The organism is Rhizobium sp. PDO1-076 (assembly GCF_000247475.1).
Taxonomy (GTDB): domain Bacteria; phylum Pseudomonadota; class Alphaproteobacteria; order Rhizobiales; family Rhizobiaceae; genus Allorhizobium.
Window position 1 is genome coordinate 1 of the sequence record NZ_AHZC01000244.1, and the last position, 42,465, is coordinate 42,465.

Below are 42,465 nucleotides of genomic sequence, written 5' to 3' on the forward strand. Positions count from 1 at the left end.
CCTTGACCTCCGGAAGCATCGCCCGCGGGATCTCGAGGATCTGCAGCAACTCGTCGTCGAATTGATTTTCGCTGATGTCATAGATCAATGTGCGCGAGGCATTGGTCGCATCCGTGGCATGGACCTTGCCGCCGGTCAGCTTGTAGATGAGCCAGCTATCGACCGTGCCGAAGCAAAGTTCGCCCTTTGCGGCACGTTCCTTCATGCCGTCGACATTCTTCAGCAGCCAGGACAGCTTGGTGCCAGAGAAATAGGGGTCGAGCAGCAGGCCGGTCTTCTCCGTGAAAAGCGGCTCCAGGCCCCTCGCCTTCAGTTCATCACAAAAACGAGCTGTTCGGCGGTCCTGCCAGACAATCGCACGATGCGCGGGCTTCCCGGTTTCGCGGTCCCAGACCACAACGGTCTCGCGCTGATTGGTGATTCCGATCGCGGTCACGTCGCCGATCTTGATGTCGGCTGCGGCGACCGCCCTGTCGATCGTCTTCAAGACACTCTGCCAGATCTCCTCGGCATCATGTTCGACCCAGCCGGAATCGGGGAAATGCTGGGTGAACTCCTGCTGGGCGACTCCGACAATCTGCATATCTTGATCGAAGATCATCGAACGCGTCGACGTTGTTCCCTGGTCGATCGCCAGAATGTAACCGCTCATCAGGTCTCAAGCTCCCTCATAGAAGAAGCCGGGGCGTAAGAAGCGCCCCGGCAATTGTCAATTCGGCATATTTGCCGGCTTACTTCTGCCAGCTCTTGACCAGTTCGTCATAGTTGACGGTGATCGGCTTTTCTTTTTCGTTCTCGACCTTCAACTGCGGCGCAAGGTTACCCTTTGCGACAGCATCGGCGTTCCACTCTTCGAGGGTCTTTTCCTCGGCGAGTTTAGGACCGAAGTCACCCTGGACGCCTGCGCGTTCCAGGCGCTGCATGACCTTTTCCTGTTCGGCGCACAGCGAATCCATGGCTTCCTGTGACGTCTTAGCACCCGAGGATGCATCGCCGATTGCCTGCCACCACAGCTGAGCCAGCTTCGGATAGTCCGGAACGTTGGTACCGGTCGGCGACCACTGGACGCGGGCCGGCGAACGATAGAACTCGATCAGACCGCCAAGCTTCGGCGCACGGTCGGTGAAGCTCTGGTGCTGGATCGTCGACTCACGGGTCAGCGTCAAGCCGACATGGCTCTTCTTGACGTCAACCGTTTTGGAAGTGACGAACTGGGCGTAGAGCCAGGCTGCTTTGGCGCGGTCGTCCGGGGTGGACTTCATCAGCGTCCAGGAGCCCACGTCCTGATAGCCGAGCTTCATGCCGTCCTTCCAGTAGACGCCATGCGGGCTTGGGGCAAAGCGCCACTTCGGCGTGCCGTCCGCATTGACCACCGGCAGGCCGTCCTTGACCATGTCGGCGGTGAAGGCAGTGTACATGAACATCTGCTGAGCGATCTCGCCCTGGGCCGGAACCGGGCCGGATTCGGAGAAGGTCATGCCGGCAGCGGATGCAGGTGCATAGGCCTTCAGCCAATCCAGGTATTTCTGGATGGCATAGACGGAAGCCGGACCATTGGTATCGCCGCCACGGGCAACGCAAGAGCCGACCGGACGGGAATTCTCATCGACCTTGATGCCCCATTCGTCGACCGGTAGACCGTTCGGCAGGCCCTTGTCGCCATTGCCGGCCATAGAGAGCCAGGCGTCGGTGAAGCGCCAGCCGAGCGACGGGTCCTTCTTGCCGTAGTCCATGTGGCCATAGACTTTCTTGCCATCGACTTCACGACCCGTGAAGAACTCGGCAATATCCTCGTAAGCCGACCAGTTGACCGGAACGCCGAGGTCGTAGCCATACTTCGCCTTGAAGTCGGCCTTGTTCTTATCGTCGTTGAACCAGTCATAGCGGAACCAGTAGAGGTTCGCGAACTGCTGGTCGGGCAGCTGGTAGAGATTGCCGTCCGGCGATGTGGTGAATTTCAGGCCGATGAAGTCGTTCAGATCGAGACCGGGATTGGTCACGTCCTTGCCGGCATTGGCCATCCAATCGGTCAGCGAACGGGCCTGCTGGTAGCGCCAATGGGTGCCGATCAGGTCCGAGTCGTTGACATAGGCGTCATAGATGTTCTCGCCCGACTGCATCTGTGTCTGCAGCTTTTCGACGACATCGCCTTCGCCGATGAGGTCATGGGTGATTTTGATGCCGGTGATCGCGGTGAATGCCGGTGCCAGAACCTTGGATTCGTATTCATGCGTGGTGATGGTTTCGGAGACCACCTTAATATCCATGCCGGTGAATGGCTTCGCTGCATCGATGAACCACTGCATTTCCGCTTCCTGCGCGGCGCGGTCGAGCGTCGACATGTCGCCGACTTCCTTGTCCAGGAACTGTTTTGCCTCGTCCATACCGGCATAAGCCGAGCCGGTCATTGCCAGCAGCACAGCTGCCGTCGTCGTCATAAGGTGCCGTCGCATAGTCATCCTCCCTAAGGTTGCGATTGCAGTGTCTAAACAGTCGATAGAATGGCGACCTCCCGCCGCCACCCGCCTTTTCTTGCTCTAGACGTAGCGGAACACGCCGATGGCGTAGACCACAGACAGAGCGAGAGCCCACCACAGGCTCGGTCCGATCAGACCGAGCCATGCGAGATGAATGAATGCCGAGCCGAGCAAGGACACGAAAAGCCGGTCGCCGCGGGTCGTCTCGAAATGCAGAATGCCGATGCGCGGGCTGCCACCCGGGACAAGATATTCCCATACCGCCATCGAGGCGATCAGTCCCAGGATCACCAGGAAAAAGATCGCGGTTGGCAACGTCCAGGCCATCCATGTGAAATCCATTGTAGCCTCCTCAGACGCGACCCAGGGCAAAGCCCTTGGCGATGTAGTTGCGGACGAAATAGATGACCAGGGCACCGGGTATGATGGTGAGGACGCCGGCCGCGGCCAGAACACCCCAGTCCATGCCCGAAGCCGAGACCGTGCGCGTCATCGTCGCGGCGATCGGCTTGGCATCCGTCGTGGTCAGGGTGCGGGCAATCAGAAGCTCGACCCAGGAGAACATGAAGCAGAAGAAGGCGGCGACACCGATGCCCGACGCGATCAGCGGCATGAAAATCTTCACGAAGAACCTCGGGAAGGAATAGCCGTCGATATAAGCGGTCTCGTCGATCTCCTTCGGTACGCCCGACATGAAGCCTTCCAGGATCCAGACGGCCAGCGGCACATTGAACAGGCAATGGGCGATGGCGACCGCGATATGCGTGTCGATCAGGCCGAAGGCCGAATAGAGCTGGAAAAAAGGCAGCGCAAAGACGGCCGGCGGCGCCATGCGGTTGGTCAGCAGCCAGAAGAACAGATGCTTGTCGCCGAGAAAACGATAGCGCGAGAAGGCATAGGCCGCCGGCAAAGCCGCGGTCACCGAGATCAGCGTGTTCAGCACGACATAGATGATCGAGTTGATATAGCCGTTGTACCAGGACGGATCTGTAAAGATCACCATGTAGTTGCGGATCGTCGGGTCCTGCGGCCAGAGCGAAAAAGCACCGAGGATCTCCCCATTGCTCTTGAAGCTCATGTTGACCAGCCAATAGATCGGCAACAGCAGAAAGACGATGTAGATCGTCGGGACCAGGAAGCCGAAGCTTGAACGGTTGTCGGAATTGCTCATCGGTTCTCCTCCCTTATTCGCCCTGGGCATCGCTGACGGTCATGACGGTGTAGAAGATCCAGGACAGGGCCAGGATGATCAGGAAGTAGATGATCGACATGGCGGCCGCCGGGCCAAGGTCGAACTGTCCGACGGCCATCTTGACGAGGTCGATCGACAGGAAGGTGGTCGAATTGCCGGGGCCACCGCCGGTGACGACGAAGGGTTCGGTGTAGATCATGAATGAATCCATGAAACGCAGCAGGACGGCAATCAACAACACGCGTTTCATCTTCGGCAGCTGGATGAAGCGGAAGACGGACCAGCGCGAGGCGCCGTCGATCTTGGCGGCCTGATAATAGGCATCCGGGATCGACACCAGGCCGGCATAGCAGAGCAGCACGACAAGGCTTGTCCAGTGCCAGACATCCATCACGATGACGGTGATCCAGGCATCGATCGGGTTCTGGGTGAAGTTGTATTCGATGCCCAAGGCACTCAGCGTATAGCCTAGGAGGCCGATATCGACACGGCCGAAGACCAGCCAGATCGTGCCGACGACGTTCCACGGAATGAGAAGCGGCAATGCCATCAGGACGAGGCAAACCGGCACGCCCAGGCCCTTTTTCGGCATGTTGAGCGCGATGAAGATGCCAAGCGGCACCTCGATCGCCAAGATGATCATCGAGAAAATCAGGTTGCGTGCCAGTGCATTCCAGAACCGGTCCGAGGACAGGATTTCCGTGAACCAGTCCGTGCCGGCCCAAAAGAACTCATTGTTGCCGAACGTATCCTGTACCGAATAGTTGACGACGGTCATCAGCGGGATGACTGCGGAGAAGGCCACCAGTACCAATACCGGAATGACCATGAACCAGGCTTTGTTGTTCCAGGTCTTGTTCATCACTTGGCCTCCATGCCAACACGCCAGCTGTCGGCATAGATGCCGATCGCCTGGGGTGCGAATGTCACCTTCGGATCCGATGGAATGTCGGTATCCTCTGCAACGACGATCGACATCGGATGATCGCAGAAACGTGTGCGAATGATCTTCTGGCGGCCAATGTCCTCGACCTTTGAAATCGAAATCGGCATGCCCTCGCGACCAAGGCTGACAAACTCGGGGCGAATGCCGAGCTCGATCCTGGACTGACCCGACAATTTCGGTGCCCCAGGAAGGGCGATCGACTGGTCGCCGACGGTCGCAGTCGCGCCGTTCACGGCAGCGGGCAGAACATTCATGCCGGGTGAGCCGATAAAATAGCCGACAAACGTATGGCTGGGCTTTTCGAACAGTTCGGCCGGCGTGCCGATCTGGACGATCTGGCCGTCATACATCACCACGACCTTGTCGGCGAAAGTCAGGGCTTCGGTCTGGTCATGGGTGACATAAACCATGGTAAAGCCGGACTGACGATGCAGGCGCTTCAACTGCGAGCGCAGCACCCATTTCATGTGCGGATCGATAACCGTCAGCGGTTCGTCGAACAGGATCGCGTTGACATCGGCGCGAACCAGGCCGCGACCGAGCGAAATCTTCTGTTTCTGGTCCGCTGTCAGGCCCTGTGCCGTCTTCTTCGCCATGGCAGCGAGATCGGTCATCTCGAGGATTTCCGTCACCCGGCGATGCACCTGATCTTCCGGTACATGCCGGTTGCGCAAGGGGAAGGCCAGATTGTCGTAGACGCTCATCGTGTCGTAGACGACCGGAAACTGGAACACCTGGGCGATGTTGCGGGCCTGGGTCGAGAGATTGGTCACATCGACGCCATCGAACAGGATCTTGCCGTCCGACGGATTGATCAGGCCGGAAATGATGTTGAGCAAGGTCGTCTTGCCGCAGCCCGAAGGGCCGAGCAGTGCATAGGCGCCGCCGTCGGCCCATTCGTGATGGACTTCCTTCAGCGCATAGTCGCCGGCAGCGCGTGCAGCGGGCGAGTAGGCGTGGCGGATATGGTCGAGATTGATGCGTGCCATGTCGCGCCTCCCCTCAAGCGGCCATGCTGGCATGGGCGAGCAAGGACAGGCCTTGCGCGTCGAACGCCATCAGGTGACGGGTGTCGATATAGACATCGATTTCCTTGTCCGGATCGATGTCGTGAATGCCATGCGCCAGGATCACCCAGCGCGCACCGGCAAATTCGACGTGGATGAAGCTTTCCGATCCGGCGATTTCCGACACCAGCGTCCGGGCCTGCAGAGGCTTGGCGGCATACGGCGTAGCAGAAAGAGACAGATGATGCGGATGGAAGGCGACCGTGAGCGGTCCGTCCGCAACACCTGCGAGATGCGTTGGAACGTCAAGCACATGGCGGTCGGCCAGAAGGAACCGTTGGCCGGATTTCACCAGGCCCAAGGTGTTCAGCGGCGGGTCGGCGAAGGTTTTCGCCGTCAGGAGATCGACCGGCTGTCGATAGATTGCAATGGTCTCGCCAAACTGCGTGACACGTCCTTCGCTCAGGGTTGCGGTATTGCCACCCAGCAGCAATGCCTCCGACGGTTCTGTCGTCGCATACACAAAGATCGCACCGGATTGGGCAAAGATCTTGGGAAGTTCCTCGCGCAATTCCTCACGGAGCTTGTAGTCCAGATTAGCCAAGGGCTCGTCGAGCAAGACGAGTGTCGCCTTCTTCACCAAGGCACGGGCAAGCGCCGTTCGCTGCTGCTGGCCTCCGGAGAGGCTGAGTGGCGTGCGCTGAAGATAGGGCGTCAGCCGCAACAGTTCCGATGCCTTGTGGACCTCGCGGTCAATGGTGGCGGCGTCCTTGCCGGCAATGCGCATCGGCGAAGCGATGTTTTCATACACCGTCAAAGCGGGATAATTGATGAATTGCTGGTAAACCATGGCGACATTGCGCTGCTGCACCGGCTGGCCGGTGACATCGACGCCGTCGACATGGATCGTGCCGGATGTCGGCTTGTCCAGCCCGGCCATCAGCCGCATCAGTGATGTCTTGCCCGAAAGCGTCGGCCCGAGCAGGACGTTCAGCGAACCCCGCTGCAACGTCAGGTCGGTCGGGTAAATGTGGTATTCACCACCCGCCATTTTCGAGATGTTCTTCAATTCCAACATATTTCCTCAGGCCTCCTCCAAACCTTCGGCAATCCGGGATAACGCGGCTAGGTTGCCGCGACAGCCCCCAGATATTCCTCCAGTCCCCGCGCCTCTTCCGGCGACAGGAACAGCCCCTGTTTCGTTCGGCGCCACAGCACATCCTCAGCCGTGACTGCCCACTCGTTTTCCATCAACCAGCGCAATTCGCACTCGTAGAGACTTCCGCCGAAATGGCGGCCCAGATCTTCGATCTTGGCCGCATTTCCGAGAATGGTTTTCGCATCGGTACCGTAGCAACGGATCAAGCGTTCCGCGTGACGGCGATCGAGAAACGGATAGAAGCGGACAAGATCCTCCACCATCGCATCATAGCCGGTCACCCGAAAATCGCCGCCCGGCAGCCGACTGGTTGCGGTCCAGGCATTGCCCTTAGTGCCAATCGCCTCGCCGATTTTCTCCAAGGCATGTTCAGCGAGACGACGATAAGTGGTCAGCTTGCCGCCGAACACGTTGAGCAACGGCGTGTCGTCGTCTGTCATCTCGAGCTTCAGAACGTAATCGCGTGTCGCTTCTTGTGCCTTGGATGCGCCGTCATCGAACAGCGGACGCACCGCCGAATAGCTCCAGACTATATCGCCCGGCACGACCGGTTCCTTGAAATACTCGCTCGCGGCATTGCAGAGATAGCTTACCTCTTCCGCACTGATCTTCACATCCTTAGGATCATCCGTGTAGTCACGATCCGTTGTGCCGATCAGGGTAAAGTCGCCCTCATACGGAATGGCGAAGATGATGCGGTTATCCGGGTTCTGGAAGAAATAGGCGCGGGTGTCGGAGAATTTCTTGCGGACAATGATGTGACTGCCCTGCACGAGGCGGACATTGTGCACATTGTTGCGCCCAAAGGCACCGGCGAGTACCTGATCAACCCAGGGGCCAGCAGCATTGACCAGCATGCGGGCGCGGTGAACGGTTGTCGTCCCATCGCCCTTTGCCTTGGTGGTGATGACCCAGACGCCGCTCTCGCGATGCGCAGATATCACGCGGGCGCGGCTAAAAATCCTGGCACCGCGATTTTGCGCGTCACGGGCGTTGAGCACGACCATGCGGGCATCATCGACCCAGCCATCTGAATATTCGAAGGCCTTGGAAAACATCGGCTTCAGCGGCTTTCCGGCCTGATCGTGGCGGAGATCCAGTGTCTTCGTTGCCGGAAGCAGCTTTCTGCCGCCAAGATGATCATAGAGGAAGAGGCCAAGACGGATCAGCCAGGCCGGGCGAATGCCACCTTTTTGAAAAGGCAGGACAAACCGTAGTGGCCAAATGACATGCGGGGCCATTGCCCAGAGGACTTCCCGCTCCATCAGCGCTTCACGCACAAGTCGAAACTCGTAGTGCTCCAGATAGCGCAGGCCGCCGTGGATCAGCTTGGTCGCGCCGGACGAGGTGCCGGAAGCGAAATCGTTCATTTCGGCAAGAGCAACGGAATAGCCACGGCCAGCGGCGTCGCGGGCAATACCGCAGCCATTGATACCGCCACCGATCACAAACAGATCGTAGATAGGCTCGTCCGTCATCATCCCCCCGTATTTCGCGGTGCAACATATATTGCAATTGCGAAAGCATGATTATCTAAAATGAAATCAAAACGAATGTCAAACGAAAGTTAATTCGATTAATCAAGAACAGTGTTCGACGGTGTCGTCTCGATCAATTGGACCTCCTTGTCCAGGCAGATCGCCCGGACGTTGGTTGAAGGACAATGATCGGTGATGAAGGTGTGAACCTGGGATATATGGCCGATACGGACGGGGGCAGTGCGTTCGAACTTAGAGGCGTCTGAGACCAGGACAACATGGCGCGCATTGGCGATAATGGCCTGCGCGACCTTCACTTCGCGAAAGTCAAAATCCAGCAGTGCACCATCCTCGTCAATCGCCGAAACACCAATGACGGCAAAATCGACCTTGAACTGGCGGATGAAATCGACCGCGGCCTCGCCGACGATGCCCCCGTCAGCGCCACGGACGACACCGCCTGCAATGACAACCTCGATCGAGGGATAAACCCGTAAGCGATTGGCGACATTGATATTATTGGTGATCACCATCAGTTCTTTGTGATCAACGAGCGCCTCTCCGACGGCCTCCGTTGTTGTTCCAATATTGATGAAAAGCGAAGAATTGTCGGGGATCAGCGCCGCCGCCGCCCGGCCGATCGCCTGTTTTTCGATAGCCGCCATCGATCGACGCGCCTCGTACTTAACGTTTTCATTTCCATTGGGAAAAACTGCACCGCCGTGAATGCGATTGAGCGCTTTCGCATCACAAAGATCGTTCAGATCCTTACGGATAGTCTGCGGCGTGACGGCAAAACGCCCAGCAAGTTCATCGACCAGAACCCGCCCCTGCTCCTTTGCGATCGCCATGATTTCGGCCTGGCGTGCAGAAAAAATCATCGTCCCCTCCCCTATTCTTCGTTTTGCTTCATCCTAGGCCAAAACGAAAATCGAGCAATAGACGCTGTGGAATTGCCGATTGAAAATGAACCGCGACTATCTGCGACGCAATAAAACGATGAACGCAAGCCCGCCCACCAGACCTGTGACAACGCCGATCGGCATGTCTTCTGGCGCCATGACGACGCGAGCGGCAATGTCGGCCAGGATCAGAACGATCGCGCCGACAAAAGCGGACAGGGGAATGACGCGGACATTGTCACTGCCGCCGAGAAGACGGACGACATGCGGGATCAGCAGTCCGACAAATCCGATGGCACCCGAAAAGGCCACCATGACACCGGTCAGAAGCGCCGTGACTACAAACAGTTGTGCTCGAAAACGCGGGACTGGGATGCCCAGCGTTGCGGCAGTCTCGTCTCCCATGGCAAGCGCATTGATTTCGCGCGCGCGCAGCACGAGCCAGATCAATGATAGACCGAGCGCCAGCGCCGGATAAAGCAGATGCGACCACTGTGCGAGACCCAGCCCGCCCAACATCCAGAAGACCACGGTATGGGCAGCGCGCGGATCGCCGAGGAAGATCGTGAGATTGCCCAGCGCCGTCGCGACAAAGGCGACGGCCACACCCGACAGTACAAGTCGGTCGGCCGCAGCCCCGGAGTAATGGGTGACCGCCATGACGGCCAGCATTGCACACAGGGCACCGATGAAGGCAAACAGGGGCACGGTGACGAGACCGAAGATCAATCCTGTGTGCAGCAGCGCGACGATCGCGCCCAGCGCGCCGCCCGAGGAGACACCAAGCAAATGCGGGTCGGCAAGTGGATTGCGCGTCACCGCCTGCAGGACAGCACCGACGACGGCGAGGCCCGAGCCGACAAGACCGGCCAGGATCACGCGCGGGAAGCGCACATCCCAGACGATACTTTCCCGTCCGGCAGACCAAGTCGCCTCAGTGAAGCCCGGATGAAGCTTGTTGGCGATGATCGACCAGACCGTGGTAAACGGGATGGGCGCGGCTCCAAAGGATACACCAGCCGTCAGGCACAGGCCCATTATGGCGACGGCAAGCGCCGCCCACATCAATATTCTGCCGACCGTCATCATACGCCTATCTGCTGGACAAAATACAGTTCACCGGACACTACAGCGCCCGGTGATGCCCGTGTTCGGGGACTTCCGTCGTTCTACATATTGCGGGGATGGAACGCGTCAGCCAGTCTGCCAATGCCGTCGATGTTGCGCGGTCCCGGCGTTGCCTCGACATAGTCGAGAACAACGAAACGGTCCTGCTTGACCGCGTCGAGATTCTTGAAGGCCGGGTTTTCCATCATGAAGGCGATCTTCTGTTCGGCCGTCACGTCGCCGTAGTTGACGATAACGATCACCTGCGGATTTCGTTCGATCACAGGCTCCCAGGACACTTCAGTCCAGCTTTTCTCGACATCATCCATGATGTTGATGCCGCCGGCGGCTTCAATCATTGCCGTGGGAATGCCGTATCGGCCGGAGGTGAACGGCTTCTCGGTTCCAGAATCATAGACGAAGACGCGGACCGGTTCCGTCACCTCGCCGATACGGGTGCGGACGTCAGCAAGGCCTTTTTCATAGCCGGCTACAAGCTCGTTGGCGCGATCTTCGACGCCGAAGATCTTGCCGAGATTGACGAGATCGACAAACATATCATTCATCGTCGGCTTGTCCTTAGCCATGATGTGAATGCAGGATTCCGCCAGTTCGTAGACCTTGATCTTGAAAGCATCCAGTGTATCCGGGGTGACCTCGCCACCGACTTTCATGCCGTAGTTCCAACCCGCGAAATAGAAATCGGCGTCCGCGTTCAGCAACACTTCCTTGGTCGGATACTTGGGCGACAGTTCGGGCAGTTCCTTGACGCCCTCCCTGATTTTTGCGTCGAGGGTCTTCCAGCCGGAGACGCCGGTATAGCCAACCATGCGATCCTGAAGCTTCAATGCCAGCATCATCTCGGTCAGATTGACGTCGTTGGAAACCGCTCGGCTGGGCGCGGCCTCGAAGGTCACGTCGCGGTTACAACTCTTGACGGTCACCGGATAGGCAAGCGCTGAGCTCGCAAGCAATGCGGACACGACGAAACTCGCGGTGGATGTGGCAAGGCGTAGGAAAAACATGAGAAGTCCTTTAAAATCAAGCTGTTTCGAGTGAAAATGAGAAGCGGGCGGTGCTGTTGCCCGGCACCGGATGGGCCATGGCCGAAACGCCGAACGTGGTCGAGACGGCATGGGATGTCAGAACCTGGTCCGGTGTTCCGAATGCGGTCATGCGGCCCTCGCACATCAGCGCGACATGCGTTGCGAAATCACCGGCAAGATTGATGTCGTGCAGAGTGGTGATGATGGTGAGCTTGAGCGTGCGCAGCAAATTCAGGATCTCGAGCTGGTGGCGGATGTCGAGATGGTTCGTCGGCTCATCGAGAATGATGATTTCCGGCTTCTGGGTCAGAGCGCGGGCAACCAGGACGCGCTGTTTCTCGCCTCCCGAAAGCGTGGAAAACTGGCGCGCGGCAAGATGCTTGAGGTTCAGGTGTTCCAGGGCATGGGCAACCTCGTGGCGGTCCTCGTCGGTCCAGCCGGTCAGACCTTCGCGCCAGGGTATGCGTCCCATCATCACCACGTCGCGCACACTAAATGGAAAGTCCGCCGGCATTTCCTGAAGCACCACCGCGATGCGGCGCGCAACCTGTCGGGAGCCGATTTGCCAGATGTCTTCGCCGCCGACTTCGACCTTGCCTTCCCGCGGAGGAACACCGCGATACAGGCAGCGCAAAAGCGATGTCTTGCCGGCACCATTCGGGCCGATGATCGCAAGTCGCTCGCCAGCATCAAGCGCGAAATTGACGCCGCGCACCAGAAAGAGCCCCGGTTTCGGACCCCAGCCAAGATTGGACACGTTGATCGACGTGCCGGTCGCATCACAGCTCACTGGAGATGCTCCCCGGACTGTTCAGAGACGAGAACCGAGGCCGGAATGCGCGCCAGAACCTTGCCGCCGAGCCCGCGGGGACGCTCTGCTTCTCGGGTCATGCCGTCGGGTCGCTCGCCATAAAGTTTGGCGAATGCAACCAACGCCTCGATATCGGCGTCAGGTTCTATATCACCAAACAGATAGGTGGCCTTGCCGCTTGCCTGGAAAGCGATGGTGCAGGGCCTTCGGCAGCCCGCCATGCAGACGGTGCCTTCAACCGCAAAGTCGCGATTGTCCGACGCATCCATCTTCGACAGACACGCGTTCAGGTGATCAAGAAGCTTAAGTCCGGGCCGGCACGCGGTGCCGGTTATACGGCAATCCGTACAGACGGTTACCGTGTGTTGCTTCGCAGTCGCCATGATTTTCCTCCGTCGGTCATCTCCGGAGGCAAAATGGCACTGTAAAATGAGCGCACAGATGCGCTGCTTTCAAGCCAGATCTTTTCCATCGGAACACCCCGTCCGTTGCGGTTTCTCTTCTGTGACGGCAGGTCTCCTGGCTCGCGGATATCTGCTGTCCATCTGCCTTCCCACGATTGAACTCGCAGTGGCCTGGTGCTTTCGCACCACGATGGACGGCAATCCGCTTACAGTTGCGGGGGCAGCCACGGTCTTGGTCCCAATTGGGTCTTCCGCACCGTGTTCCCTATTAATCCCCTTGGAGTCATCCAATTGGGGAACCGTCGACCCAATGCTTAGGGCCTGCCGGGGCATTCGGTCAAGCCTGCTCATGGTCAAAGGCACTCAATCAATCGCCTCAATTTAGTAATGTAATATCGTTACATAATCGACGATCATATACGTTGTCCAGCATATTTTTCAGGCTTGGCAATTTCACAAACGGCAGAACGACCGGCACCGGACGTATGGTTGCAACCATACGTCAAATAATATTGGACTACCTCCCGTGCCGGTGCAAAGTACTCGTCAGTGGCGTGTTTTTCGGCCATTTCCCTGATAGGTTTACGGAGGCGCAGTCGTGGACAGATCCGGTGAGGATATCTTGCCGGCGGGCCAGACTGGCACGTATTCGTACAATTGCAGGAGTAGTCGATTTTGCAGATCCGGGACGGTAGCGACGGCGACACAATCGTCGTCGCGGGTGGAGCGGGCTTTCTCGGCTCACATCTGTGCGAAAAACTGCTTGGACACGGTCACGGGGTCATCTGCGTCGATTCCTTCCTGACCGGATCCCAGAAGAACATTGCACATCTGCGCGCCAATCAGGGCTTCTCCTTGATCGAGCACGACATTTGCGATCCGCTTGAAATCGACGAGCAGATCGACAGGATATACAATCTTGCCTGCGCGGCATCACCGCCCAGCTACCAGGCCGATCCATTCCACACGATGATGACCTGCGTGAAAGGCACAGGCAACCTGCTGCTGCTCGCCGAACAGCATGGTGCCCGTTTCCTGCAAGCGTCGACCAGCGAAATCTATGGTGATCCCGAAATTCATCCCCAGACGGAGGAATACCGCGGCTCGGTCAATTGCACAGGTCCGCGCGCCTGCTATGACGAAGGAAAACGTGCTGCGGAAGCCCTTTGTTTCGATCTCTTTCGCCTCGGCCGCGTAGATGCCCGCGTCGCCAGGCTGTTCAACACCTATGGCCCGCGCATGCAGCCCGACGATGGCCGGATCGTGTCCAATCTGGTTGTCCAGGCGCTGTCCGGCCGCGCGCTCACCCTCTACGGAACGGGACATCAGACACGATCCTTCTGTTATGTCTCCGACATGATCCGTGGGCTGGTCGCGCTGATGGAGCGGGAACCTAATCCGGCATTGCCGATCAACCTTGGCAATCCGGACGAATTCAGCATCTGTGAACTCGCCGAAATGGTCCAGCGCGAAATCCCGACCAGCAAGGATGTGGTTTACCTGCCGCTGCCGATCGACGACCCAAGGCGGCGGCAACCAGATATCCGTCGTGCAGTCGATCTTCTCGACTGGCGGCCCGAAATTCCGTTGGAAGAAGGACTGCGCCACACAATCGACTGGTTCAAGCAAATGATCAGACCTGCTGATTTACAGCTCGCAAGGCTTGAGGCGGCTTCGGCAGTTTGACAGCCTCGGTGAAAATTGGCAGCACTGATCTCGAAAGGGTGGTCAGATCTCGATGGCAAAGCGACAGGAAGGCCAAACTCGGCTCGATGATGCGGCAAGAGCAGGCTGGCTGTACTATGTCGCCGGTCGAACCCAGGACGAGATCGCGGTTGCAATGGGCATCTCGCGCCAGAGTGCGCAAAGGCTCGTGTCGCTCTCGGTTGCCGAAAAACTAATCAAGGTCCGGCTCGACCATCCGATTGCTGCCTGCCTTGAACTGGGCGAGGCGGTCAAAGACAAATACGGTCTCAAGCATGTCGAAATCGTCCCCAGTGACCCGGCTTCCGATTCGGCAACGGTCGGCGTGGCGGAGGCCGGTGCTGCGGAACTCGAGCGATGGCTGAAACAGCCCGATCCGCTGGTCATTGCCATGGGCACCGGACGCACGCTGCGCGCCATGGTCGATCAGCTTTCGCCCATGGAGTGCCCACAGCACAAGATTGTTTCGTTGACCGGCAATATCAGCCCGGATGGCTCGGCCGCCTATTTCAACGTCATCTTTTCGATGGCGGATGCGGTCAAGGCCCGGCATTTCCCCATGCCTCTCCCCGTTATCGTGTCGTCGCGGGAAGAGCGCGACCTTTTGCATCGCCAGCCGCTGGTCGCCCCGACGATCGAACTCGGCAAATCGTCCAATGCAGCCTTCGTCGGCATCGGCGAGATGACGCTCAACGCGCCCCTCCTGCTGGACGGCTTCCTGCAGCAGAACGAGATGGAGGCGCTGCTGACAGCGGGCGCGACAGGTGAAATCTGCGGTTGGATCTTTGGTCCCGATGGACGCCTGCTCGATGACCCCGTCAACGAACGGGTGGCAAGCCTTGCCATTCCCTCGCGTGACACCTCGACGGTGATTGGCATGGCCCGCGGCCAACGCAAACATGCCGCCATCCGCGCTGCGGCACGCGGCAGGCACATCAACGGACTGATTACGGACGAAGACGCTGCGCGTTATCTGCTCAAGAATTGAGCTCAACGATTAAATTAAATCCTTTCATTTCAATTGACTGAGTATTTTGTGCGGCATTGCAGCATGGAATGCCCATTGACTTTCGATGCCCATGAAGTGAGTAATTGCCCATGAGCAAAGCGAATGCTCAGTTCTCTTCTGGGAGGAAGACATGAAATTGAAGACTTTTCTGCTGGGTGCATGCTCAGCTCTCGCACTTGCGGGCATGGCATCTGCCGAAACCCTCACCATCGCGACCGTGAACAATGGCGACATGATCCGCATGCAGGGTCTGACGTCGGAATTTACCGCGAAGAACCCCGACATCCAGGTCGAATGGGTCACGCTGGAAGAAAACGTCCTGCGTGAACGTGTCACTACCGACATCGCGACCAAGGGTGGGCAATACGACATCATGACGATCGGCACCTATGAAGTTCCGATCTGGGCCAAGCAGGGCTGGCTTCTGCCGCTCGACAATCTCGGCGCGGACTATGATGTCGACGATCTTCTGCCGGCTATCCGTTCGGGCCTTACCGGCGACGACAGCAAGCTCTATGCCGCACCGTTCTACGGCGAAAGCTCCATGGTCATGTACCGTCGCGACCTGATGGAAAAGGCTGGCTTGACCATGCCTGACGCGCCGACCTGGGAATTCATAGGCGAGGCAGCTCGCAAGATGACCGACCGCGAAGCCGGCATCAACGGCATTTGCCTTCGCGGCAAGGCCGGCTGGGGCGAAAACATGGCGTTCCTCACGGCAACGTCGAATGCTTTCGGCGCACGCTGGTTCGACGAAAACTGGAAGCCGCAGTTCGATCAGCCGGAATGGAAAAACACCCTCGACATGTATGTGAAGCTGATGAACGACGCTGGCCCGCAGGGCGCTTCGTCTAACGGCTTCAACGAAAACCTGGCACTGTTCCAGCAGGGCAAGTGCGGCATGTGGATCGATGCAACCGTCGCCGCCTCGTTCGTGACCAACCCGAAGGACTCGACAGTTGCCGACAAGGTCGGCTTCGCCCTGGCGCCTGATACCGGCCTTGGCAAGCGTGGCAACTGGCTCTGGGCATGGAACCTTGCCATTCCGGCCGGCTCGCAGAAGACCGCTTCCGCCGAGAAGTTCATCGCCTGGGCAACCGGCAAGGAATACGCAAACCTCGTCGCTTCCAAGGAAGGCTGGGCCAACGTTCCTCCGGGCACGCGCACCTCGCTCTATGAAAATGCCGAGTACCAGAAGGCGGCTCCCTTCGCCAAGATGACGCTCGACAGCATCAATGCGGCTGATCCGAAGAACCCGACTGTCAAGCCGGTGCCTTATGTCGGCGTGCAGTTCGTCGCCATTCCGGAGTTCCAGGGTCTCGGCACCACCGTCGGCCAGCTGTTCTCTGCAGCGCTTGCAGGCCAGATGTCAGTCGACGATGCTCTTGCACAGGCCCAGCAGGTCACCGAGCGCGAAATGACCCGCGGCGGTTACATCAAGTAATTTCCTCCCGAAGGAAATGAAGCCGTCCGGATCGCGATCCGGGCGGCGACACCAAAAGTTCAACGCGCCTCTCCTGCCGTTCGGCGCGGATGCTTCGGGCCAATTTGGCCGACACAAGAAAACGAGCTGACGCAGCCGGCCAATTCAGCCGCGCGTGTTGGCCATCAGGGTGGGTTCTTCCATGGCTACGCACAACACACGGACGCTGTCGCGTCTCATGATGGCGCCGTCCGTCGGTCTTCTTCTCGTCTGGATGATTGTGCCGCTGGCGATGACACTGTGGTTCTCGTTCCAGAACTACAATCTGCTCAATCCAGGCAATGTCAGCTTCGCAGGCCTGTTCAACTACAAATATTTCTATACCGATCCTGCCTTCTTCCAGTCGATCTGGAACACGCTGCTGATCGTCGGCGGCGTTCTGTTGATCACCGTGGTCGGCGGCATCGCTATCGCCCTTTTGCTCGACCAGCCAATGTTCGGCCAAGGTATTGTCCGTATCCTGATCATCTCGCCCTTCTTCGTCATGCCACCGGTTGCCGCGCTGGTGTGGAAGAACATGATCATGCATCCCGGCTACGGCGTGCTGGCCGATATCAATCGGGCGTTCGGCCTGCAGCCGGTCGACTGGTTCGGGCAATATCCGCTGTTTTCGATCATCGTCATCGTCGCCTGGCAATGGTTGCCGTTTGCGACACTGATCCTGCTGACCGCTCTTCAGTCCCTGGACGGTGAGCAGAAGGAAGCGGCCGAGATGGATGGGGCCGGCTTTGTCAGCCAGTTCATCTATCTGACCCTGCCGCATCTGGCGCGTGCGATCACCGTCGTCATCCTGATCCAGACGATCTTCCTGCTCGGCGTCTACGCGGAAATCCTCGTCACCACCAATGGCGGGCCCGGCTATGCCTCCACCAACCTGCCCTTCCTGATCTACCGAACGGCCCTGCTTGGCTATGACGTCGGCGGCGCATCAGCAGGCGGCATCATCGCAGTCATCCTCGCCAATATCGTCGCCTTCTTCCTGATGCGCGCCGTCGGCAAGAACCTCGACCGCTAAGGAGAAGACATCATGGCCCGCACAGTCTCGACCCAGCGCAAGATCGCCTTCACGGCCGTCGCATGGATTCTCGCGATGGTGATCTTCTTCCCCATCCTCTACACGATCATCACGTCTCTCAAGACCGAGACCGAAGCCATCCAGGGTTTCCGGCTGATCCCGTCCTTCACGCTGGAAAACTACGTCACGGTGCAGACACAGCGCGACTATTTCAAACCGTTCATGAATTCAGTCGTGATCTCTGTCGGTTCGACGATCCTGGCGCTGCTTGTCGCCATCCCGTCGGCCTGGGCGATGGCCTTTTCGCCAACCAAGCGCACCAAGGACATCCTGATGTGGATGTTGTCGACGAAGATGATGCCGTCGGTCGCCGTGCTCGTGCCAATCTACCTGATCTTCCGCGACACATCGCTGCTCGACACCCGCATCGGCCTCACCATCATGCTGATGCTGATCAATCTGCCGATCGTCATCTGGATGCTCTACACCTACTTCCGTGAAATTCCAGGCGAAATCCTGGAGGCTGCGCGCATGGACGGCGCATCACTGTGGGGCGAGATCGTCTACGTCCTGACGCCAATGGCGATCCCCGGCATTGCTTCCACCATGCTGCTCAACATCATTCTCGCCTGGAACGAGGCATTCTGGACGATCCGGCTGACGACGACGAATGCGGCTCCGCTGACCGCGTTCATCGCCTCCTTCTCTTCTCCACAGGGGCTTTTCTGGGCCAAATTGTCCGCCGCCTCGACATTGGCCATCGCCCCGATCGTGATCCTTGGCTGGTTCAGCCAGAAACAGCTTGTCCGCGGCTTGACCTTCGGCGCCGTCAAATAAGGAAGACCACAATGGGTAGCATCACACTTCAGAACGTGTCGAAAACCTTCGGCGAAGTCTCGGTCATTCCTTCGATCGACCTGCAGATCAACGACGGTGAATTCGCGGTGTTTGTCGGCCCTTCGGGCTGCGGTAAATCGACCCTGCTACGGCTGATCGCCGGTCTCGAGGATGTCTCCGGCGGCAAGATCCTGATCGACGGCGTCGACGCCACCGACAAGGCCCCTTCGCAGCGCGGTCTGGCCATGGTGTTCCAGTCCTATGCGCTCTATCCACATATGAGCGTGCGCTCCAATATCGGCTTTCCCTTGAAAATGGCCGGAATGGACAAGGCTGACATCGACCGCAAGGTCAATGACGCGGCAAAGATCCTCAACCTGACGGACTATCTTGAGCGCAAGCCGCGCAACCTCTCGGGTGGCCAGCGCCAGCGCGTCGCCATCGGCCGTGCCATCGTACGTTCGCCGGAATGCTTCCTGTTCGACGAACCCCTGTCGAACCTCGATGCGGCGCTGCGCGTCAACATGCGGCTGGAAATCACCCAGTTGCACCAGCAGCTGAAGGCCACCTCGATCTACGTCACGCATGACCAGGTCGAAGCCATGACCATGGCCGACAAGATCGTCGTGTTGAACAAGGGCCGCATCGAGCAGGTCGGCTCGCCACTCGATCTCTATCATAAGCCGGCTAATATCTTTGTCGCCGGCTTCATCGGCTCGCCGAAGATGAACCTGATCTCCGGCGCATTCGCCGCTGCCCACAATGCCCATACCATTGGTGTGCGCCCGGAACACGTCACGCTGTCGACGACCGAAGGCACGTGGAAGGGCAAGGTCGTTGTCGCAGAGCATCTGGGCTCCGACACGTTCCTGCATGTCGATGTCGAGGGCATCGGCCATATTACCACCCGCGCTGGCGGCGAATTCACCGTGAAACACGGTGATACCGTGTTCATCACGCCTGACCCGAACCGCATTCACCGGTTCAATGACAAGGGACTGGCGATATGACTGGCAGGCTTACAGGCAAGTCGGCTCTGATCACCGGATCGGCGCGCGGCATAGGCCGCGCGTTTGCCGAAGCCTATGTCCGCGAAGGCGCAACAGTTGCCATTGCCGATATCGACTTTGCGCGGGCCAGCGACACTGCCTTGGAGATTGGCCCACGTGCCTATCCTGTTCATCTCGACGTGACGGACCAGTCTTCGATTGATGCCGCGATCGGCGCTGTCGAGGAACGGGCGGGCGGGCTGGACATCCTGATCAACAATGCCGCCTTGTTCGACCTCGCCCCGATCGTCGAGATCAGCCGCGCGAGCTATGATCGCCTGTTTTCGATCAATGTTAGCGGCACGCTGTTCATGCTGCAGGCAGCCGCCAAATCGATGATAGCCCGCGGCCAGGGTGGGAAAATCATCAACATGGCCAGCCAGGCGGGCCGCCGCGGCGAAGCCCTGGTTGCTGTCTATTGCGCCACCAAGGCTGCCATCATCTCGCTCACGCAATCGGCCGGTCTCGACCTGATCAAGCACGGCATCAACGTCAATGCCATCGCGCCAGGCGTCGTCGACGGCGAACACTGGGACGGTGTCGACGCGTTGTTTGCAAAGCATGAGAACCTGCCACGCGGCGAAAAGAAGAGGCTGGTCGGTGAAGCCGTGCCCTTCGGTCGCATGGGCCGGGCCGAGGACCTGACGGGCATGGCGATTTTCCTCGCCTCACCGGAAGCCGATTACATCGTCGCCCAGACATACAATGTCGATGGCGGCAACTGGATGAGCTGAGCGCCCAAGGCGCTTGCCTCAAGACTGACGTCTCGCACCCCGAGGACCGTGACATGACACATATTTTATCGCTGGCCAATCTTGCCGAAATCACCTCGACCGCCGCTGTGCCCAGCTATCGCCGAGAGCAGTTGAAGGCCGGCATCCTGCATTTCGGCGTCGGTAATTTTCACCGCGCCCATCAGGCGATCTATCTGCACGAGCTGTTCAACAAGGGGCGGGATCTCGACTGGGCCATCCTCGGTGCCGGCATTATGCCGTCAGACCAGATGATGAAGGAAAAGCTGGCCTCGCAAGATTATCTGACGACTGTGGTCGAACAGGACAACAATCGCAGTGCAGCGACCGTGACGGGACCGATGATCGGCATCCTGACTGCGCCAGACTTCGACAAGATCACTGCTGCCTTGGCCGACCCGGCGATCCGCATCGTATCGATGACGATTACCGAGGGCGGCTATTTCATCGATCCCGCCACTGGAGAGTTTGACCCGACTCATCCGGCGATGGTTGCCGATGCCAATGATCCGGCCAATCCTAGAAGCGTTTTCGGGCTGATCATTGCCGGTCTCAAGGCACGCCGCGCTGCTGGAATTGCGCCCTTTACGGTGATGTGCTGCGACAACATTCCTGGCAATGGCGAGGTCACGGAAGCCACCCTGACCGGGCTTGCCAAGCTATCGGATCCCGATTTTGCCCATTGGATCGAAGACAATGTCGCCTTCCCGAACGCCATGGTCGACCGCATCACGCCGGCGACCGGCGAACGCGAGATCGGCATTGCACGCGACACGTATGGCATTGACGACAAGTGGCCGGTGTTCTGCGAGGAGTTCAAGCAATGGGTGCTGGAGGACAAGTTTCCCCTTGGTCGTCCGGCACTTGAGGAGGTCGGCGTCACGTTCGTTGAGGATGTAGCCCCTTATGAACTGATGAAGCTACGCATCCTGAATGGCGGCCACGCCGCAATCGCCTATCCGGCAGCGTTGATGGACATTCATTTTGTTCATGAATCCATGGAAAATCCGCTGATCCGGGGTTACCTCGCCAAGCTCGAAAATGACGAAATTATTCCGATCGTTCCGCCGGTGCCCAATACCAGCCTGCAGGACTATTTCACGCTGATCGAAAGCCGCTTCCTCAATCCGAAGATCGGCGACACCATTCCGCGTCTGGCGCAGGATGGATCGAACCGCCAGCCGAAATTCATTCTGCCGTCGACCGCTGATCGCCTGGCCAAGGGACTTGACGTTGTCGGACTGGCCCTGGTGTCTGCCCTGTGGTGCCGCTATTTCGAAGGAACGTCTGACAGTGGCAAGGCCATCGTCTTCAACGATGCCAGTGCCGAAAGACTGCAGACAGCAGCCATTGCCTCGCGCAGCGATCCGAAAGCCTTCCTTGCGCTGACCGATATCTTCGGTAACGTCGGCGCCAATCCATTGTTTATCCAGCGATTCGGCAAAGCCTTGGAGACACTGCGCGCCATTGGCACCGCTGAAACACTGAAACGCTACATTGATGGCCATCTGGCTGATTGAGGGCCGATAGAGGGCCAAGACCTTGGATGCGAAAAGGCTGATCATATTCGATTGCGATGGCGTGCTCGTTGACAGCGAGCCGATCGCGCTGTCGGTTTTGACCGAGACGCTGGGTATGTCCGGCATCACCATCGACGAAGAAGGTGCAGCAAAACGATATCTTGGTCGCAGCCTGACAACCGTGCGCACCCTGGTCAGCGAAGAATACGGCCTTCAGATAGACGACCGGTTTCTCAACCGGATGCGAGACATGCTCTATACGCGCTTCAGGAATGAACTGCGCCCGATACCTGGCATCCATACCGCCCTGGATGGGCTCGAAGAGGCGGGTATCGCCTGGTGCGTGGCCTCGTCCAGCCAGAGCGAACGCATCGCCTTGTGCCTGTCTGCAACCGGCATGCTGGATCGCTTTTCGCCCCATATCTTCAGCGCGAGCATGGTGGCAAATGGCAAACCGGCACCCGATCTTTTCCTTTTTGCGGCAAACAAGATGGGAGCGGCGCCGCCGGAATGCCTAGTCATCGAAGACAGTCCGGCCGGCATCCTGGCTGCCCGCGCCGCCGGGATGGACGTGCTTGCGTTTACCGGCGGTTCGCACACAGGTCTATCGGCATATCGCGATGGACTTGCCGCGCTGATGCCGCTGCAAGCATTTGACGCGATGGAGAAATTGCTCCACCTTGTCGCTCCAGTGAGGAGACCGAAAGACCAACCGGATGCATGACCACATCATCGCCGTGGACGTCGGCACGGGCAGTGCACGCGCCGGTGTCTTCGACCTTCACGGTCACCAGATCGCCCGGCATGTCACTGCGATTTCGCTGTTTCAGTCACAACCCCTTCACCTCGAACAAGACAGCGACGAGATCTGGGCCGCCGTTTGCACCGCGGTCAGGGCAGCCATGTCGGAAGCCGGGCTCTCGTCGCGGGATGTCGCCGCCATCGGCTTTGACGCGACCTGCTCTCTGGTGGTCAGGGATACGCATGGCATGCCGCTTACCGTTTCGACGTCGGGTCAAAACAAGCTGGATACGATCCTGTGGATGGATCACCGGGCGATCCGCGAGACCGACGAATGCAACAGCACCAACGATCCGCTGCTGCAACGCTTCGGCGGTCGGCTCTCGGTCGAAATGCAGATTCCGAAACTGATATGGCTGAAACGGCATTTGCCCGAAACCTGGCGGCAAGCCGGGATGATCTTCGACCTTGCAGATTATCTGACTTGGCGAGCGACGGGCATCAACAGCCGCGGACACTCGCCGTTGGCGGCCAAATGGGGTTACGGCGCAATCGCGCCGGGTGCGCGTCCGGATGCCTTCTATCGCCGTGTCGGGCTCGAAGATCTCTGTGAGAAATCGGCGCTTCCGGAACAGTCAGGCCTGCCAACGCTGCCTGTCGGGCATTTGACACCAGAGGCGGCCGACGCGCTCGGTCTTGCCGCAGACTGCCTCGTCGCGCCCGGCCTCATCGACGCCTATGCCGGAACAGTGTCGCTGTTTTGTGCAACGGATCGTTCGACGCCCGATAGCCTGGAAAGCCAGGCAGTGCTGATCGCCGGCACCTCGAGCTGCATCGTGCGTCTGCTTGACAGTCCGATTTCCGGAGAAGGATGCTGGGGAACCTTCCGTGACGTTGCGGTGCCCGATCTCTGGCTGCTGGAGGCCGGACAGTCTGCATCCGGTGCCCTGCTCGACCACATTGTCAGCACACACCCAAAGGGTGGCGAGCCGACCCAGGCACGGCACAGGACCATCCTTGATCATATAGCCCTGCAACTTCAGCAGAATGGCGCCGACTACGGCCTGCCCATCACCGTTTTGCCGGACTTCCATGGTACGCGCTCACCCGTTTCCGATCCGCGACTGACCGGAACGATCGCGGGCTTGAGCCTCGACCGCAGTTTCGACGGCCTTTGCCAGATCTACTGGCGAAGCTGCGTCGCATTGGCCTGCGGCGTCAAATACATCATCGACCGCCTGCCCTCGGGACCCGCTCGAATCGAGACACTGCTGCTCGCCGGCGGACTGGCGCATCATCCGCTTCTTTCGCAACTCTATGCCGATGCAACCGGCTGCACGGTGCGCAAGGCTGACGGCTGTGACGCAGTGCTCCTCGGCACGGCCCTGCATACAGCCGTCGCCGCCGGCCGCTACCCAGATTTCTGGAGGGCCGGACAGGCAATGGCAGTGCGAATGAGCGAGGTCAGACCCGATATGGCACGACGAGACGCCCTCAATCGCGATCACGCCATTCTTGCTGAGATGATGCGCCACCGCACCGCGCTTCATCGACTGATGTGAGCGACACACGACACCGGCCATTCGGCAGCTTGTGGCCGTTTGGATGGTGTTGAGCCGCGACGTTTTAAAAACGACAAAAGCCCCTGCGGGATGTCCGCAGGGGTTTTGTTATGTTGGCTTGCATTTGGTTTGGTTGCGGGGGCACTCAACCAACGATTCCTGCGATTGGTAGAAAAGCCTCTCCCGCGGTTAGCGGCTTAGGCTCTCGACACATGCTCCCTTTATAATCCTTGCCGGCCCGCCATTCCCGCCGATTTCCCTCTATGACCCGATATCGCCGCCGATCATCGCACACCACCATGCGGTATAGTGAACAGCCGATTCCACGCTATTGCCCGATACTTCCATGCTCCAAGCTGGCAGTGCAGCAGCTTTCGACCAGAATGCGTCGTTCGCGGATCGGGCCTTGGACGGCGGCTTCCACCAGAACCAGCCATCCTCGTGGCACGCGAAGCCGCCGGCGGTAATCGCCCACTATCAGTCGTTCGTCCGCCACGTTGTTGCTCCCGAAAGCGGCAGTTTGCCGCGGTCGTCATGACGGTCCCGCCCCGCAACGACTTTCACCGTCGAAGAGGACAAGCAAGCTAGGAAGCTATCGGGCGCGCGAGCGGGATCTGCTGGAACTCGGTCGCAGCCAATCTGGCCTTGCGATCAGCTGACGGCAAAGCCGCAATGGGTAGGTAGTGTCCCGTCTGCAGCGGGTTCAGCGAGCGACCTCCACCAATTCAGCAGAACCCCGCGCGTGATGTAGGCGAAGGTGTGGAGATACATCGGAAGGTCTTCGGCGAGCCATGTCGCGCTGTAAGACGAAGCGGCGAGGCCGGTCGGCTTTTCCTCTACGCGACCATCGTCGCTGTAGGACATTGGCGGCATACACATCGGATGCGGAAACGGCGAACCGCCATGGAGCGCTCTCGATCGATAGACGTAAATCTTGTCTATAGCGTCGCGATAATTCGCGTCACCGAAATCGAATTGGCCAAACTGGGGTCTGTCGGCCGGAGGGCGAGGTTTGAAACGCCGACAGAAGCCACGAAACTTGCTCGTGGCGCCGATCACCCTGTGCATCTCGGCGGCAACATCCTCGACCAGGCTTTCATCCGCCTTTTCGCGCAACCGCCGGACCATCCTGGGATAGCTGAGTTCTAGTCGCTCGACCGGCGAAAGTTCGACCATATCCCAGTGGCCGGCAGCGGTCTCGATTGCCGACACGAACAGCAGCCACGCCAGCTCAGGTGCGGTGTCGGACAACCAAAGCGCCTGCTGGTAGCTGTGGGCACTTTTCACGAGCGCCGTCACGGTCTCCACTGTCATATCCGGTAGGGTCGAAAGGAGCCCGATTTCCCTGAGATCGCGCTGACCCAATAATTTCGGAATCTGCACCGCTTGAAGGCGTGGCGGCTGCGCCGGCAACCGCCCTGCTGAATGGGTCCGCGGGCGGCCGAGTGGATCGCCATGATCTTCGAATTCACGGGTCACTGGCCCGGCAATGACGCGAGCGCCGAATATCAGGGCGACGAGAGCCGCTACTTCGTCTTCTAACCAGCCGCCATGATAATGCTCGGCGTCAGTCACCGTCATATCGGGGCGCTCGCCAGCCAAATGCTGGTCCATCCGCAAGGTCAGCGCCGGTCTCCACTCGTACATGCCGCCGTCAAATGTGGTCCGCGCAACGGGGTTCAGAAGGCTATAGGGACCGTAGCCAATTGCCTCGGCGACAAACCAGGCATCGGAAAACAAGCTGCATTCGGTGATCCCGAGGCGCGGCGCGCCGCTGCGAGCCGCGCGCCAATTGCGCCACATACGGGGCGCCCGAGGCGTTGGCACCTCGACCACCAACGCCGGTTCTTCTCCGTCATTGTGCTCGGACATCCCGCCTCTCAGCTCATTGCACTTTAGTGATCGGAAATGGCGAGTGCGCCCGATGCCATCGCTGCGAACGCAGACCCGCTGTCTTGCAGGAAGCGGTAGAACCTTATCGTGTTGCCCCCGTCGATCTCGTCTTCGGGAATCGGCTCCCAGCCAGGCCCTGGATCAGAACTCCAGGTGTCGATCGAAGGGGTTGCGATGCTCCCTTTGAAATCTTCGCCGGTGAAATTGTATGACCCGTTTACCAGCCACGCTTCGGTGCGCGCACGGAAGATCGCCCATTGGCTTTGAACGCCAACGCGCCCGGGCTCGATGCCATCAGCCTCGGCAAGAGTGACCATATTCACGCGCACCGGCATCACCTTTTCGCCGACCGCCTCTTGCAATGCCGGGAGGTCGCTGGCGAACGCCGCCGCCAGCGCGCGATGGACCGGCAGCGTCTCGCCTTCGATCGTCGTGTCCGCATTGAGCAATGCGTTCCAGTCGACCGCGCCTGTCAGGCCGGTCGCCACGAGCTGGATACGCTCATCCAGGAAATAGGCGTCGAAAAGCAGGACCGCGGGTATCGGCGGCGGCTGATTGGCCAAAAGCACGCACGCCGAAATGCCGCGCGCTTTCGCCTTGGCGAGCGCATCTTTCGTGAACCCCGACACGCTGTAGATGACACCCATGTTCGCGCCCGAAGAGCCAAGCTCGCCAAGGAAGGCATCCACCTGCTGAACGGTAACCTTGCGCGCATATCGCTTGCAGCTGACGAGGATCTTGACTGGGAAGTGACCGCCGATCAGCGCCTCGATCCAGACGTCGCGCTGGCGTCGCGAGCCGATATCGACATCGAGAGTTTTCGCGTCGTGCGTCACCTTCGCATCCGGCGCGAGCGCCTGACACAGGGCGGCGACGGCCCGTTCGAAATCTTGCCACGGTGCGCTCATTTGCCGCTGATCCCGACGGTCGGACGCAAATGCCCACTTCCATCACGCAGCACGAGCAGGAACACCGTTCCGGCGAGCCCGGCGATGTCAGCGAGAATGGCAACCGCCGCGAGCGTGATGGTCGTCTCGGAATATTGCGATGGTGCGAGAACGACCCGCGCCGCTACGAACAAGACGACCAGCAACGCGACAATCGCGACGAGGCCGGTCGTCAGTCGAAGTTTGAACCATAAAGAATCGTGCGCCTTCAGCTGGTCGAACGTCTCGCGTTCCTGACGCAGCCGCTCAGACGCGCGACGCCCCATCATTCCTCATCCTCGGCATCGAGTGCCTGTCCTTCGCGGATGGCTTGCGCGATATCGCGCTCCGCATCCTTCAGGATCGCATCGTAGAGAGGATAGGCGGGCGAGAGACGAGGCATGGTGCTGAGCACGGCCTGCGCGTCATCCCGGGCTTTGAGGTCGCGCGGCATCGGTTCGCCTCGGGTGCCCGATTTCATACCGGACATGGCGGCCGCAGCGAGCGCTTCGATTGCCCAATTCAGCGCCTCGCTATCGGCTGCCGCACACCGATCGAGATAGCGTTCTACAAAGCGCCGCTGCTTGAAGGCGAACAGATGATGCGTGTGGCGCACAAGCTTCGAAATCCATTTCAGCTCGACAACGCCGGCCGTGTCGAGCTTGCCATCGAGGAATTCCACAACGAGATCGGCGTCGATGTCGAACATCCCCGCGACCAGTTCCGCCGCTCGATAGACTTTATATCCGTCGTCATCGTCGTGCTGGCGAAGCCATGCCCAGGCGCGATCAAGCACCCGTGCTGCCTCGGCGGACTTGTGAAAGCCAAGCTTGCCCTCGTGGAAGCGGTAACCGAGCAGTTCGATGTCACCTTCCTCCTCGCCGAGCGCTCGGTCAGTGCGCTGGAACAGGAAGTCGGCGAAGGGCATGGGGAAGTGCTCGGCAAGTTCGCCGAGCAGCGATTCAACCCAGTGCCCCTGGAAATCCTTGATGTCGCGCATCCGCGCCAGCAGCTTTTCCACGTCGTTCGTGTCGAGAAGCGCGACGAGCTTGCGGCGCCGTTCCAGCAGCAGGGACGCGACTTCGCTCAGCAGATCGGGCTGTTGCTCGAATGGCGCCAGGAGGGCGATCGCTTTTACCTGCTGATCGGTAAGGTCTTTCGACCAGCGAAGCGCTGCGAGCGCCGAGCGCGACACCGCCACCTCTGCACTCGACACGGCGCGGCGCAGCAAGCGAAGATCTTCCGCAGCGAAAGCTCGTCTCAGCGACCCGAGCGCGGCCACGCCGCGCGCTGCCATGTCGGCGTCACGCTCAAGAAATCGCTCGATCTGGCGGCGACCATCGGCAGGCTCAAGGTTGAGCAACTGGGCCATGGCACCCCAAGCGAAGCTGCGAAACGGGGATCGGGGATCGGCCGCCGCCCGCACAAGCAGCGCGCGGGCGAGCGGTAGGTCATCCTGCAAAAGGGTGTTGGCCAGCATGTAAGCGGAGCCATCGCCGATTCCGGCCCGGGCCAGGTCGGCGAGCGCATCCTCCAGCTGATCGAGTAACTCTTCTGGCTCTGGGCATGTCTCCTTGAGCTCGTTCGCGAGCGCCGGCAGCCATTTCTCGACATCGTCCTCTTCCGCCTCACGGGCGATCTGCCCGCGAAAAGCAAACCGGGCACGATCGACCATCGCTGCGCGCAGACGGAAGTTCAGGTCGTTAGGAAGGCCGTCGAGGAAGCGGTTCGCTGCGTCGCCAGGCATTCCGCCGCCATATTGAGCATGCCAGCTAACAGCATCCGTGACGGCGAGAATCGTCGTGACCGATAGGCCGCCGCGATTCATGATCGCGGTGACAGCCTCGATCGTGGCGGCGAACTCTGCCTGATATTGTTCGCGCAAATCCTCTGGCGGCGACATGCTGCCAATGCCGTAGGGCATCCTCAATGCATCATGGAGATAGCGGGCAGCGATTGCGCAAACACGCGGATTGTCATGTTCCAGCAGGGCGATGATTCGGTCGATTACAGCGCGCCGGAGCGGGAGCGCATATTCGTAGGTCACGAATGCGCTCGAGAGCATGATCGCCCGCGCGCTGGCGCGCGATTTGTCGATCGTGCCCTTGAGCAAGGGAGCCAGTATCGAGAGCGGCGTGTGCGCCCCGTCCCACGCCCGATCGTCGTCCATCAAGCCAAATGCAAAGGCGGCAATCTCGTCGTTGAATTCGCGCGGCTTGTGCTCGGCAAACTCGCAGAGCTCGGCTAACGCCCGAATCGGATGACCCGGGTGGGAGCCGGTTTCGCGGGTATCAGTTCGTCCCATCTCCCAGAGCAGCTGTAATGCCTCTCGACGGTAGCGCTCAGTGTGCGCGATATTCGAGAGGATTGGCGCTGCCTCACGGAAGCCCTTACCGCCACGGAGCCGGTCGCTGACGAAGCGTAGCGCCTGCGCCGGCTGATAGATCGCTACCGCTCGTACAGCCTCGATCCGAGGATCCCAGTCATAGTCGATGTCGCGAAAGCGAGCCCAGGCTGCATTCAGCAAATTGCTGTCTGTGGGATCACCGCCGTGTCGGCGCCAATCGAGACGCCCCAAATTGACCATCACCTGCGTGAGCAGGCGATCGTCAACGGCATTGATGACACGTTCGGCAAAGAGGCTGAGCCGCCCGTCGTGCTGGATGCAGATATCATCGATCAGATAGTCGCCCAGCAGGTCCGGCATGAGCCGATAGAATCGGCCTCGCTTGTAAAGCACGCCGCCATCAACGAGCATCTTGAGCGCCCTCGTTGCATCATCTGCCGCATGTGCCGTGACCGTCTCCAGCAGCTTTCCGATCTCGCGATCGTCGATGCGAACCGGCTGGAGGAGGGCGATTAGCCCAAGCATATCGCGAAGGAGGCGACTGTCTTCCGGAAGACCGATCCGCCCGGTCAGCACCTGGGTGAATCGCTCGATCACGACAGCACGCATATCGTCGGCGTTCCGCACCATTTCGGCGGACACTTCCTGCTCGGTAACGACGCGCGCCGCCATTACGGCGACGAGCGGATTGTCGGCGGCAATACGCTGGACCAAGTCCGCCCAACCTTCGTCGCCACCAAATTTGGTCAGAGCATGCGCTGCGAGATCGCGCATCGCCGCCTTCGGCAGAACACCAAGTGCGATTTCGACAGGCTTGAAAATAGCGAAGCGCGCAAGGTCATTCCGAATGCGCTGCTCGGCATACGGACGGGTCGCAAGCAGTAGTCGCGCTCGGTTGCGGGGGTCCGCGACGTAGTCGATTAGGAGCGGAAGACCGTCGCGGTCATGCGCGTCGTCGACCACCAACAGCTTTTCGCCAGTGCCAAGGGCTTGGAGACCTTCGTGGTTAGGGTCGCCGACGGGCGACAGGAAGCGCACCAGCGTTGCCGGGTGTGCCGCTGCATAACGCTCAACACCGGTCTTGATGAGGCGCGATTTGCCCATGCCCCCCGCGCCTGAGACAATGACTACCGGCTGCTCGCCTTCTAGCCCTGCGTTCAGGGTCTTAAGGTCGCCCTCGCGACCGACAAGCTCCCAGTTATGGGTGAAGGCGCTATCATCTTGGTCGAACGGGGCGAAGAAGCGATCGGCTTTGACCCATGGGCCGGGGTTGTCGCGGCCGAGCAGGACCAGCCGCTGCCCCCGAAAGAAGATGTCGACGAGATTGTCCTGAAGTTCTCCCGGCAGGCTGCGAACCTTGCGGGATATGTCGTCCTGGTCCCAAATTTCCCAGCCAGCAGCCTCCATCGCATCAGCGGTGGCCGGGCTGGCGACGCGGCTGAGAGCAAGAATCGACCGATCTACCGGGCGGTCGACGGCGGCAATGGCGCGTCGGGCTTCGGCAGGGCCGAATCGCTCGACCTGCTTGCACTGAATGCCGATCGTTTCGCCGTCGCCGATGGTGAGAACGTCCCAACCGCCCTGATCGTGACCGCGGCCACCGCGCACGCGCGTGTTGCGGTTGGGGTAGAGATAGCTCGCAAGATCCCCGATAAAGCGTTCGAACATCTCCGGCGCGAGCATGCTCAACGGCAGGTGCGGCGCTACAGCCAACACAGGCGCTGCATCAGTCTGCGCCAGTTGAATGAGCCGCGACTCATCAAGCTTGAGCACATTTGCGAGTGGCGCCATCTGATCGATTGATGGCCGGTGCGTGCCCGCCTCCCACCGACTGATGGACTGTTGCTTGAGGCCGAGTGCGCGGCCGAGCGCGCCTTGCGTGAGGTTCGCTTTGGTACGGCCGTCAGTGATGAACCGGGCGAGAGCAGCGTATTTCGGTTGAGTGGCCATGATACACATCATAGCTGTATGGCAAAAATAACGCAACACCCAGAGAGTGTGCGGTCTGAAGGCGATAGGTCGGCAGCGGATGACGTCGCGCGATCTTTGGGCACGACGCGGTGCGGCTCACCGTTCATTCGCGAGGCGTAGGTAAACCGGCTCGTTTACACCGAGGGCGGCGGCTAGAACGTCTGCTGTAGCCTCCGCTGAGACTGAAAGCCGCCAGTCAGCAACCAGCCCAACCTCGGTCAGTTTGCGATACCAGCGAGGTAAACGCTGAACGTCACCATTTGACGGGACCTGCTGTTCCACTTGTCGCCGGGGAACAACAGAAATGTCCCAGTTTCCGTCGTTTGATCGATGAGTCGAGCAGATCGGAGAAAGCGACAGATCCAAAGAGCAACTGCATGTCGGCAATCGGAGGACAAAACGGCAATACCCTGCCAAACGCCCGAAATGGCCGCCGTTAGCCACCCATATGCCGACGAAATCCGCCGATAACCGCACAAGACCAAGTATCTTTATAATCATCAAAGGGTTATGAAGATTTCATAGTGCTCATCTTCGTCGGGCGCTGCCCGCCATCCCCGCCGATTCTACGCCATGGCGCGATGGCTACGCAAAGGCCGCCATTTGCCACACGACATGTCGCGCGGCGGCTATGGAGCCGAGAAACAAGTCTGAAACCACGCCCCGGAGCGCAACGATATCGGCAGGCTGATCCAATCGTGCGGCACAGACGAAATGGTGGGCATCTCCGTAGCCCTCCATGTTGAAGTTCAGGCTCGCCATAAGTTACTCCGCTTTCGGGGTTGTCGCTCCTCGTCGCGCCAGCTTCTAGCTAACGAAATAGACAACCGACATGGTTGATCGGGTGTCATGCTTGGAATTACCAAATCATGCGACGCGGATTGTCTGAACATATCGATCCCTAACACTTTAGATGCTTTTGCTTTCATGGCGGCGTCACAATTCATGTTAATCTAGCCCGTCTACGCGAACGCGCCAGGTATCCGCTCGATTCGCTAGGCAATTGTGCGTTCCAATTCTTCGGGGGATAGAATGGCTGGACCACTGGATCGCCTGACCAAGCTCGACAGCCGGCTGCGTTGCGTCGCCAATGGCGCGACCGAGGTCAACGCCATCCGCGCCGAACAGAATGGCGCGGTCCGGCTCAAACGGCGCACGCGTCAAGCGATGGCGTCGTCGCTTGCCATTCCGGTCGATGGCAAAAGTCTCAAGTCGCTCGGCCGGACCTTGCGCGCCGTCAAACGCGGCAAGAGCCAGACCAGCCTGCCGACCGACGTCGAGGTCAGCGTGTTCGTGTTGTTCAATCAGATCGACGCTCCGACCCCGGCGATCATCTCACGAAGAAACGGCCGCGTCGGCGTCGCAACCGCGACGCTCGCCGAACTTGAAAAGCTGAACGACAATCCCGCGATCCAGTTGATCGAACTTGGCGAGACGCTCAAGCTGCCGACACCGTCGGTGGCCGATGCCATTCCTCTGGCACCCCCCTCCAACCGGCATGCCTATCTCAACCAGGGCATGCTCAGCGTTGCGGGAGGCACCAGCGTGTCGCTCGACACGGTCGGCGAAAATGTGCTGGTCGGCATCATCGATGTCGGTGGTATCGATTTCGCGCACCCTGATTTTCTCGACGACGCGGGCACCTCGCGCGTCATCGCGATCTGGGACCAGGGTGGCGACGCCTTTGCGCCGCCAGACCTGACCGTCAGCGAGGGCAAAGCCGGCAAGCTGACCGGCTATGGTTCGGAAATCCGCAGCACCGACATCGCGTTCGCCATGGCCCAGGCCAAGGCGTCAAAATTGTCGCCGCATGACCTCGCGCCGCAGTCGGTGCGCGAGCGCGGGTCGCATGCTACGCATGTCGCCAGCATCGCCGCCGGGCGATCGGGGCTGTGCAAGCGCGCGAAGATTGCCGGCGTGATGATAGCACTGAGCGAGCGCGACTATGACCGCGGCCGCAACTTCTACGACACGACACGGATCGTCGATGGCTTGGCCTATCTATTCGAACTCGCGCGCCGCGAGAAGTGCGACGCGGTCTCGATCAATATCAGCCTCGGAACCAATGGGGGCGCGCATGACGGGTCGGAGTTCGTCTCGCGTTGGATCGATACGTCGCTGTTCGAACCCGGCCGCGCCATCTGCGTTGCTGCCGGCAATAGTGGTCAGGATCAACCGCAATTCGATGGCGATCTCGGTTTCTGGTCCGGACGTGTCCATGCTAGCGCCACGATCCCGGCGGCAAGCCTTCGCCGCGATCTTGAATGGACCGTCGTCGGCAACGGGCTTGAGGACATATCGGAGAACCAGGTCAACATTTGGTTTGGTGCCGAAGACGAGTTCCTGATCGAATTGTTCGCGCCAAATGGCGAGCGCATCGGTCCAGTGGCGCCCGGCGAGCAGATAGAGAACCAGATGCTCGCCGATCGCACAATGGTGTCGATCTACAATCGACTGAGCGATCCAAAGAACGGCGACAATTGTATCTCGGTATTCCTGAGCCCCTTCATGGGCCGGCCGGTGATCGGCATTACAGCCGGATCGTGGAAGGTCCGCCTGACCGGCAAGATCATCCGCAGCGGCGCGTTCAACGCTTGGATCGAGCGCGACGATCCGGGGCAAGGCAACGCTAGCGGGCAATGGCGCCTACCTTCCTTCTTCGGCAACACCACCTATGTCGACAACTCGACCTTGAGTTCGCTCGCCTGCGGCCCGCGGGTCACCGGCGTCACCAACTATGATGAGGCGCGCGAGGCGCTGGCGGCCTCGTCGAGCCAGGGTCCGACCCGCGATGGCCGCCCCAAACCGGAGATCGCGGCGCCCGGCACCGATATCGTGGCGGCAAGCGGGTTCGATCCCACCGCGCTATGGGTCGCGATGAGTGGGACCAGCATGGCCAGTCCCTATGTCGCCGGCGTCTCCGCGCTGATGCTATCGCTCAACCCGAAGCTCACCGCAGCGCAGATCAGCGGCATCATCCGCCGCACATCGCAGCCGCTCCCAGGCGCCAACTATGCCTGGAGCAATGATGCCGGGTTCGGCGTGATTGATGCTCAGGCGTGCCTCGCCGAAGCGGTGCGGATCGGCCTGCCGACCAAGGACCTGACGAAGAAGGGGACGGCATGAAGATCGAGATATTCCCGAGCGCCAGCGGAGATTGCGTGCTGCTCACCTCGTCGGACGACAAAAGGCTGCTCGCCGATGCTGGCCTGCCAAAGGCCTTTGATGACTTCATCGCCTCGCCGCTTGCCAAGCTGCGCACCGCAGGTAAGGCGATCGACGTCGCCTATGTCTCGCACATCGACCAAGACCATATCGGCGGCATGCTCAAATTGCTTAGCGATGAAGTGGCGTGGCGCGCCTATGATCATGCCCAGGCGAATGGCGGGCGGCTCGGCAAGCCTAAGGTGCCACGCCCGCCCGAGATCAAGCAGCTTTGGCACAATGCCTTTCTCGAAGACATCGAGCGCACCGAGCAGGTTGATCTCGGCACCGCGCTGGCGTCGAGCGCCGGTGTCCTGTCGGGGCTGAACGCGGCGGCGCTTGGCGGACGCGAGGCCCAGCAGATTGCGAGCGAAACGCGGATGCTGGCGCTGAGCGTCGGTGAAGCGATTGAGGTCAATTGGCGGATCGGCCCGGACCAACTCGATATACCGCTCAATCCCGATTTTGGGGGCAATTTAATGACCGCGCGGCCCAAAACGCCCATTCGGCTCGGCGCACTCAAGATCACCGTGCTCGGCCCCACCGCCAAGGAGCTTACAGAACTGCGCAAGGCGTGGATCGTCTGGCTCAAGAAGAGCAAGAAGCGCATTGAGGAACTGCGCAAGGCGCATCAGCGTGATGCTGATGCCATCGGATCAGACGCCAAGACGCTCGATCTCGCGAACCTAAGCCGCAGCATCGCGCTTTCCGTCGAAAAGGACGTCACACCGCCCAATCTCGCCTCGCTCGTGTTGCTGATCGAGGAAAACGGCAAGCGAGTGTTACTGACGGGAGATGCTGGCGATGAAAGCCTGCTCGAATATTTGAAGGCCGCCAACCTGCTCGATGCCTCAGGCAAGATCGAAGTCGATGTGCTGAAGGTCCCGCACCACGGCGCCCACAACAGCTATTCGCCCAAGTTCGCCGCGTCGGTGCGCGCCAGCCACCTGATCTTCTGCGGCGATGGCGAGCACCACAATCCCGAGCCGGATGTCGTGAAGGGCTACATCGATGCGGTCAAAGCCGCACCGCTGAGCGGCGGCCGGACCACCACCGTCTGGTTCAACTGGTCGTCGATGCGGGCCACGGAGTTTCAGGATCTCTGGGATGAGGTCGAGGGCCTGTTCAATGCATCGGCGAGTGCGGCCAAGATCACGCGGCGGTCGCTCCGCAAGACCGAGACCAGCATGACGATCGACCTCGCATAATGCGAGTGGATCAAGGGGGCGGCAACGTACGGACTGGTACTCGAGACCAACTGGAGCGAGGAACCGGACACGGTGAACCTGAAGCACGCTCAGGATAATTTTACAGACGGCATGGACGTCAACCCCGACGGGGTCGCGGACACTTGGCCCCAAGCCAGCTTTGCGAAGATCCGGGGGATGAAAGTACGCAGGAGCAAGACCGATTTGCTGCGCCAGGCGAACGTGGTGCGCGAGCTATGAAGTCCTCTAGAAAATGGTCCGGCACCGGAATGCGCACCGTGCGGCGTTATGGTACTATGGCGTAGGCGTAGTGCTCATCATCGGGCGTAGTCTGCCAGCCGCGCCGATTGTGCGCTACGGCGCGATATTCTGCGAAATTGCTACACAAACGCCGCCGATTGCTGCACGGGCCACACATACGAATACTGAGCTGGCGTAAGGGAAGCCCATATCGGCAGGATCCGACCCCTTTGCTGCCAGTCAAAGCGCTTGACGGTTCGCCCGGAACTTGCCGTTGGTTCAACTCACTGAGGCGGCAGGTTTGGGGCCGTAATCGGACTCTCCGATGACGGGTTGCCGAACGGCGAAACCGGACATCCACGCACGTGGTGATGAGGTCCGCGTTCCGCCCCAAGCGGACGCAGCGTTGCGGATCTGATCAGCAAAAGCAGCTCGGCCTAAAACGTGCTGCCAGACAATGCCGCTGCAGAGAGCCTCTTCCTGAATCGCATGCTCCCGCTCTGCTAACTTGCGAGACCGGAAGCTGAGCTTTTGCGAGGGCAACTCGAAGCACGTTGACCGTTGTTAAACGCCTAAGTATTCCACGGTCGACAAGGGGCTCATATGACACAAACCATAAGAACGTCGACCTCGCGCGTGCGTATTCCACAAACCGTCTGGATACTCGGTTTTGTCAGCCTGCTGATGGATATCTCGTCGGAGATGGTGCAGACTCTTCTGCCGTATTATCTCGTCTCCGGGCTCGGCGCGTCGGCAGTTCTTGTCGGGTTCATCGAAGGCCTCTCAGTCGCCATAGCAACGATGACGAAGCTGTTTGCCGGGATCGTCGCGGACTGGACAAGAAACCGCAAGGTGCTGGCCGTCTTCGGGTACGGGCTTGGCGCGATTTCGAAACTCATTTTCCCCATGGCGTCGTCCATCGACGGGATCGTCGCGGCGAAGGCCGTCGACCGCGTCGGCAAGGGTCTTCGGGGAACTCCGCGTGACGCTCTGGTCGCAGATGTCACGCCGCCGGAAATCAGGGGGGCCGCCTTCGGGCTTCGAAAGTCGCTGGATACGGTGGGAGGCTTTGCGGGGCCGCTCGCGGCCATCGCTCTGATGTTCGCCTTTAATGGCAACGTACACCTGATCTTTTGGATTGCGGTTGTTCCTGCGTTTCTTTCCGTGCTGGTTCTGATCCTTGGTGTGAGGGAGCCCGAGCAGGCCCCGCGCACGGTGGGACCGTCATTTCGGATAAGTGAGGTCGTGAAGCTGAATACGGCAACGTGGATCGTGATTGCGACCGCCTCTATTCTGACATTCGTCCGCTTCAGCGAAGCTTTCCTTTTGTTGAAATCCCATGAAGCGGGTTTCGAACCCATGTGGATACCGATCACGATGGTGATCATGCACGCGGTATATGGCTTGACAGCTTATCCAGCAGGTCGGCTCTCCGACGCGATCGGCAGCATGGGTCTGCTTATGGCGAGTGTCGGTGTGTTGATCGCAGCCTATTCGGTGCTGGCATACGCGAATTCGATCAGTTTCTTTCTCGTCGGTATCGTGTTGTGGGGGCTGCACATGGGCTTGTCCCAGGGGCTTCTGGGTGCGTTGATTGCCGGAACAGCCCCTCAACATCTGAAAGGGACCGCATTCGGTGTTTTCAACCTGATGACTGGCGTTGTTGTCTTGGTGAGCAACGTCATGGCTGGTCTGCTTTGGGACACCTACGGCTCGTTCGGAACATTTGCGGTGGGAGCGGTACTGTCGTCATTGGCGCTGCTGATGCTGGCCGTGGTTTCTCAGCTAAGCCGCAAGTTGAGACATTGAGCTGCAGTGAACGTATCTTGATAAGGCTGGTCGTACTCTCGACCTTGGCGACCAATGATGCCGTCTCAACACCACGACCGCAATTGGCGCACAGGCGGCATGACGCCAATAGGGAGGCATGTCTGCTTTCGGATATCCGAAAATATGACCTCTACGTCCGCATTGAGGGCGCTAAGCAGCCGTTTGCAGCGTGACCGGAAGCCTACGCCCGATTACGTTGACCCGAAGGTCTGCTGGCGAGACTGTGCAGGTCCGTCATCGCGGCCCGGATTTGCGGCCATGGAAATTCATCACCTGGACTGTCTTCTCCCATCGCAAGAACAACATGAAGCTTAGCGGCCACACCGGCAACCGATCTAGCCGGTTGTGAAAACAGATCATTCAATCTTTCCTCGCGCATCGCAAAGGCTTTCTCCTCCGCCTGCTTGGCGCGGCTGTATCCCATCCGGTCGTCCAGTTCGTCCCAAGCGGCTTGCTGCTCAGCGAGCGTTGCCTTCGCCTGCATCTTTGCTTCGGCGTTTTCCGACGCATCGCCAAATTGGTGGTCAATCTCCTCCATGGTGAAGGCCGCAACCGCGCAATGCTGATCAGGCACGGCAATGTCAACATGGGGAAATCCCACCGCCGCGATTAGAGCAGTTTCAAGCCGCTGCTGCTTCCGGCAGAACCTCTCGACCTGCTCATGGGCCGCCCACCATTCCTGCCACAACATCAATGCTGGATTGCCACCGTCTGGCTGGTCGTCTTCGGAATAAAGTTCCGCATCCACATCCCCAACCTGTGCCGCCAGCCACGCCGCCGACGTGGAAAGCAATCTGCGCCGCGTGACGACAGGCAAAGTTCTGCTATTGTCGGAATCAGCCATGATCCGAGTTCCCTACAACTTGGTTATGGTCAGATCAGGTGGATGTTACAGCATCTGCCTGATCGCATACGACAAAGCATCACATACAAAATGACAGACATCAATCAGAAAGTTTGCCTTGGATAGCAGTGTATTGACGATGGAACAGTGCCGCGCCGCGCGGGCAATGTTGGGGTGGAGTCAAACGACGCTTGCAGAGGCGGCGAACGTCTCACGGCAAACCATTGCTGATTTCGAACGTGGCGCGCACATGCCCATTGCCAACAATCTCGCCAGCATCACCGCTGCGTTTGAACAGACTGGCATAACCTTCATTCATGCAGAAGGCGGGACCATGGGCGTTCTTTTCAAAAGGGGCTAGTTGGGCCAAGTCAAGCAATAGGCGACCGGCCTCACAAAGCCAGACCTCGTTTCCTCGCAAAACTCCAATCAACTCCACCGCCGTCTCTCACCACGCCGCTGATATGCTGGCCGACCCGCTGGTCGAGCGCCGGTTGCCACGGCACAAGCTGGAAGCCGATGCCGTCATTTAGCATCGCGAAACGCCCGCTGGCGAGGTTGACGCTGCCCTTGAGCGATCCACTGACATATTCCCCCGGCTGGCTCGGCGTGTAGGCTAGACCCCGCTCCGCCGCTATCTGCCGACCAACGCGCTCGATCTCGGTCCGCTCCAGTCGCTCCAGTAGATCCTGGGGCGCTCGAATGCTGCCATTGTCGAGACGCACGGCCTGCCCCTGATCGACAAGACTCTGGCGGCGGCGGTCCATCGCCTCGCTGACCTCCAGGCCAAATCCTGCTTGCGTGAGTGGTGTGCGGTCGCGAGAGACAAGCTCTCGGTCGAGCCATGTCGCGCCGTCGCTTCCGACTTGTCTATTGAGGTCGAGGGTGGAGAGCGAGCGAACGGTAAAATCCTTGGCACTGTCTCTAGCATCATAGGCCATGCCGCGTTCGGGAAGATCACTAGGGATCTTCCAGAGATCGGCATCGATCCGCTCGACATGTCCGGCACGGCGAAGCGCTTCGAGGCGGCGGACATGGGAGCGGATAAAGGCATCGGGATCACCGCCGATCTTTTCGATCCTTGCCCTCGCCTGCTCCAGATGATCGCTTGGGCGGTAGATACCGTCGTTGTTTGCGGCGAGGTCACAGATGTTGATGTCGGATGCCCTGGGCTCGGCCTTCTGCGGGATCGGGTCGAGGGAGACGATGTGGCCACGCTGCAGTTCGTCGAGCTGGCCGATGTCTGTTGTCTCGACATAATGGATATGTCCGTCCACGCCATCGATGACCAGATGCAACCGGTCGCTCATCTCGTCGCCCGCAAGTCCCTTGGCCAGGACCCGACCGACGATTGGCTCGGTGATGCCTTTGCCGTGGTTGATGTAATCGCGGGCACCACGCTCATCGGCCAGGCCGTGATCCTCCAGTGCCCGGTGCATAGTCGTGAGGATATCCCCGCGCTCGCCAAGCGCTCGCAATGTCTGTTCAGCATTATCTCGGATTGCCCATCGTCCGGTGTTGATTTCATCTGCCAAGCCATATCGCTCCAGGCGCTTGGCCCGGTCGATCAGCAGCGATCGGTTGGCCCGGACTGTGTAGCTGTCGGAAGCATCGGGACGCAGATCAACAATTCCCTGTTCCCGGCTCTCCGCGATCAGCATCCTGTCGAGCCGCGTCAGGCGTTCGGCCTCGATCTCATGGCGCAGCTTCTCTGCGACCTCCAGTTCGCTCTGCTGACCCAGCTCCAGAGTTACCAGTGCCTCGGCCCGGTGGCGGACCCCATGGGCGATGTAGTCGCCGGCAATGTTAAGGATGCGGCCATCGTCGAGCACGCCCCGGACAATGACATGGGTATGAGGATGACCGGTATTGTGGTGATCGACGGCAACCCAATCCAGCCGGCTATCCAGATCGCTTTCCACCTGCTTCATGAGATCGCGGGTGAAGGATCGCAGGTCCGCCATGTCGTCAGCATCTTCGGGTGCGACGATGAATCGGAACTGATGCCGGTCGTCGCGTCCGCGCTCGACGAATGCCCTTCCATCGGCCTCATCCTCGAATGCGGAATAGACCCTGCCCTTCTCGCCATCTTTCGTGACTCCATCGCGCTGCAGATAGCGCAGATGTGCAACTACCTTTGCCGAAGTCGAGCGGAATTTCGAGCCTTGTGACTGACCCCGCTGAAGGGCAAGCTTGACCACGCGCGCCTTGACCACGACACGCCGCGACCGGAAGCGGGTGCCGCTGCCATCGCGCGTCCAACCGCCACCGTCTTTCGGAAAGGACGGCGCGAGTTTTGCGCCACGGCCTCGGGCATTGAAGCGCCCGCTCCCCTGCCCTGACTCCCCACCAATCCGGTTCGGGTTTCCGCCTGCCTTACGCACGGCGATCTTCACCTGGGTGATGAACGGTTTTGCGTGCAGGCTGGCGCGGCTCCCCCGACTCTTCGGTCGGCCCGGCTTGATACGGAAACTGTTGTCGTCACGGTCGGCCATATCGGGAGGTTCGACGCCCATCCGAGGCGTGACAAGCAGCAAATTGCCGTCGTCGCAGGCCGGCGTAAAAAGACTTGCAGCCGCGTAGATTGGGGTATCGCACCTCGCGGCTGGTGGCCGCTATCCTCTCCGATCACAAAGAACATCAGGCGGATCTAAAGTTCACCCCACATCGCGCAAATCGCTCTTTTCCGTTTTTCGGGACGGAAAACAATGTGCAGACAATACCTTACAAGCGCAGCTCGGGCGAACCCAGGTTCGCTTTATCTTGCAGTCCTTCCCTCCCCCAGTTCCCCTCCTAACCCACTGCTCCCTGAAGGACCTAAATGCCAGCGCTCCGTGTGGACAAAGCCGCCGGCCCTATGGATCGGCATGTACATGATATCGATATCGGCCGAGTGACCCGGCAGGTTGTGCACAGGGGATTGATCGCCCGTTTTCAAACCATTCGGAGTTTGAAACTATCAAAATATCCTCGATGCAATTGAGCATATCTGACGCAATTCAAACTAATGGTATCCAGCGCCCGCCCCTGGCGGGCGCGAAATTTTCCACCAAGACAGTGGGAACCGCCGCTTACGCGGCAGCTCCTTCCTTGGAGGCCGCAACGCTTTGCAGACCGTGCAGGAAATCAGCGGCGCGCTGCGCGTGGGCGGCGGCGCTGAAGATGGCGCGCTTGTCTTGCTTCAGCACTTTGAGCCAGCCCTGAATATAAGCCGCATGGTCCGCACCGGGCTCCGGCGTCAATTCCAGATCGGCGCACAGAAATGCTGCGCCAAGCTCGGCAACCAGTTCCTCGCGGGCATAACCTTCATCGCCCCACTTTTTGCGACCAAGCTCCCGGTCAAGGCGGTTCTTGTGTTTTGTCCAGTGGGTCAGTTCGTGCGCCAGCGTCGCATAGTACGCCTCCGGCGCGTGAAAGCTCTCGAAACAGGGCATCTGCACATGGTCGCTCGCGCCACTATAATAGGCCTGATTGCCGCCATGACGAATATCGGCACGGGTCGCCGAAAAGAACGCTTCGGCGTGTTCGATCCGCATGGCTGGATCAATTATGGGTTCGGGCTTCGCATAATATTGCTCGGGCAGCCCTTCAATTTGCTCGACGTTGAAAACCGTATAGGCTTTCAGGAACGGAATCTGCCGCTCTTCCTCGCCGCCGTCGTCCTCTTCCCCGGTCTTGGTGATGGTGTTCGCATAGACAACCATATTGCCACGCTCGCCCTTGCGCACATGCGCGCCAAGCTCCGTGGCCTGCTTGAAGGTCATCCAATAGGGCGAGGAAAAACCAGCCTCAATGGCCGCA

The 42,465-nt window shown here is 59.5% G+C and carries 36 protein-coding genes and 1 riboswitch; of the genes, 15 read left to right on the forward strand and 21 right to left on the reverse strand.

Features of this window, described 5'->3' with window-relative positions; genetic code table 11:
- From PDO_RS14065 to PDO_RS14125, 13 genes are all read right to left on the reverse strand, one after another.
- Window positions 1-652, reverse strand: a 652-nt coding sequence (locus PDO_RS14065; RefSeq protein WP_007602807.1) for an FGGY family carbohydrate kinase, incomplete at its 3' end; no start/stop codon positions are given.
- Between the two features lie 79 nt (window positions 653-731).
- Entirely contained in the window at window positions 732-2,453 is a 1,722-nt protein-coding gene (locus tag PDO_RS14070) for an ABC transporter substrate-binding protein (RefSeq protein ID WP_007602808.1), read from the reverse strand.
- A gap of 84 nt (window positions 2,454-2,537) precedes the next feature.
- On the reverse strand, window positions 2,538-2,819 hold the full coding sequence (locus PDO_RS14075; RefSeq protein ID WP_007602811.1) for a DUF2160 domain-containing protein: 282 nt from the start codon (window positions 2,817-2,819) through the stop codon (window positions 2,538-2,540).
- A 10-nt stretch (window positions 2,820-2,829) separates the two neighbouring features.
- Window positions 2,830-3,648 (reverse strand): carbohydrate ABC transporter permease, encoded by an 819-nt coding sequence (locus PDO_RS14080; protein WP_007602813.1) that lies wholly within the window; start codon window positions 3,646-3,648, stop codon window positions 2,830-2,832.
- 13 nt (window positions 3,649-3,661) lie between these two features.
- Window positions 3,662-4,531, reverse strand: coding sequence for a carbohydrate ABC transporter permease (locus PDO_RS14085; protein WP_007602815.1), 870 nt, complete (start codon window positions 4,529-4,531; stop codon window positions 3,662-3,664).
- Entirely contained in the window at window positions 4,531-5,604 is a 1,074-nt protein-coding gene (locus PDO_RS14090) for an ABC transporter ATP-binding protein (protein ID WP_007602818.1), read from the reverse strand. The genes PDO_RS14085 and PDO_RS14090 overlap by 1 nt, the downstream gene beginning before the upstream one ends.
- A 13-nt stretch (window positions 5,605-5,617) precedes the next feature.
- Complete coding sequence (locus PDO_RS14095) at window positions 5,618-6,700, reverse strand: ABC transporter ATP-binding protein (RefSeq protein ID WP_007602820.1); 1,083 nt, start codon at window positions 6,698-6,700, stop codon at window positions 5,618-5,620.
- Window positions 6,701-6,747: 47 nt separating this feature from the next.
- Entirely contained in the window at window positions 6,748-8,259 is a 1,512-nt protein-coding gene (gene glpD, locus PDO_RS14100) for a glycerol-3-phosphate dehydrogenase (RefSeq protein WP_007602821.1), read from the reverse strand.
- A gap of 98 nt (window positions 8,260-8,357) precedes the next feature.
- Window positions 8,358-9,140, reverse strand: a complete 783-nt coding sequence (locus tag PDO_RS14105) for a DeoR/GlpR family DNA-binding transcription regulator (RefSeq protein ID WP_007602823.1) — start codon at window positions 9,138-9,140, stop codon at window positions 8,358-8,360.
- Between the two features lie 96 nt (window positions 9,141-9,236).
- Window positions 9,237-10,247, reverse strand: a complete 1,011-nt coding sequence (locus tag PDO_RS14110; protein WP_007602825.1) for a FecCD family ABC transporter permease — start codon at window positions 10,245-10,247, stop codon at window positions 9,237-9,239.
- A gap of 83 nt (window positions 10,248-10,330) precedes the next feature.
- Window positions 10,331-11,293, reverse strand: coding sequence for an ABC transporter substrate-binding protein (locus PDO_RS14115; RefSeq protein ID WP_007602827.1), 963 nt, complete (start codon window positions 11,291-11,293; stop codon window positions 10,331-10,333).
- A 16-nt stretch (window positions 11,294-11,309) separates the two neighbouring features.
- Entirely contained in the window at window positions 11,310-12,104 is a 795-nt protein-coding gene (locus PDO_RS14120; protein ID WP_007602829.1) for an ABC transporter ATP-binding protein, read from the reverse strand.
- Window positions 12,101-12,508, reverse strand: coding sequence for a DUF1636 family protein (locus PDO_RS14125; RefSeq protein WP_007602832.1), 408 nt, complete (start codon window positions 12,506-12,508; stop codon window positions 12,101-12,103). Before PDO_RS14125 ends, PDO_RS14120 begins: the two co-directional genes overlap by 4 nt.
- Window positions 12,509-12,617: 109 nt before the next feature.
- A riboswitch (cobalamin riboswitch) is annotated at window positions 12,618-12,848 on the reverse strand.
- 353 nt (window positions 12,849-13,201) lie between these two features.
- Between PDO_RS14125 and PDO_RS14130 the strand changes: the two genes are divergently transcribed.
- From PDO_RS14130 to PDO_RS14175, 10 genes are all read left to right on the forward strand, one after another.
- Complete coding sequence (locus PDO_RS14130) at window positions 13,202-14,215, forward strand: UDP-glucuronic acid decarboxylase family protein (protein WP_458574654.1); 1,014 nt, start codon at window positions 13,202-13,204, stop codon at window positions 14,213-14,215.
- Window positions 14,216-14,267: 52 nt separating this feature from the next.
- Window positions 14,268-15,221 (forward strand): sugar-binding transcriptional regulator, encoded by a 954-nt coding sequence (locus PDO_RS14135; RefSeq protein WP_007602836.1) that lies wholly within the window; start codon window positions 14,268-14,270, stop codon window positions 15,219-15,221.
- 151 nt (window positions 15,222-15,372) lie between these two features.
- Window positions 15,373-16,686 (forward strand): ABC transporter substrate-binding protein, encoded by a 1,314-nt coding sequence (locus PDO_RS14140; RefSeq protein WP_007602837.1) that lies wholly within the window; start codon window positions 15,373-15,375, stop codon window positions 16,684-16,686.
- 181 nt (window positions 16,687-16,867) lie between these two features.
- Window positions 16,868-17,740 (forward strand): carbohydrate ABC transporter permease, encoded by an 873-nt coding sequence (locus tag PDO_RS14145; protein WP_007602838.1) that lies wholly within the window; start codon window positions 16,868-16,870, stop codon window positions 17,738-17,740.
- Between the two features lie 12 nt (window positions 17,741-17,752).
- Window positions 17,753-18,577: a carbohydrate ABC transporter permease gene (locus PDO_RS14150; protein ID WP_007602839.1), complete on the forward strand. Its 825-nt coding sequence runs from the start codon at window positions 17,753-17,755 to the stop codon at window positions 18,575-18,577.
- An 11-nt stretch (window positions 18,578-18,588) separates the two neighbouring features.
- Window positions 18,589-19,587 carry an ABC transporter ATP-binding protein gene (locus PDO_RS14155; protein WP_007602840.1) on the forward strand — a complete coding sequence of 333 codons (999 nt, stop codon included), beginning with the start codon at window positions 18,589-18,591 and terminating at the stop codon, window positions 19,585-19,587.
- Window positions 19,584-20,360 carry an L-iditol 2-dehydrogenase gene (locus PDO_RS14160; RefSeq protein ID WP_007602841.1) on the forward strand — a complete coding sequence of 259 codons (777 nt, stop codon included), beginning with the start codon at window positions 19,584-19,586 and terminating at the stop codon, window positions 20,358-20,360. The genes PDO_RS14155 and PDO_RS14160 overlap by 4 nt, the downstream gene beginning before the upstream one ends.
- A 53-nt stretch (window positions 20,361-20,413) precedes the next feature.
- On the forward strand, window positions 20,414-21,898 hold the full coding sequence (locus tag PDO_RS14165; protein ID WP_007602842.1) for a mannitol dehydrogenase family protein: 1,485 nt from the start codon (window positions 20,414-20,416) through the stop codon (window positions 21,896-21,898).
- Window positions 21,899-21,920: 22 nt separating this feature from the next.
- Window positions 21,921-22,622, forward strand: coding sequence for an HAD family hydrolase (locus PDO_RS14170; protein WP_007602843.1), 702 nt, complete (start codon window positions 21,921-21,923; stop codon window positions 22,620-22,622).
- Window positions 22,615-24,201, forward strand: a complete 1,587-nt coding sequence (locus PDO_RS14175; protein WP_007602844.1) for an FGGY family pentulose kinase — start codon at window positions 22,615-22,617, stop codon at window positions 24,199-24,201. The genes PDO_RS14170 and PDO_RS14175 overlap by 8 nt, the downstream gene beginning before the upstream one ends.
- A gap of 651 nt (window positions 24,202-24,852) precedes the next feature.
- Here PDO_RS14175 and PDO_RS14180 read toward each other — a convergent pair.
- The 5 genes from PDO_RS14180 to PDO_RS28360 all read right to left on the reverse strand — a co-directional run bounded on the left by PDO_RS14180 (window position 24,853) and on the right by PDO_RS28360 (window position 32,100).
- Window positions 24,853-26,073, reverse strand: a complete 1,221-nt coding sequence (locus PDO_RS14180; protein ID WP_007602845.1) for a hypothetical protein — start codon at window positions 26,071-26,073, stop codon at window positions 24,853-24,855.
- Between the two features lie 23 nt (window positions 26,074-26,096).
- Complete coding sequence (locus PDO_RS14185) at window positions 26,097-27,002, reverse strand: restriction endonuclease (RefSeq protein WP_007602849.1); 906 nt, start codon at window positions 27,000-27,002, stop codon at window positions 26,097-26,099.
- Window positions 26,999-27,307 carry a hypothetical protein gene (locus PDO_RS14190; RefSeq protein WP_037074204.1) on the reverse strand — a complete coding sequence of 103 codons (309 nt, stop codon included), beginning with the start codon at window positions 27,305-27,307 and terminating at the stop codon, window positions 26,999-27,001. Before PDO_RS14190 ends, PDO_RS14185 begins: the two co-directional genes overlap by 4 nt.
- Window positions 27,307-31,317: a helix-turn-helix domain-containing protein gene (locus PDO_RS14195; protein ID WP_007602851.1), complete on the reverse strand. Its 4,011-nt coding sequence runs from the start codon at window positions 31,315-31,317 to the stop codon at window positions 27,307-27,309. The genes PDO_RS14190 and PDO_RS14195 overlap by 1 nt, the downstream gene beginning before the upstream one ends.
- 606 nt (window positions 31,318-31,923) lie before the next feature.
- Window positions 31,924-32,100, reverse strand: a complete 177-nt coding sequence (locus PDO_RS28360; RefSeq protein WP_007602852.1) for a hypothetical protein — start codon at window positions 32,098-32,100, stop codon at window positions 31,924-31,926.
- A 270-nt stretch (window positions 32,101-32,370) separates the two neighbouring features.
- On the opposite strand from PDO_RS28360, the gene PDO_RS14200 reads away from it, so the two are divergent.
- The 4 genes from PDO_RS14200 to PDO_RS14210 all read left to right on the forward strand — a co-directional run bounded on the left by PDO_RS14200 (window position 32,371) and on the right by PDO_RS14210 (window position 37,799).
- Window positions 32,371-34,464 (forward strand): S8 family serine peptidase, encoded by a 2,094-nt coding sequence (locus PDO_RS14200; protein WP_007602854.1) that lies wholly within the window; start codon window positions 32,371-32,373, stop codon window positions 34,462-34,464.
- Window positions 34,461-35,750, forward strand: coding sequence for a ComEC/Rec2 family competence protein (locus PDO_RS14205; protein WP_007602856.1), 1,290 nt, complete (start codon window positions 34,461-34,463; stop codon window positions 35,748-35,750). The genes PDO_RS14200 and PDO_RS14205 overlap by 4 nt, the downstream gene beginning before the upstream one ends.
- A gap of 72 nt (window positions 35,751-35,822) precedes the next feature.
- Window positions 35,823-35,990 carry a hypothetical protein gene (locus PDO_RS28365; protein WP_007602858.1) on the forward strand — a complete coding sequence of 56 codons (168 nt, stop codon included), beginning with the start codon at window positions 35,823-35,825 and terminating at the stop codon, window positions 35,988-35,990.
- Window positions 35,991-36,593: 603 nt separating this feature from the next.
- Window positions 36,594-37,799 carry an MFS transporter gene (locus tag PDO_RS14210; protein ID WP_007602860.1) on the forward strand — a complete coding sequence of 402 codons (1,206 nt, stop codon included), beginning with the start codon at window positions 36,594-36,596 and terminating at the stop codon, window positions 37,797-37,799.
- Window positions 37,800-38,001: 202 nt separating this feature from the next.
- Here PDO_RS14210 and PDO_RS14215 read toward each other — a convergent pair whose 3' ends face one another.
- Window positions 38,002-38,664, reverse strand: a complete 663-nt coding sequence (locus PDO_RS14215; RefSeq protein ID WP_007602862.1) for a hypothetical protein — start codon at window positions 38,662-38,664, stop codon at window positions 38,002-38,004.
- Between the two features lie 139 nt (window positions 38,665-38,803).
- Here PDO_RS14215 and PDO_RS27230 point away from each other — a divergent pair, with 139 nt between their 5' ends.
- Window positions 38,804-39,025 (forward strand): helix-turn-helix domain-containing protein, encoded by a 222-nt coding sequence (locus PDO_RS27230; RefSeq protein ID WP_007602864.1) that lies wholly within the window; start codon window positions 38,804-38,806, stop codon window positions 39,023-39,025.
- 31 nt (window positions 39,026-39,056) lie between these two features.
- On the opposite strand, the gene PDO_RS14225 is transcribed toward PDO_RS27230, so the two are convergent.
- Together PDO_RS14225 and PDO_RS14230 are read right to left on the reverse strand one after the other, a co-directional pair.
- Window positions 39,057-41,201, reverse strand: a complete 2,145-nt coding sequence (locus PDO_RS14225; RefSeq protein ID WP_244426453.1) for a DUF3363 domain-containing protein — start codon at window positions 41,199-41,201, stop codon at window positions 39,057-39,059.
- A 534-nt stretch (window positions 41,202-41,735) separates the two neighbouring features.
- Window positions 41,736-42,465, reverse strand: a 730-nt coding sequence (locus PDO_RS14230) for an ArdC family protein (RefSeq protein ID WP_007602868.1), incomplete at its 5' end; no start/stop codon positions are given.

Coding starts and splice junctions, on each gene's coding strand:
- PDO_RS14070 (WP_007602808.1), bottom strand. CDS start 2,453: ATGCGACGGCACCTTATGACGACGACGGCAGCTGTGCTGCTGGCAATG.
- PDO_RS14075 (WP_007602811.1), bottom strand. CDS start 2,819: ATGGATTTCACATGGATGGCCTGGACGTTGCCAACCGCGATCTTTTTC.
- PDO_RS14080 (WP_007602813.1), bottom strand. CDS start 3,648: ATGAGCAATTCCGACAACCGTTCAAGCTTCGGCTTCCTGGTCCCGACG.
- PDO_RS14085 (WP_007602815.1), bottom strand. CDS start 4,531: ATGAACAAGACCTGGAACAACAAAGCCTGGTTCATGGTCATTCCGGTA.
- PDO_RS14090 (WP_007602818.1), bottom strand. CDS start 5,604: ATGGCACGCATCAATCTCGACCATATCCGCCACGCCTACTCGCCCGCT.
- PDO_RS14095 (WP_007602820.1), bottom strand. CDS start 6,700: ATGTTGGAATTGAAGAACATCTCGAAAATGGCGGGTGGTGAATACCAC.
- glpD (WP_007602821.1), bottom strand. CDS start 8,259: ATGACGGACGAGCCTATCTACGATCTGTTTGTGATCGGTGGCGGTATC.
- PDO_RS14105 (WP_007602823.1), bottom strand. CDS start 9,140: ATGATTTTTTCTGCACGCCAGGCCGAAATCATGGCGATCGCAAAGGAG.
- PDO_RS14110 (WP_007602825.1), bottom strand. CDS start 10,247: ATGACGGTCGGCAGAATATTGATGTGGGCGGCGCTTGCCGTCGCCATA.
- PDO_RS14115 (WP_007602827.1), bottom strand. CDS start 11,293: ATGTTTTTCCTACGCCTTGCCACATCCACCGCGAGTTTCGTCGTGTCC.
- PDO_RS14125 (WP_007602832.1), bottom strand. CDS start 12,508: ATGGCGACTGCGAAGCAACACACGGTAACCGTCTGTACGGATTGCCGT.
- PDO_RS14135 (WP_007602836.1), top strand. CDS start 14,268: ATGGCAAAGCGACAGGAAGGCCAAACTCGGCTCGATGATGCGGCAAGA.
- PDO_RS14140 (WP_007602837.1), top strand. CDS start 15,373: ATGAAATTGAAGACTTTTCTGCTGGGTGCATGCTCAGCTCTCGCACTT.
- PDO_RS14145 (WP_007602838.1), top strand. CDS start 16,868: ATGGCTACGCACAACACACGGACGCTGTCGCGTCTCATGATGGCGCCG.
- PDO_RS14150 (WP_007602839.1), top strand. CDS start 17,753: ATGGCCCGCACAGTCTCGACCCAGCGCAAGATCGCCTTCACGGCCGTC.
- PDO_RS14155 (WP_007602840.1), top strand. CDS start 18,589: ATGGGTAGCATCACACTTCAGAACGTGTCGAAAACCTTCGGCGAAGTC.
- PDO_RS14160 (WP_007602841.1), top strand. CDS start 19,584: ATGACTGGCAGGCTTACAGGCAAGTCGGCTCTGATCACCGGATCGGCG.
- PDO_RS14165 (WP_007602842.1), top strand. CDS start 20,414: ATGACACATATTTTATCGCTGGCCAATCTTGCCGAAATCACCTCGACC.
- PDO_RS14175 (WP_007602844.1), top strand. CDS start 22,615: ATGCATGACCACATCATCGCCGTGGACGTCGGCACGGGCAGTGCACGC.
- PDO_RS14180 (WP_007602845.1), bottom strand. CDS start 26,073: ATGTCCGAGCACAATGACGGAGAAGAACCGGCGTTGGTGGTCGAGGTG.
- PDO_RS14185 (WP_007602849.1), bottom strand. CDS start 27,002: ATGAGCGCACCGTGGCAAGATTTCGAACGGGCCGTCGCCGCCCTGTGT.
- PDO_RS14190 (WP_037074204.1), bottom strand. CDS start 27,307: ATGGGGCGTCGCGCGTCTGAGCGGCTGCGTCAGGAACGCGAGACGTTC.
- PDO_RS14195 (WP_007602851.1), bottom strand. CDS start 31,317: ATGGCCACTCAACCGAAATACGCTGCTCTCGCCCGGTTCATCACTGAC.
- PDO_RS28360 (WP_007602852.1), bottom strand. CDS start 32,100: ATGGCGAGCCTGAACTTCAACATGGAGGGCTACGGAGATGCCCACCAT.
- PDO_RS14200 (WP_007602854.1), top strand. CDS start 32,371: ATGGCTGGACCACTGGATCGCCTGACCAAGCTCGACAGCCGGCTGCGT.
- PDO_RS14205 (WP_007602856.1), top strand. CDS start 34,461: ATGAAGATCGAGATATTCCCGAGCGCCAGCGGAGATTGCGTGCTGCTC.
- PDO_RS14210 (WP_007602860.1), top strand. CDS start 36,594: ATGACACAAACCATAAGAACGTCGACCTCGCGCGTGCGTATTCCACAA.
- PDO_RS14215 (WP_007602862.1), bottom strand. CDS start 38,664: ATGGCTGATTCCGACAATAGCAGAACTTTGCCTGTCGTCACGCGGCGC.
- PDO_RS27230 (WP_007602864.1), top strand. CDS start 38,804: ATGGAACAGTGCCGCGCCGCGCGGGCAATGTTGGGGTGGAGTCAAACG.